60 protein-coding genes, 1 riboswitch and 1 other annotated feature (2 of these 62 cut by a window edge) are annotated in these 57,250 nt (G+C 44.3%); of the genes, 23 read left to right on the top strand and 37 right to left on the bottom strand.

Annotated features, from left to right (window positions below; translation table 11 throughout):
• The 4 genes from MTR11_RS06475 to pspA all read right to left on the bottom strand — a co-directional run.
• Window positions 1–712, bottom strand: partial view of an efflux RND transporter periplasmic adaptor subunit gene (locus tag MTR11_RS06475; RefSeq protein ID WP_047008606.1) — the 5' portion only. The gene continues 320 nt to the left of window position 1, outside the view; the window shows 712 of its 1,032 coding nt (coding positions 1–712); its start codon is at window positions 710–712; the stop codon falls past the left edge of the window.
• Between the two features lie 162 nt (window positions 713–874).
• Window positions 875–1,264, bottom strand: a complete 390-nt coding sequence (gene pspC / locus MTR11_RS06470) for an envelope stress response membrane protein PspC (protein ID WP_012841944.1) — start codon at window positions 1,262–1,264, stop codon at window positions 875–877.
• The gene (gene pspB / locus MTR11_RS06465) at window positions 1,257–1,490 is read right to left on the bottom strand and encodes an envelope stress response membrane protein PspB (protein ID WP_046874790.1); all 234 of its coding nucleotides are present in this window, start codon (window positions 1,488–1,490) and stop codon (window positions 1,257–1,259) included. The genes pspC and pspB overlap by 8 nt, the downstream gene beginning before the upstream one ends.
• 14 nt (window positions 1,491–1,504) lie before the next feature.
• A complete protein-coding gene (pspA, locus tag MTR11_RS06460) occupies window positions 1,505–2,176 on the bottom strand; it encodes a phage shock protein PspA (protein WP_085343087.1) in 672 nt (223 codons plus the stop codon).
• 232 nt (window positions 2,177–2,408) lie between these two features.
• Here pspA and pspF point away from each other — a divergent pair, with 232 nt between their 5' ends.
• The 6 genes from pspF to MTR11_RS06430 all read left to right on the top strand — a co-directional run bounded on the left by pspF (window position 2,409) and on the right by MTR11_RS06430 (window position 8,863).
• Window positions 2,409–3,419 carry a phage shock protein operon transcriptional activator gene (pspF, locus tag MTR11_RS06455; RefSeq protein ID WP_085343085.1) on the top strand — a complete coding sequence of 337 codons (1,011 nt, stop codon included), beginning with the start codon at window positions 2,409–2,411 and terminating at the stop codon, window positions 3,417–3,419.
• Between the two features lie 205 nt (window positions 3,420–3,624).
• Window positions 3,625–5,244, top strand: coding sequence for an ABC transporter substrate-binding protein SapA (sapA, locus tag MTR11_RS06450; protein ID WP_243327158.1), 1,620 nt, complete (start codon window positions 3,625–3,627; stop codon window positions 5,242–5,244).
• Window positions 5,244–6,206: an ABC transporter permease gene (locus tag MTR11_RS06445; protein ID WP_046874787.1), complete on the top strand. Its 963-nt coding sequence runs from the start codon at window positions 5,244–5,246 to the stop codon at window positions 6,204–6,206. The genes sapA and MTR11_RS06445 overlap by 1 nt, the downstream gene beginning before the upstream one ends.
• Window positions 6,193–7,080, top strand: a complete 888-nt coding sequence (locus MTR11_RS06440) for an ABC transporter permease subunit (RefSeq protein WP_243327157.1) — start codon at window positions 6,193–6,195, stop codon at window positions 7,078–7,080. The genes MTR11_RS06445 and MTR11_RS06440 overlap by 14 nt, the downstream gene beginning before the upstream one ends.
• Window positions 7,080–8,075: an oligopeptide/dipeptide ABC transporter ATP-binding protein gene (locus tag MTR11_RS06435; RefSeq protein ID WP_005378126.1), complete on the top strand. Its 996-nt coding sequence runs from the start codon at window positions 7,080–7,082 to the stop codon at window positions 8,073–8,075. Before MTR11_RS06440 ends, MTR11_RS06435 begins: the two co-directional genes overlap by 1 nt.
• Window positions 8,072–8,863 carry an ATP-binding cassette domain-containing protein gene (locus MTR11_RS06430; RefSeq protein ID WP_006742848.1) on the top strand — a complete coding sequence of 264 codons (792 nt, stop codon included), beginning with the start codon at window positions 8,072–8,074 and terminating at the stop codon, window positions 8,861–8,863. The genes MTR11_RS06435 and MTR11_RS06430 overlap by 4 nt, the downstream gene beginning before the upstream one ends.
• 82 nt (window positions 8,864–8,945) lie before the next feature.
• Here MTR11_RS06430 and MTR11_RS06425 read toward each other — a convergent pair whose 3' ends face one another.
• Complete coding sequence (locus tag MTR11_RS06425; protein ID WP_012841946.1) at window positions 8,946–9,335, bottom strand: DUF2750 domain-containing protein; 390 nt, start codon at window positions 9,333–9,335, stop codon at window positions 8,946–8,948.
• A gap of 75 nt (window positions 9,336–9,410) precedes the next feature.
• Window positions 9,411–10,316, bottom strand: coding sequence for a manganese-dependent inorganic pyrophosphatase (locus MTR11_RS06420; RefSeq protein WP_005393312.1), 906 nt, complete (start codon window positions 10,314–10,316; stop codon window positions 9,411–9,413).
• Between the two features lie 186 nt (window positions 10,317–10,502).
• On the opposite strand from MTR11_RS06420, the gene MTR11_RS06415 reads away from it, so the two are divergent.
• Entirely contained in the window at window positions 10,503–11,717 is a 1,215-nt protein-coding gene (locus MTR11_RS06415) for a putative manganese transporter (protein WP_243327156.1), read from the top strand.
• Window positions 11,718–11,794: 77 nt separating this feature from the next.
• On the opposite strand, the gene MTR11_RS06410 is transcribed toward MTR11_RS06415, so the two are convergent.
• From MTR11_RS06410 to torE, 4 genes are all read right to left on the bottom strand, one after another.
• A complete protein-coding gene (locus tag MTR11_RS06410) occupies window positions 11,795–13,534 on the bottom strand; it encodes a glycoside hydrolase family 36 protein (RefSeq protein ID WP_243327155.1) in 1,740 nt (579 codons plus the stop codon).
• A gap of 199 nt (window positions 13,535–13,733) precedes the next feature.
• Window positions 13,734–16,196 carry a trimethylamine-N-oxide reductase TorA gene (gene torA, locus MTR11_RS06405; RefSeq protein WP_006742851.1) on the bottom strand — a complete coding sequence of 821 codons (2,463 nt, stop codon included), beginning with the start codon at window positions 16,194–16,196 and terminating at the stop codon, window positions 13,734–13,736.
• Window positions 16,197–16,221: 25 nt separating this feature from the next.
• Window positions 16,222–17,406 (bottom strand): pentaheme c-type cytochrome TorC, encoded by a 1,185-nt coding sequence (torC, locus tag MTR11_RS06400; protein WP_031780338.1) that lies wholly within the window; start codon window positions 17,404–17,406, stop codon window positions 16,222–16,224.
• 50 nt (window positions 17,407–17,456) lie between these two features.
• Window positions 17,457–17,636, bottom strand: coding sequence for a trimethylamine N-oxide reductase system protein TorE (gene torE / locus MTR11_RS06395; protein WP_005378141.1), 180 nt, complete (start codon window positions 17,634–17,636; stop codon window positions 17,457–17,459).
• A gap of 461 nt (window positions 17,637–18,097) precedes the next feature.
• Between torE and MTR11_RS06390 the strand changes: the two genes are divergently transcribed.
• On the top strand, window positions 18,098–18,910 hold the full coding sequence (locus MTR11_RS06390; protein WP_182018965.1) for an ABC transporter permease: 813 nt from the start codon (window positions 18,098–18,100) through the stop codon (window positions 18,908–18,910).
• Between the two features lie 366 nt (window positions 18,911–19,276).
• Entirely contained in the window at window positions 19,277–19,402 is a 126-nt protein-coding gene (locus MTR11_RS24070; RefSeq protein ID WP_264762593.1) for a hypothetical protein, read from the top strand.
• 83 nt (window positions 19,403–19,485) lie between these two features.
• Here MTR11_RS24070 and focA read toward each other — a convergent pair whose 3' ends face one another.
• Complete coding sequence (focA, locus tag MTR11_RS06385) at window positions 19,486–20,346, bottom strand: formate transporter FocA (protein WP_005393324.1); 861 nt, start codon at window positions 20,344–20,346, stop codon at window positions 19,486–19,488.
• A 299-nt stretch (window positions 20,347–20,645) separates the two neighbouring features.
• Here focA and MTR11_RS06380 point away from each other — a divergent pair, with 299 nt between their 5' ends.
• Window positions 20,646–20,879 (top strand): TIGR02647 family protein, encoded by a 234-nt coding sequence (locus MTR11_RS06380; RefSeq protein ID WP_005378148.1) that lies wholly within the window; start codon window positions 20,646–20,648, stop codon window positions 20,877–20,879.
• Between the two features lie 36 nt (window positions 20,880–20,915).
• On the opposite strand, the gene MTR11_RS06375 is transcribed toward MTR11_RS06380, so the two are convergent.
• Window positions 20,916–21,374, bottom strand: coding sequence for a PACE efflux transporter (locus MTR11_RS06375; protein WP_005390910.1), 459 nt, complete (start codon window positions 21,372–21,374; stop codon window positions 20,916–20,918).
• An 89-nt stretch (window positions 21,375–21,463) separates the two neighbouring features.
• Here MTR11_RS06375 and MTR11_RS06370 point away from each other — a divergent pair, with 89 nt between their 5' ends.
• From MTR11_RS06370 to MTR11_RS06360, 3 genes are read left to right on the top strand one after another with little or no spacing between them, the layout of a single operon-like run.
• Window positions 21,464–22,342 (top strand): LysR family transcriptional regulator, encoded by an 879-nt coding sequence (locus MTR11_RS06370; RefSeq protein WP_243327154.1) that lies wholly within the window; start codon window positions 21,464–21,466, stop codon window positions 22,340–22,342.
• Window positions 22,343–22,364: 22 nt separating this feature from the next.
• Window positions 22,365–23,192 (top strand): NAD-dependent epimerase/dehydratase family protein, encoded by an 828-nt coding sequence (locus MTR11_RS06365; protein WP_005390906.1) that lies wholly within the window; start codon window positions 22,365–22,367, stop codon window positions 23,190–23,192.
• Window positions 23,189–23,827, top strand: coding sequence for a YdcF family protein (locus MTR11_RS06360; RefSeq protein WP_005390904.1), 639 nt, complete (start codon window positions 23,189–23,191; stop codon window positions 23,825–23,827). The genes MTR11_RS06365 and MTR11_RS06360 overlap by 4 nt, the downstream gene beginning before the upstream one ends.
• 61 nt (window positions 23,828–23,888) lie before the next feature.
• On the opposite strand, the gene MTR11_RS06355 is transcribed toward MTR11_RS06360, so the two are convergent.
• Complete coding sequence (locus MTR11_RS06355) at window positions 23,889–24,467, bottom strand: thymidine kinase (RefSeq protein ID WP_005378154.1); 579 nt, start codon at window positions 24,465–24,467, stop codon at window positions 23,889–23,891.
• An 87-nt stretch (window positions 24,468–24,554) separates the two neighbouring features.
• Window positions 24,555–25,937, bottom strand: coding sequence for a cysteine--tRNA ligase (cysS, locus tag MTR11_RS06350; RefSeq protein WP_005390902.1), 1,383 nt, complete (start codon window positions 25,935–25,937; stop codon window positions 24,555–24,557).
• A 203-nt stretch (window positions 25,938–26,140) separates the two neighbouring features.
• Here cysS and MTR11_RS06345 point away from each other — a divergent pair, with 203 nt between their 5' ends.
• The 4 genes from MTR11_RS06345 to MTR11_RS06330 all read left to right on the top strand — a co-directional run bounded on the left by MTR11_RS06345 (window position 26,141) and on the right by MTR11_RS06330 (window position 29,348).
• Complete coding sequence (locus tag MTR11_RS06345; RefSeq protein WP_005390900.1) at window positions 26,141–26,635, top strand: peptidylprolyl isomerase; 495 nt, start codon at window positions 26,141–26,143, stop codon at window positions 26,633–26,635.
• 60 nt (window positions 26,636–26,695) lie between these two features.
• Window positions 26,696–27,433: a UDP-2,3-diacylglucosamine diphosphatase gene (gene lpxH, locus MTR11_RS06340; protein ID WP_006743038.1), complete on the top strand. Its 738-nt coding sequence runs from the start codon at window positions 26,696–26,698 to the stop codon at window positions 27,431–27,433.
• Between the two features lie 98 nt (window positions 27,434–27,531).
• Window positions 27,532–28,746: an EAL and HDOD domain-containing protein gene (locus tag MTR11_RS06335; RefSeq protein WP_005378158.1), complete on the top strand. Its 1,215-nt coding sequence runs from the start codon at window positions 27,532–27,534 to the stop codon at window positions 28,744–28,746.
• Window positions 28,747–28,832: 86 nt separating this feature from the next.
• The gene (locus MTR11_RS06330; RefSeq protein ID WP_237311841.1) at window positions 28,833–29,348 is read left to right on the top strand and encodes a YchJ family protein; all 516 of its coding nucleotides are present in this window, start codon (window positions 28,833–28,835) and stop codon (window positions 29,346–29,348) included.
• A gap of 281 nt (window positions 29,349–29,629) precedes the next feature.
• On the opposite strand, the gene hisIE is transcribed toward MTR11_RS06330, so the two are convergent.
• From hisIE to hisG, 8 genes are all read right to left on the bottom strand, one after another.
• A complete protein-coding gene (gene hisIE / locus MTR11_RS06325) occupies window positions 29,630–30,265 on the bottom strand; it encodes a bifunctional phosphoribosyl-AMP cyclohydrolase/phosphoribosyl-ATP diphosphatase HisIE (protein ID WP_048626222.1) in 636 nt (211 codons plus the stop codon).
• Window positions 30,262–31,035 (bottom strand): imidazole glycerol phosphate synthase subunit HisF, encoded by a 774-nt coding sequence (hisF, locus tag MTR11_RS06320; RefSeq protein WP_054867303.1) that lies wholly within the window; start codon window positions 31,033–31,035, stop codon window positions 30,262–30,264. Before hisF ends, hisIE begins: the two co-directional genes overlap by 4 nt.
• A complete protein-coding gene (gene hisA / locus MTR11_RS06315; RefSeq protein ID WP_005390889.1) occupies window positions 31,017–31,754 on the bottom strand; it encodes a 1-(5-phosphoribosyl)-5-[(5-phosphoribosylamino)methylideneamino]imidazole-4-carboxamide isomerase in 738 nt (245 codons plus the stop codon). Before hisA ends, hisF begins: the two co-directional genes overlap by 19 nt.
• A gap of 12 nt (window positions 31,755–31,766) precedes the next feature.
• A complete protein-coding gene (gene hisH, locus MTR11_RS06310) occupies window positions 31,767–32,381 on the bottom strand; it encodes an imidazole glycerol phosphate synthase subunit HisH (RefSeq protein WP_243327153.1) in 615 nt (204 codons plus the stop codon).
• A gap of 26 nt (window positions 32,382–32,407) precedes the next feature.
• The gene (gene hisB, locus MTR11_RS06305; RefSeq protein WP_203342277.1) at window positions 32,408–33,481 is read right to left on the bottom strand and encodes a bifunctional histidinol-phosphatase/imidazoleglycerol-phosphate dehydratase HisB; all 1,074 of its coding nucleotides are present in this window, start codon (window positions 33,479–33,481) and stop codon (window positions 32,408–32,410) included.
• Window positions 33,482–33,546: 65 nt separating this feature from the next.
• Window positions 33,547–34,587 carry a histidinol-phosphate transaminase gene (hisC, locus tag MTR11_RS06300; RefSeq protein ID WP_243327152.1) on the bottom strand — a complete coding sequence of 347 codons (1,041 nt, stop codon included), beginning with the start codon at window positions 34,585–34,587 and terminating at the stop codon, window positions 33,547–33,549.
• Between the two features lie 18 nt (window positions 34,588–34,605).
• On the bottom strand, window positions 34,606–35,898 hold the full coding sequence (gene hisD / locus MTR11_RS06295; RefSeq protein WP_005390871.1) for a histidinol dehydrogenase: 1,293 nt from the start codon (window positions 35,896–35,898) through the stop codon (window positions 34,606–34,608).
• Between the two features lie 5 nt (window positions 35,899–35,903).
• Window positions 35,904–36,800, bottom strand: coding sequence for an ATP phosphoribosyltransferase (hisG, locus tag MTR11_RS06290; protein ID WP_005390869.1), 897 nt, complete (start codon window positions 36,798–36,800; stop codon window positions 35,904–35,906).
• Window positions 36,801–36,853: 53 nt separating this feature from the next.
• Window positions 36,854–36,991, bottom strand: a sequence feature (His leader region).
• A gap of 365 nt (window positions 36,992–37,356) precedes the next feature.
• On the opposite strand from hisG, the gene MTR11_RS06285 reads away from it, so the two are divergent.
• Window positions 37,357–38,310: a sigma-54 interaction domain-containing protein gene (locus tag MTR11_RS06285; RefSeq protein WP_243327151.1), complete on the top strand. Its 954-nt coding sequence runs from the start codon at window positions 37,357–37,359 to the stop codon at window positions 38,308–38,310.
• A gap of 326 nt (window positions 38,311–38,636) precedes the next feature.
• Here MTR11_RS06285 and tet(35) read toward each other — a convergent pair whose 3' ends face one another.
• On the bottom strand, window positions 38,637–40,238 hold the full coding sequence (tet(35), locus tag MTR11_RS06280) for a tetracycline efflux Na+/H+ antiporter family transporter Tet(35) (RefSeq protein ID WP_005390865.1): 1,602 nt from the start codon (window positions 40,236–40,238) through the stop codon (window positions 38,637–38,639).
• A 109-nt stretch (window positions 40,239–40,347) separates the two neighbouring features.
• Window positions 40,348–40,530, bottom strand: a riboswitch (Lysine riboswitch).
• A gap of 582 nt (window positions 40,531–41,112) precedes the next feature.
• On the opposite strand from tet(35), the gene MTR11_RS06275 reads away from it, so the two are divergent.
• Window positions 41,113–41,520 (top strand): H-NS family nucleoid-associated regulatory protein, encoded by a 408-nt coding sequence (locus MTR11_RS06275; protein ID WP_005390863.1) that lies wholly within the window; start codon window positions 41,113–41,115, stop codon window positions 41,518–41,520.
• Between the two features lie 127 nt (window positions 41,521–41,647).
• Here MTR11_RS06275 and MTR11_RS06270 read toward each other — a convergent pair whose 3' ends face one another.
• Together MTR11_RS06270 and MTR11_RS06265 are read right to left on the bottom strand one after the other, a co-directional pair.
• A complete protein-coding gene (locus MTR11_RS06270) occupies window positions 41,648–42,952 on the bottom strand; it encodes an inosine/guanosine kinase (protein ID WP_005390861.1) in 1,305 nt (434 codons plus the stop codon).
• Window positions 42,953–43,069: 117 nt separating this feature from the next.
• Window positions 43,070–43,339: a hypothetical protein gene (locus tag MTR11_RS06265; RefSeq protein ID WP_005390859.1), complete on the bottom strand. Its 270-nt coding sequence runs from the start codon at window positions 43,337–43,339 to the stop codon at window positions 43,070–43,072.
• 188 nt (window positions 43,340–43,527) lie between these two features.
• On the opposite strand from MTR11_RS06265, the gene mnmA reads away from it, so the two are divergent.
• The 3 genes from mnmA (at window position 43,528) to purB (ending at window position 46,798) form a co-directional block, all read left to right on the top strand.
• Entirely contained in the window at window positions 43,528–44,652 is a 1,125-nt protein-coding gene (gene mnmA / locus MTR11_RS06260; RefSeq protein ID WP_005390857.1) for a tRNA 2-thiouridine(34) synthase MnmA, read from the top strand.
• A 10-nt stretch (window positions 44,653–44,662) separates the two neighbouring features.
• Window positions 44,663–45,280, top strand: a complete 618-nt coding sequence (gene hflD / locus MTR11_RS06255) for a high frequency lysogenization protein HflD (protein ID WP_046874772.1) — start codon at window positions 44,663–44,665, stop codon at window positions 45,278–45,280.
• 147 nt (window positions 45,281–45,427) lie between these two features.
• Window positions 45,428–46,798 (top strand): adenylosuccinate lyase, encoded by a 1,371-nt coding sequence (gene purB, locus MTR11_RS06250; RefSeq protein ID WP_005390853.1) that lies wholly within the window; start codon window positions 45,428–45,430, stop codon window positions 46,796–46,798.
• Window positions 46,799–46,914: 116 nt separating this feature from the next.
• On the opposite strand, the gene MTR11_RS06245 is transcribed toward purB, so the two are convergent.
• From MTR11_RS06245 to htpX, 9 genes are all read right to left on the bottom strand, one after another.
• Entirely contained in the window at window positions 46,915–47,448 is a 534-nt protein-coding gene (locus MTR11_RS06245; protein WP_374072668.1) for a DUF3833 domain-containing protein, read from the bottom strand.
• Window positions 47,448–48,041, bottom strand: coding sequence for a hypothetical protein (locus tag MTR11_RS06240; protein ID WP_182018974.1), 594 nt, complete (start codon window positions 48,039–48,041; stop codon window positions 47,448–47,450). The genes MTR11_RS06245 and MTR11_RS06240 overlap by 1 nt, the downstream gene beginning before the upstream one ends.
• Window positions 48,001–48,513 (bottom strand): DUF2878 domain-containing protein, encoded by a 513-nt coding sequence (locus tag MTR11_RS06235; RefSeq protein ID WP_046874769.1) that lies wholly within the window; start codon window positions 48,511–48,513, stop codon window positions 48,001–48,003. The genes MTR11_RS06240 and MTR11_RS06235 overlap by 41 nt, the downstream gene beginning before the upstream one ends.
• Before the next feature lie 6 nt (window positions 48,514–48,519).
• A complete protein-coding gene (locus MTR11_RS06230; protein WP_243327150.1) occupies window positions 48,520–49,776 on the bottom strand; it encodes an SAM-dependent methyltransferase in 1,257 nt (418 codons plus the stop codon).
• Window positions 49,770–50,588, bottom strand: coding sequence for a DUF1365 domain-containing protein (locus MTR11_RS06225; protein ID WP_243327149.1), 819 nt, complete (start codon window positions 50,586–50,588; stop codon window positions 49,770–49,772). The genes MTR11_RS06230 and MTR11_RS06225 overlap by 7 nt, the downstream gene beginning before the upstream one ends.
• A gap of 1 nt (window position 50,589) precedes the next feature.
• Complete coding sequence (locus MTR11_RS06220) at window positions 50,590–51,900, bottom strand: NAD(P)/FAD-dependent oxidoreductase (RefSeq protein WP_074191108.1); 1,311 nt, start codon at window positions 51,898–51,900, stop codon at window positions 50,590–50,592.
• Window positions 51,901–51,912: 12 nt separating this feature from the next.
• Window positions 51,913–52,638, bottom strand: a complete 726-nt coding sequence (locus MTR11_RS06215; RefSeq protein WP_006743053.1) for an SDR family oxidoreductase — start codon at window positions 52,636–52,638, stop codon at window positions 51,913–51,915.
• On the bottom strand, window positions 52,635–53,054 hold the full coding sequence (locus MTR11_RS06210; RefSeq protein WP_005390833.1) for a nuclear transport factor 2 family protein: 420 nt from the start codon (window positions 53,052–53,054) through the stop codon (window positions 52,635–52,637). The genes MTR11_RS06215 and MTR11_RS06210 overlap by 4 nt, the downstream gene beginning before the upstream one ends.
• A gap of 224 nt (window positions 53,055–53,278) precedes the next feature.
• Window positions 53,279–54,148: a protease HtpX gene (htpX, locus tag MTR11_RS06205; protein WP_237283766.1), complete on the bottom strand. Its 870-nt coding sequence runs from the start codon at window positions 54,146–54,148 to the stop codon at window positions 53,279–53,281.
• A gap of 472 nt (window positions 54,149–54,620) precedes the next feature.
• Between htpX and MTR11_RS06200 the strand changes: the two genes are divergently transcribed.
• A complete protein-coding gene (locus tag MTR11_RS06200; protein WP_162860661.1) occupies window positions 54,621–54,824 on the top strand; it encodes a hypothetical protein in 204 nt (67 codons plus the stop codon).
• Between the two features lie 75 nt (window positions 54,825–54,899).
• Here MTR11_RS06200 and bioD read toward each other — a convergent pair whose 3' ends face one another.
• The 3 genes in view from bioD to bioF are tightly spaced (each overlapping or abutting the next) and all read right to left on the bottom strand, a layout consistent with a single transcriptional unit that may run on beyond the window.
• The gene (gene bioD / locus MTR11_RS06195) at window positions 54,900–55,586 is read right to left on the bottom strand and encodes a dethiobiotin synthase (RefSeq protein ID WP_005390831.1); all 687 of its coding nucleotides are present in this window, start codon (window positions 55,584–55,586) and stop codon (window positions 54,900–54,902) included.
• Window positions 55,583–56,389 carry a malonyl-ACP O-methyltransferase BioC gene (gene bioC / locus MTR11_RS06190; protein WP_237283765.1) on the bottom strand — a complete coding sequence of 269 codons (807 nt, stop codon included), beginning with the start codon at window positions 56,387–56,389 and terminating at the stop codon, window positions 55,583–55,585. Before bioC ends, bioD begins: the two co-directional genes overlap by 4 nt.
• Window positions 56,389–57,250 carry the 3' portion of an 8-amino-7-oxononanoate synthase gene (gene bioF / locus MTR11_RS06185; protein ID WP_243327148.1) on the bottom strand. Its footprint extends 290 nt past the window's final position, so the window shows 862 of its 1,152 coding nt (coding positions 291–1,152); its start codon lies beyond the right edge, outside the window; it ends in the stop codon at window positions 56,389–56,391. The genes bioC and bioF overlap by 1 nt, the downstream gene beginning before the upstream one ends.

Genomic DNA, 57,250 nt, shown 5'->3' with positions numbered 1-57,250 from the left:
CGGTTTTAGGATCGGCTTCTGTATCGATTTCTTGAAAGGTCAAGTCAAATGACTGCTCGGGGAAAGCGTCAAAGACCATTCTGGCAGAGACATCGCTACCCTGGGTGTAACGATTTAGCAGATAGTCAGGGACTTGGAATATCACCTTAAGCAGTTGGTTGGATTGAATATTCATCACGCCTTCTTTTGCGGCGACATACTCATGGTTTTCTGCTGGAATATACGAAATCGTACCATCATATGGCGCGACAAGTTTGGTATACCTTAAATTTGCCTTTGCTTGATTCCACTGAGCTTTGGCTGAATTGTGATTCGCTTTTGCCTCATCAAAATCTTGTTCGGACACCACTTGGTCTTTACGTAACTTTTGGTATCGCTTGTACTGCACGTCTGCGAGCGCGAAATTTGCCCGAGCTTGCTGTTCAAGCAGAGAATATTCATCAGGGTTTAATGAAGCCAATACATCGCCTTTGCTGACGACTTGACCTTCATTCACCTCAATCGTTTGAAGAAGTCCAGGAACTCGAAACGTCAGTACCGCTTTATCACCAGCTTCCGTCGTGGCAGGAAAGTGTCGTTCAAATTGGGCATTGCCAACAGATACTGTAAATAGCTTCGCGGGGCGGGATTCAGGTTCTGGAACAGGGGGAAGTTCTTTACCACACCCCGACAACACAGCCGAGATGGCGACAGGAATGAGCAATCTTCTCATTACATTCATCCATAAAAAATTAAGGGATTATTTTTAAAGTAGATGAATTCTGGGCGAACTTCCAGAGTTGAAAAGATTAATAGTGCTTTAAAATTAGTAATTTGTGACAAAAAAGCAGGCTTTGCGCCTGCTTCGTTTAAATCTTCTTTGGATGCGGAGTGTTTAGAGCTTGCTGAACTCCCGATTCACCCTATATGTATCAGACGTAACATACGCTTCCATGTTACGGATTTTGCCATCAAGACGGTCAAAATCGCGTTCCAACACACTGAGCAATTGGTCCGGACTTTGTCCTTTCTGCCAAGGCTTACTTTTAAGTGTGTGTTCTTGTTGCGCTCGGATATTTTCAGAATACGTCACTGGTTGCTTTTCTAACATAAACGCCATCGCGACGTATGCTAACAACACCAAAAACGTACCGCCCAACAGCGCTGCAGAAATCACTACAATACGAATCAACCAAACCTCTGCACCAAAGTAGTTGGCGATTCCGGCGCAAACACCGGAGATTTTGCCATTTACTGGGTCACGATACAGCTCTCGATTAGTCATACTTGCGTCTCCATGTTGGTGACTCAGCATCCAAGATGCGCTCCAATGTATCAACTCGGGACTGCATCGCTTCCGCTTTTTCAGATAGTACCTGAAGGCGCTCCAGATCCTGGCTTGACAGAGCACTATCCGTTTTGCGTTTACTGCGATAGTGTAAGAAGAGCCATAGAGGAGCGACAAAGATCAGAAAGACAATTGCTGGTCCTGCAAATAAAAATGTCGACATAAATGGCTCCTTTATTATTTATCTTTCGATGACATCTGTTCTTTCAGTTTTGCCAACTCTTTTTCGATTTCGTCTTGAGCTTGAAGCTCTGCAAACTCTTGCTCTAGCGATTTTGCATTACCAGTTTGTGCGTACAAATCTGCTTCCGCTTCCATTTCATCCACTTTACGCGAGTACTGCTCAAACTTTGCCATCGCTTCATTAGTACGGCTAGTGTGCAGGTGTTTTTGCACATCACGACGGTTAGAGGCGGTTTGGTTACGAATTGCTAGTGCTTGCTGTTTTGCACGCGTTTCTGCAATTTTGCTTTCTAACTTACCGATCTCGCCTGTAAGCTTGTCGATCGTTTCTTCTACTAACGTCTGCTCAGTGTGAAGGCCTTTAATCACTTGCTCAAGCTTTTGCTTTTCAATTAATGCTGCACGAGCCAAATCTTCACGCTGTTTTACCAACGCTAGGCTCGCTTTTTGGCCCCATTCGCCAATTTGCTCTTCTAACGTTTCAACTTTACGAGCCAACTCTTTTTTGTCTGCAATCGCTTTAGCCGAGTTAGTACGCACTTCAACAAGTGTGTCTTCCATTTCTTGAATGATAAGACGGATCATTTTTTCAGGATCTTCCGCCTTGTCCAGCAATGCACTGATGTTTGAGTTAACGATATCTGCAAATCGAGAAAAAATACCCATAACGGAACTCCTCTTTTTTCCTATTAAAACTCGACAAGGTGGTGATTGACCTTGCGTCTCCCTGAATACATTACAAGTAGCATGCCAACTTAAAATTACATTTAAAATCAGCAGTTTATGCATTTTGTTGTCGTTATGCACTATTATGCTATGATGTTTTTCACCAACTGTTGGTGAAATTCACCAACTCCATATGTAAATCATGGCTCGGCTGTTAAATAAGAAGGACTTTATGAAGCAAAACCTGATTGGTGAATCACCTGCTTTTCTCGCCGTACTAGATAAAGTATCACAACTTGCGCCTATTGAGCGTCCAGTCCTCATTATCGGTGAACGAGGAACGGGTAAAGAACTCATCGCTCAGCGTTTGCATTATTTATCAAGACGTTGGGATAAGCCACTACTATCACTCAACTGTGCGACCTTAAGCGAAGGACTAATAGATTCAGAGCTATTTGGTCATGAATCCGGTTCTTTTACAGGTTCTAAGGGCAAGCATAAAGGACGTTTCGAACGCGCCGAAGGCGGCACTTTGTTTCTTGACGAACTGGCCACCGCACCACTTTTAGTTCAAGAAAAGCTGTTGCGTGTCATCGAATATGGTGAATATGAACGAGTTGGCGGTCATACCGCTCTCAATGCGGATGTTCGACTTGTTTGTGCAACCAATGCGGACTTACCAAAATTGGCGGAACAAGGCGATTTCCGTGCCGACTTACTCGATCGTTTAGCGTTTGATGTCATCATGCTGCCTCCTCTTCGTGAACGAAAAGAAGACATCCTCTCTTTAGCAGAGCACTACGCGATGAAGATGTGTCGTGAACTTCAACTGGAATATTTTGTCGGTTTTACCTCAAAAGCACAGCATTCGCTTCTTGAATATGAATGGCCAGGTAATGTCCGTGAACTAAAAAACGTGATTGAACGTGCTATTTACCAACATGGTCTCAGTGCCGATCCAATTGATGAACTGATTTTCAATCCTTTTGAAACAGTTTGGAATAACACGCTTGGTCATAATGCCGAGCAAGCCGAACTGCAGCAAGAAGAGGAAGCACCAAGCAGCGCAGTTCAATTCCCTCTAGACTATAAACAGTGGCAAGAAGAGCAAGACATCCACTTACTCAATCGCGCATTAGAAGAGGCCAAGTTTAATCAACGACAAGCAGCCGAGTTACTTGGTTTGAGCTACCACCAATTACGAGGGATGGTTAGAAAATATGGTTTAGTCGGGCAAAGCTAGCTTGGTCGAAGGTGCTTGATCGGTTAGCGAGCGAGTGACAGCGCTCTAATTTGTATGTCTTTCAAGCATAACACCTTACAGCGTATGGATTTTATGTTTGGAGCGAGTTCACAAAGGTGATAAATTAGCGAGATCATTTTCGCTTGTTAGCTCTGAAAGAGTAAGATCAAATGAAACAAGCAAGATCCAATGAACATTTCATATTATGAATGCTTTTATAAGATTATCGCTGAGCCTTATTGGGATTAGCCTACTGACCGCTTGTGGTGATGAAATTGACCACAATGACATTCGCAAAGCTGGCTTTGTGTTTTGCGGACAAGGTAAGCCAACCACGTTTAACCCTCAGCTTATTGATAGCGGTATTACCGCAGAGGCACTGAGCCCGCAGTTGTACGATACGCTGCTCACGCTCGATCCTAAATCACATCAGCCAGTAGCAAATATCGCTGAGAGTTGGTCTGTGAATGAGTCAGGAACGGAATACACATTTAAGCTTAAACGTAATGTTCAATTCCAAACCACGTCCTGGTTCACTCCCACTCGCCCATTGAATGCAAAGGATGTGGTATTTAGCTTCAAGCGAATCATTGATGTAGACCATCCTTTTCACCAAGTAGGTGGTGGTTTTTATCCATGGTTTGCAGGGTTAGATTTTCAAAACCTGCTGCAAGACGTGACTGCGATTGACGAGCATACGGTAAGGTTTACCTTATCTCAGCCAAATTTTTCCTTCTTGGCAAATATTGCCACCAGCCATGCTGTCATATTGTCTGCGGAGTACGGACAGCAACTGGCAGCAAAAGATCATAAAGAAGAAATCGACCAACTTCCTATCGGTACCGGCCCATATCAACTAAAAGAGTACCAAGTGAACGACTTGATTCGATTAGAGCGTCATTCTAATTACTGGAAGTCACCAGCAAAAATGGAACAAGTGGTGTTCGATATCTCTCATCGAGGCACTGGTACCTTGGCGAAACTTTTAAGAAACGAGTGCGATGTGCTCTCTTCGCCTATTTCGAGCCAAATACCCGTTATTCAAGAAAATGACAATCTTGAGCTAACTGCTACGCCAGCCAACAACGTATCCTTTATTGCGATCAACACTGAAACGACGGCACTGAGTGATGCTCGCGTCCGCCAAGCACTTAACTTAGCGATTAACCGTCAGAACATTTTAGATTCGGTTTACTACGGAACTGGCTCGCAAGCTTATACATTGCTACCGCCTAATTCATGGGCTTATCAAAAGGACAGCGTAAAAATTCGTTATGACCGTAACTATGCATTAGCACTACTCCGTGATGCTGGCTATGAAGACGGTCTAGAGCTGACCGTGTGGGTACCACTTGAACCACGCGCCTTTAACCCAAGTCCTCGTAAGACCGCGGAGCTAATCCAAGCGAATTTTGCCGATATTGGGGTTGAGTTAACGTTGCTAACCGATGATAGATTCGAACGTGTGGATTTAGAGAACATCAACGACATCGATTTACTTTTAACTGGTTGGATTGGTGATACCGGGGACCCTGACAACTTTTTCCGCCCGTTATTATCTTGTGAGTCTGATCGCGTTGGCCTCAACGTATCGATGTGGTGTAACGATGATTTCGATTTCTTGCTCGATTTGGCATTGGAAACCCAAGAACCGCGTTACCGTCTGAACCTATATCGCCAAGCGCAGAACATTTTAAATCAAGAATTCCCGGTAATTCCTCTGGCACATGGTGTGCAATTCCGTGTTCACGACAAATCACTGACAGGCTTCAAATCAAGCCCTTTCAATGCCCAACCGTTTGATAGAGTTGAGAGAATTCACTGATGTTTTGGTATACCGTTCGACGCTTTAACCTATTTTTCATCACTTTGATGATCCTCACGTTAGTGGGCTTTTCTCTGCTTCGCCTCGACCCGCTCTCGCACTGGGCAAACGTTGATTTTTGGTCTGGCTGGCAAACTTACTTAATCAACCTTTCTCAGCTTGATTTTGGCATAAGTAAAAACGGCAACGCGATTTATGACGAGCTCGCCGTCGTATTCCCTGCCACTTTGGAACTGTGCTTTTTTGCCTTTTTGGTGTCCCTTCTGATCGGTATTCCGCTTGGAACCGTGGCTGGGATGAAGCAAGGTAAATGGCTCGACACCAGCATTTCATTCATGTCGATGTCTGGTTATTCCGCTCCAATTTTTTGGGTGGCTCTGCTACTTATCATGGTTTTTTCATTGGAATACCAACTCTTTCCCGTGGCAGGACGGTATGACCTGCTTTACGAAATTGATCATGTAACCGGATTTGCCATTATCGACGCTTTCATGGCGAAAGGTGAATACCGCGCTCACGCACTGCAAAGCGTCATTGAGCATATGGTGCTGCCATGTTTGGTGCTTGCTTTGGCTCCAACCACGCAGGTTGTCGGACTAATGCGTTCTTCGGTGGCGGAAGTGATGAGCCAAAACTACATTCGTGCAGCGAGAATCAAAGGTCTCTCTAACCGCGAGATCGTTACTCAACATGTGCTGCGTAATGCGATACCGCCTATCATCCCCAAAGTCGGTGTTCAGCTTTCCAGTATGATTACCTTGGCTATCATCACTGAATCTATTTTTAACTGGCCAGGTATTGGTCGTTGGTTGTTAGATGCATTGGCAAACCAAGATTATGCATCAATCCAAGCTGGCGTGATGGTACTTGCGACTTTGGTTCTCACCGCTAATATTCTCTCTGATTTGATTGGCGCGATGATTAACCCTTTAGTTCGAAAGGAATGGTATGCTAACAAATAACGTTTATCAGGAAGAGCGCATTCCAACACAGTTTGAGCGATTTTGGCGAAGTTACCGCGCCAACGGGCTAGCCATGTTTGGCCTATGGTGCTTGGTATTTATCGTCCTAATTACCATTTTTGCGCCACTGCTTGCGCCGTTTGATGCCCAAGCACAGTCAGGCGAATTGCTTGTGCCGCCATCATGGGCCCCAGCTGGAACGGTTGATTACTTTTTGGGGACCGATGACTTAGGCCGAGACATTCTGTCACGCTTGATCATGGGCTCTCAACTTACATTTGGTGCAGCCGTTGCCATCACTGCGATTGCCGCGGTCGTAGGTTGTTTGATTGGCGTATTAGCAGGTATGACGAAAGGCTTACTGTCGAGTACCCTCAATCACTTGCTCGATACCGTCATGTCGATACCGTCGCTCTTATTAGCAATCATTTTTGTGGCATTTCTAGGCTTTGGTGAGTTCAATATTTTACTCGCGATCTGCTTGGCTTTGATTCCGCGTTTTATTCGCTCCGTTTATATCGCAGTCCACACCGAAGTTGAAAAAGACTACATCATGGCGGCACGCCTTGATGGCGCTAATGATTTCTACTTACTGTGGAGTTCAATTCTTCCCAACATATTGACGGTTATTGCTGCTGAAATCACGCTCGCGCTCTCTGCTGCGATTTTAGATATTACTGCGCTGGGTTTTCTTGGCTTAGGCGCACAAGCCCCAAGTACTGAGTGGGGAGCGATATTAGGTGACTCTGTCGAGTTGATTTATATTGCACCTTGGACCGTAACCCTACCCGGCCTAACCATCATGTTTACCGTTATTACCCTAAACTTAGTAGGTGAAGGTGTACGTCAAGCGCTTAATGCGGGGATCGAATAATGCCGTTGTTAGATATTCGACATTTGACTATTGAGATTGAAACCCCTCAAGGGTTGGTCAAAGCCGTGGACCGAATGAGCCTAACTTTGAATGAAGGTGAGATTCGTGGTCTTGTAGGTGAGTCTGGTTCAGGGAAAAGCTTAGTTGCAAAAGCGATTGTCGGGGTAAGTAAAGATAACTGGCGCATTACCGCGGACCGTATGCGCCTTGGCAATATTGACTTGCTTCAGCTTACGCCAAAAGAGCGTCGGCGCGTCATTGCTCGTGATATTGCGATGATTTTCCAAGAGCCTTCAACTTGTCTTGACCCTTCAGAAGAAGTGGGACGTCAATTGATCGAGTCCATTCCATCTCGTGCGTTTGAAGGGAAATGGTGGGAGCGATTTAAATGGCGTAAAAAACAGGCCATCGCGCTTCTGCATAAAGTAGGCATTAAAGATCACAAGCGTTTAATGGGTAGCTATCCTTATGAACTGACCGATGGTGAGTGTCAAAAAGTCATGATTGCCATGGCGATAGCGACCAAACCAAAGTTGCTAATCGCAGATGAACCAACCAACGACTTGGACCCGATTACCCAGTCGCAAATATTACGTTTATTGAGCCGTATGAACCAGCTCAATAACACGACCATTCTGCTTATCGGTCACGACTTAGCGACCATCACACAATGGGCGGGCCGCATTACGGTAATGTATTGTGGTCAGTCGGTAGAGTCTGCCGATACCAGTAAAATCATTGCAGCACCCAAGCACCCGTATACAGATGCCTTGCTTAAAGCGATGCCAGACTTTAATGATTGGGTACCACACAAGCAAAAACTCCAATCCCTACCGGGCTCGATTCCGCCATTGCAGCATCTGCCAATCGGTTGTCGACTCGGTCCACGTTGTCCGTATGCGCAGAAACAATGTGTTGAAATTCCACACACCAGACGAATTAAGAATCATAAATTTAACTGCCACTTTCCATTGAACACGGAGAAAAAGTCATGAGTGCGTTACTTGAAGTCGATAATTTATCGAAGCAGTTTGTTACGCGCTCCCGACTATTCAAACGTCAGGTTAATGAGGCTGTCAAACCGGTGAGCTTTACGTTAGAGCCGGGGCAAACTATCGGTTTTATTGGCCAAAACGGTTCAGGAAAATCCACTCTTGCCCGTATGCTTGCAGGCGTTGTAGAGCCAAGCTCCGGAGAGATCCGTGTGAATGGCGAACGGTTGGAGCACAAAGATTACGCGACACGCTGTAAGCTCATTCGCATGATTTTCCAAGATCCAAACACATCGCTCAACCCGCGTATCCAGATTGGCCGTATTTTGGAAGGTCCATTAAAGCGAAACACCAACATGCCGCCAGATGCACGCATGCAGCGTGTGAAGAACACCCTACTCCGCGTCGGATTGTTGCCTGAACACGCCTATTTTTACCCACAAATGCTAGCGGCAGGCCAAAAACAGCGTGTGTGTTTAGCTCGTGCGCTTATTCTTCAACCTTCCATCATTGTCGCTGACGAGGCGTTAAACGGTTTGGATATGGCAATGCGCTCACAGATCATTAACTTATTCCTCGAGTTACAAGAAGAGATGGGATTGTCGTTTGTGTATGTATCTCAACACATTGGCATTGTTAAGCACATCACTGACAAAGTGATGGTGATGCATGAAGGTGAAGTGGTCGAGTTTGGCGAAACTAACCAGGTACTCACTAGCCCAGAACATCCGATCACTCAACGCCTAGTCGAAAGCCACTTCTATAAGGCGCCAAGCCACCAAACAAAATAGCCTATCAAAGATGTCATCGTGCAAATGTAAAGAAGCCTGCGTTAAAGCAGGCTTCTTTATTAAATGGACACGAATCGAAAAATTAGCGGCGGCTCGCTTGTTTGCGCAGTTCGAAATCAAACTCATCAGGAAACAAAACCACCCCTTCTTCATTTTGATTTGGGAATACAACAACAGATAATTCGTCATCTTCTAGACCAGATGTCCAACGACTGTGCCACTTGTTTAGAGAGATCGCTTCTGGCTCGCAATCTTCCCAATCACCATTCGCCCATTGCAAAGCAAACTCTTCGTTTGGCCATACTGGTACACAATCATCATCTTCTGTATTTAACATGACACAGCCATGTTCATCTTTCAGAATCCAAACTTTACGATTCGCCACAATCTCTTTTACGCAGTACTTTAAGCGTTGCTCTTCGTTGTAGCGATTGATGGTATCCATCTGCTCTTGGGTGAGTTGCTCAGACATATTCGTCTCCTGTTTCCCATAGAAAAATGCCCGCAGCTAAGCGGGCATTTACAGTATATGCTGGTAATAATGAAATTACGCTAGCTCAGTTTGAAGCCAAGGCCAACCTTGCTTCTTACGGCTTAGCGTGTTTTCCATCATTAACATGCCGTCTTTTTCGTGCTTAACAAGCTTCTCAGCCCACTCACCTTTGTATAGAAGACGAGTTTGAGCAGTCGTGATGTCTGTTAGCATTACAGCAGCAAATGCAAGATTATCTTTTTCGCAACGCGCTTCTAGATCCGCTTCTAGTGCTTCGATCATACCGTCAACTTGCTCTAGTGTTGCAAGCTCAACCTGACCTACTACTACGTCACGACCGTTGAATGGGTAACCTTTAAGGTCTTTCTCAACAAGCTCAGCCGCAGATAGACCTTCGATGTTTGTCTTAGCAATTAGAAGATCTTTAGTGAATGCGTCAACATCTTGTACGTCTGCGATTACCGCTAGCTCAGCAACGGCATCTTTGTCTTTTTGTGTACAAGTTGGAGAAGCGAAGCCTACTGTGTCAGATAGAATTGCTGACATCATTAGCTTAGCGATTTGTGGAGTAATCGCGTGACCTTCAATCTTGAACATGTTGAATAGAACAGTGTTGGTACAACCAACAGGCCAGATCCATGCTTCCATTGGGTTTACTGTCATCACGTCACCTAGGCGGTGGTGGTCAACAATACCCGCAATTTCAGCTTCTGCGATATCGTCTGGTGCTTGTGCTAGATCTGAGTAATCTACTAGCCAAACGGTCTCACCCGCAACTGATGTGCGAAGCTCAGGAACTTCAGCGCCAGCAACTTCTAGGATGTGCTGAGTTTCACGGTTGATTTCGCCTTGGCGAATTGGCATAGCTTCAACGCCACGCGCTTTTAGAAGTTCAGTTGCAACGAGTGCACTACAAATACTGTCACTGTCTGGGTTCTTATGACCTACAACTAGAATCATGTTTCTTCCTATTCAAGTCAATTTTATACGCCGCCTAATACAGTTAATTAGGGCGTGTTTGCTCACAAAGGCCGATACTTTACCTGATTTCAGAGAGTTTGACACGAAGAAAAGTTCACAATGCTATTGCGAATAAATCTCATTTACATATAATGATAATTATTCCTATTTGCATTTGAGTAAACGATGAACGCGACCCAATTATTACACTCTGCACAACAGTTGTTTCAGCCTACTCAGTTTCGTTTAGCTTATAAGCGATTGCTGATCCCTATCGTCATGCTCATTTTGCTAGGCAATGAAAATACACGTGACGTAGCCGTACAGACGCTATCCGACTCATTCTGGGCGGTGTCATGCTATGTTGCTGCCACATTGGCTATTTATCATTATCTTTCAAACTTTATGTCGAAAACCAATCGAATTACCGAGCTCTACCATCGCTCGCGTAATCATCAGGTTTTCTTTGCTTCTTTATTGGGCGCATTGCCTGGCTGTGGTGGCGCTATTGTTGTGACAACGCAATTTATTAGTGGCCGAGTGGGATTTGGTGCGATTGTCGCGGTACTTACTTCAACAATGGGTGACGCTGCCTTTTTACTTCTTGCCGCCAAACCAAGTGTTGGATTAGGCGTGGTTGGATTAGGCATAATCGTGGGTACTCTTTCAGGGCTGGTCGTTAATGCTTTTCATGCTGATAACTTTCTGCGCCCAGAGCCAAAAGAAGCACTTCAGACACATGCTTGTTGCCAACACCAGACAGACCGACACACGCCTCTTGAACAACGTGCAATCAATCTACAAGGCGCATTTTGGAAATGGCTTATTGTGCCTGCTAGTGTCGTTGCTGTGTTAATGTCTTTCCAAATCGATATTAATCAGCTGTTGTCTTTGCAGGCTAATACCATTGAATGGCTGGGCGCTATCTTCGCGGTGCTCACAATGTCGTTGTGGGCGATGACAAAAGAGCTCGGCGATTATCAGTCAACGGTCTCTGAAGATGAAAAAATCGTGGACTCACACCCGATTCAAAAAGCAGCCCAAGATACGAATTTCGTCAGTGCTTGGGTGATCGTGGCGTTTCTGGCGTTTGAACTGACGACCTATTTTTCTGGAATCAATCTCGTAGAAACCTTTTCTCATTGGGGGATATGGATGCCATTAGCTGGCTTAGCCATTGGTATGCTACCTGGTTGTGGTCCGCAAATTTTAGTCACCAGCCTTTACATCTCTGGTGCAGCCCCACTTTCGGCGCAGCTGGCAAATGCGATTTCCAATGATGGTGACGCCCTATTCCCCGCCATTGCTATGGCACCGAAAGCCGCTTTGGTCGCGACTATTTATTCATCCATTCCTGCTTTTATCGTTGGATACGGGTATTACTTTTTATTCGAGTTCTAACGCTCAGGACGTCAAAACGAAAAAGGAGCCACAGTAGGCTCCTTTCTTGTTTTTATAATCGAACGATTTGGTTCACGTTATGCCGTGACGATCGCTTTCGCATTTAACCCTTTATCAACGCTAACCATTAATAATTGACAAGGTTCTTGGTTTAGCTTTTCTCCTGTCCAGTAATCATACCAATCCATCGGTTGATCAGACGTCAGCGTAAATTCCATCGCCCCGTAGCTGGCATAGTTAAACAAGCAGTGAAGGTCATTCTTCGTCGTTAGTTTTAAAAACGCATGATTTAAACTCAAAGCCGTGAACTTTGCTGACTCTTGGTTACGTTGTTGACGTAGCATGAGCTTAGCCAATGTCTTCTTTGCAAATGGCGTAATCTCAGGGAGCGGATCGCCAGACAGCAGCAAACCACCACACGCCAATAACACCGTGCGATGAAATTCATACTCTTCTCTGGATGCGGCTTGATTAGCTAATGACGTGAATGTCGCGCAATCCGGATCAATTTGCCACAGTTTTCGATGCTGCCAACTACGATAAAAGGTTTCTTTGGCTATCTGCTCGAAACGACGACTATGGCGTTCTACGTCATCAGAAACACGCATTGCATCCACAAGCCCTAGAGATGGCCACATTGGCGCGTTGCAACCTAAAAGCCACGCATCACCAGCGCCTTTAGCAATCGCTTCCATTCCTAAGCGATACGCCTCAACGCCGGTAATACCAGACTGTTTACGCACACCTTTCAAGGTGCCCCAATAGTTCGCGTCTAGCTTGAACAATTCAACGCCCCACTCTTGTCTCATGACAGAGACCACATTCGTCAGATGGTCTTGCACTTCTGGATTTGAGGTATCGAGTATGTACCAAGGCGTGCAGCGCCAACCACCGTATGTGACATCTTCTGCTTTAAGTAAGCTTCCATCTTTGTGACGAACAAACCACTCTGGGTGTTGTTTGAAGATCTCCGACTCAGGTTGAGCAATAAAGGGCGCCATCCAAATCGCCGGCTTTTTGCCTTTTGCACGGATACTATGAATGAGCTCTTTCACACCACCAGAAAACTTATCCGATGGGATTAACCAATCGCCCATAAAGGCTTGATAGCCATCATCCAGAAGTACCCACTCTAGGTCTTCAAGCTTATCTTGCATGCAATCAACGTTCTGCATGATGTTTTGCTCTGTCACGTCTGCGTAGTAGGCATACCACGAACACCAACCGACAGGCGCATCTTGTGTCACACCTTGGCGAACAGGATGATGCTCTGCAATCATCTCTCCATAGATTTGATAAAGCTCAGACAGAGATTGGCCGCAGAGTACCGCCACGGATTCAAGTTGATTACTTTCCCAATCCGCCACTTGAGTAAACTCACCATCAATCGCGGCAGATAAAACCCAGTGTCCATCACGCAGTACAACATCAAAATAGCCAGCAAAGCGATGACATGATGTGAAGCCAAATAATGTGTAGCCAGCCGAGCCTTCCACCACTAAATAGTTGTAGTAACGCTTAGGGGCATCTTTGGGATAGATTCGATAAGAAGGGTTGTTGTCTGGACAGCGACCAATCTCAACGGGATGGCTAACCGTTCCCGCTGTTTGCGCCAGCATTTGGAAGCCATCGCCAATCACGTTGGCCTCGTGCTCGTACAAATACGGCATCTCGAACAACACTTCACGGTCGGTAAACGTTTTATTGTGAAGCCCAGCAAAAGAAAAATGTAATTGATTACCCTCAACTTCAACTTGGAAGTCGTTGTTATTCACAGTGATCTCAATGTGATTTGCCAATTGAATGCTCTGAGCCATAAAGAGTCTACTCACTTAATTATTATTGTTTAGCTTGGTTCATTATCCCCTGCTTGTCCCACCCAATTCGTTATCGACGTCACGAATCCTACTGTCGTTTAGCGTCACAAATTTATTATTGAGATAACGCTCACTGAAATTTTGGTTAAAAAAATACCAGCCCGAAGGCTGGTATTTCGATTGATGTGAATTGCATTAATTAAGCAACTTCGATTGGACCACCGAATGAAGTCACTGGCGGTACTTTGCCGGTGAACTTCTCGAAGTCTACGATACATGTGTTCGCAGAAGTCGCCTGCGCAAGTTCAGAAGAGCCAATGTCTTGCGTTAGCGTGTTAGGGTCACCGTAAGTACAGATTGCGCCCTCTTTCTCGTTTAGAGGACCGTACCATGCACCTTCTTCGATACGAATAACGCCACGTGGGTAGCTGTCAGTAAGAACAGCACCAGCTAATAGCTGACCACGACCGTTGAATACGCGCACTAAGTCACCGTCTTTGATGCCTTTCGCTTTCGCATCCGCTGGGTTGATGTAAACAGGCTCACGACCTTGCACCGCGTATGTCGCGCGGAACTCTTCAGACTCACACATTTGAGAGTGCAGACGCTTGTCTGGGTGACAAGACTGCAACCAGAATGGGTATTTGTCTGAACCAGGGCCACCGTGTGAACGCTCTGATTTTTCGAACCACATTGGGTGCTCTTGACAATGTTCGTAACCGTAACGGCCGATCTTACGCGATGTAATCTCGATGAAGCCAGACGGTGTACCTAGAGGGTTAAGCTCAGGGTCTTTACGGAAGTCCGCGTGACGAACCCAAGGTTTACCTTCACCAAAGTCTAGTACGCTCTTCTCCCAGAACTCGTTGAATTCTGGCATTTCGAACTTACCTTCGTTCGCTTTCTTACAATCGTTGTATAGGCTTTCGATCCACTCCATCTCGCTCATACCACGAGTGTATTCTTCGCGGCGACCAAAACGCTGAGTTAGTTCACTCATGATTTGGAAGTCGGGCTTAGATTGGAACAATGGATCAACGAGACGATGCATCGCGATCAGACCTTTGTTCGAGTATGAACCGTACACGTCGATGTCGTTACGTTCCCATTGCGTACACGCAGGTAGAACGATGTCAGAGAAACGACATGTTGCAGTCCAAGCAAACTCGATCGTTACAACCGTTTGAAGTTTGCGGAACGCTTTCTTCATGCGGTTACGATCTTGATGGTGGTGCCATGGGTTACAACCCGAGATAACCATCATCTTGAAGTCTGGCAGTTTCACTTTACCGCCGTTGTAGTTGATCTCTTTGCCTGGCTCAAGCAGACAGTCGATCCAACGTGCAACTGGGATAGTACGGCTGTAACCGTTAAAGTCGTTGTTGTCCCACTTCGGCTTCATACCTTGGTCAAGGTTACGAGGGAAACCACCAGGGCCCGCGAAACCAGTTGAAGGTACACCGATACTTGAGTAGTGGTGACCGTAAGAGATGCCACCGCCAGGTAGACCGATTTGACCAACCATTGCCGCAACCACAGCCGCCGCCCAGTATGGTTGCTCACCGTGCTCTTGACGCTGAATACACCAACCCATCAGGATCTGTGTACGGCCACTTACTAGCATACGCGCGAATTCGCGAATCTTGTCCGCTTTCACGCCACAGATAGTCGCAGCCCACTCTGGTGTTTTCTCTACTTTATCTTTTGTCTTACCTTGAACGTATTGAATGAACTCTTCAAAGCCTAGACAGTAAGTATCAATGAACTTCTTATCGTACAAATCTTCGTTGTACAGCACGTGCGCCACAGCAAGCATGAATGCTACGTCTGTCAGCGGGTTGATGTACAAGTGATCGTTCTCTAAGTAGCGCTGAGTCTTGTTCTTCACGGGGTCTACAGATAGAACGTTGATCTCACCTTTCGCTACTTTTTCTTTTAGTTGTGCTAGGTACTTGAACGACTCATGCGTTTCACAGTTCCAACCTACTTGAAGGTTTTTCACTGGGTCGTTAGCCCAAAGAACGATGTTGTCAGAGTTCTCTAGGATTTCAGACCAAGACGTACCTTGTGCGTAAACTTCGGTTGAACCAAGTACGTAAGGCATGATGGTTTGACCTGCACCCGTCGAGTAGTCACCTACTTTCGTGATGAAGTTGCCGTGCATACCCACTGCACGTTGCATGTGCGCGGTACAGTTGTTGAATGAACCTGTTTGGTTCCAACCCGTTTGACCTGCGTGTAGCGCCCATGGACCGTAGTCTTTTTGAATACGTTCTAGTTCACGGTAGAACAAATCTAGCGCTTCATCCCAAGTCACGCGGATGAAACGGTTGTTACCGCGAGTATCGGCGCTGTATTTGTGTTTCTTCAACCAATCTAGACGAACCATTGGGTAACGCACACGTGAAGGGCTGTAAATAATGCCCTTGATGCCGTTTAGCATTTCAGTTGGGTTTTTGTCTAGCTCTAGCGGTTTGATCTCTTGAACTTTACCCGCGTAGATGTGGGCGCGGAACGCGCCCCAGTGAGAACCTGTTACTTTCCAAGTACCTGTCGTCTCAACAGCATTGGCAGAGGCTGACGCCAATAAGCTAGGACCAATAACTGACGCTGCACTTGTGGTTGCTACACCTTTAAGAAAACTTCTTCGTGTAATAGCCATTTAAATTACTCCAATCCGACGCTTATTAGTGGTGACCTTCAGCATAATCTGAAGAGTGTTTCTGTAGATACTTCAAGATCAGGGCTTCACTGTCTGTATCTAGGTTAACGAACGCCAACATACCGTCGAACATACCTGGCCAGGTGTTCGCGTCGAAGTGCGCTTCCGCAGGTTGCGTGTGACATACTGAACAGTTGGTTTTGTACGCTTCACGAGATTTTTCCCAAACAGGATTGATGTCGTTCAGCATAGACTCTTTCTTAAGCCATACTTTCGCTGCCACTTTTTCCCATGGAAGACCCGTTAGCTCATCCACTTTTTTCTCACCAGTCGTCACAATGTTGCTATCTGTCGCTGCTTCTTTCATCAGAGACGCAGTCGCAATGTTCTTACCGAAGTCTTCTTGAATTACGCGACCAAAACCTTTCGCTTTACGCCAGCCATCGATTTCGATTTCAACAAACTCGCCTTTGTCTTCAAGAACTTTAACGGTCGATGCTGGGTTAAGAAGACCGGCTTCTTTAGTGCCTTGTGCATCAAAGTAAATAGGTAGGTGACGAACACTCACTAGTTGCTGACCTACTGAGTAATCTGTATTTGAAGTCATACCTTCTAGGTCACCCACGATACCGCCGATGCTGTCCATACCTGCTGGCAGGTTATGCGCGATACCTTTATGACAGTCAACACAGCTTTGATCTTTCTCTGCTGCTTGCTTCATTTGGATACGAGCGGTTGGGGACATTTGCTCGAAATCCATCGATTCGTAGTTGTGGCAGTTCTTACACTCTAAAGATTTGTTTGCCGAGAAACGATCCCATTCGTGTTTCGCAAGTTCGATACGACGCTCTTCGAAAACACCAGGTTCATCGTAGTTGCCAAATACCTGTGCAAATACCTCTTTAGATGCCTGCATTTTACGAGCAATTTTGTCTGTCCAGTTATGAGGAACGTGACAGTCAGGGCAAGTAGCACGAACGCCTGAATGGTTTTTCCAGTGAACCGTTTCTTGCAGCTCAACGTACACGTTGTCACGCATTGTGTGACAACTAATACAGAATTCTTCTGTGTTGGTTGCTTCTAGAGCGGTGTTAAAGCCACCCCAAAAGATAACACCAGCAATGAAGCCGCCCATAGTCAGCACACCTAGGCTGATATGTACAGCTGGGCGCGTCATGGTACGCCACAGTTTAATGATTAATGATTTCATTATTTGCTCTCTTAAAATCTTTTCAAAAGTGTGGTTATGAGCTCACAGGCTTACATGCCGTGCGCGCCTGGAGGTCCAAAGAAGAACACTTGCAACATCCAAACGATGAACCCGTAACCGCCGACAAAAGCCACACTCAGAATTGGGAAGAGAACAACTGCAATGAAGAGGAACGACTTCCACTCCAGGGAGCGTTTTTCACCACTCTCAATTTTATTAACATCACTCATACATTTGCCTATTTTGTATCTAGTGTTATTGAAAAGCCCGCGTAACCAAGCTTAAGTTTTTACAATCTCTAATGGAAAATGTTAGACCATACTAATAGTAAGGTTCAATCAAATAAGAGCTCTCAGGCCTTGTAATTCAACACTTTTTTGAGCTCATCCAGAGATGTGATTGATTGATGTTATTTATTAAAAAACATGAACAGATGTGACAAAATAAGTCTTTTAAATAATTGTTAAAACAACAACATTTACCAAACATAAGTTACATTTGGATAGTAATTAACGGGTCATAAATTGGCTTAAAAACCCGTCAAAAGATAATCAATTGTGAATAAAATGATGCGAAATAATGACAAGAATAGCGCTAAAGGTTTACGTTGAGAACATCAAAAAATGCACATTGATGTTCATATAAAGGAGGAGCTTAGTTACAATTATTCGCGGATTTTCGAGGAGCGATTATGGATAGCGTGGTGGATATAAGTTGGACCAAACTGGCATTGTTTGGTCTGATTTTGTTGGTTCCCTTCTTTATTAATGCCCGCTACAAATTAGGGATTGCGAAAGACACAATAATTAGTGTTATTCGTATGACACTTCAGCTCATATTGATTGGCGTGTATTTAGAATATCTTTTTCAATTAAACAGCTTACTTGTCAATATACTTTGGCTTGCCATCATGTTACTGATTGGTGCAAGCTCAATTGCAGGAAAAGCTCGCCTGCCTAAAAAGCCACTCATGCTTCCTCTTCTTACAGGCTTGACCTGTGGCCTAATTCCACTTCTTATAGCGATTACCGCAGGCCTAGTGCAGCCATCCCCTATTTACAACGCCCAGTACATGATCCCACTTGCGGGCATGCTATTGGGTAACAGCTTAAGTAGTAACATCATCGCACTGCAGAATTTATTTACGGCTTTTGAACAGAGACAATCAGAATACGAGGCTGCTATCTCACTTGGTGCCTCTCCTCGTTATGCATCATTCCCCTTCATTCAAGAGGCCCTTAGAAAGTCACTTGCTCCAACTTTAGCCTCTATGGCCACTACAGGGCTGGTTACCTTGCCAGGCATGATGACTGGTCAAATTCTAGGTGGCGCAAGCCCGATGGTTGCGATTAAATATCAGTTGGTGATTATGCTGGCTATTTTCGTCATGTTGAGTACCTCCGTCGCTATTACGCTGGAGATGACACTGAGCTGGGTACAAACGAAAGAAGGCCGGATCAAAATAAAAATCCAACAATCAGAACCTACCAAAACTCATAGATAGTTTAAGCGTGTGAACAAAGCCAGTGAAAGGGCTTGTATTATCAAGTCAAACGCACTTTTACCTGAATAACTCATCCATTCTTTAAACATTCATCAAGACGCTTTCTGGAGAAAAGTCAGACAGAATTCTCTCGAGTATAAGCCTCTAATTTTATGAAATTTTCTTTGCAAGTTTAGATACGCACGGCCTTTGAGACAGGTTATCCACAGAAAATGTGGATAAACACCCTAAACACATACGCAACCAGAAACATAGCAGCATAAGTGATCAATCTAATCGTCATGCTTTGATCACTTGCCTGACATATTCTAATTTTAGAGTAAAGATAGTGACCACAAACTTGGAGAGACGTACATGGATGTCTTAATGAGCAAAGAAAATTACGATGAACTCCTATCCGATGCACCTCTGGACTGGCTCGTTCAAGAACCAAAGGAAGTGACTTCTCATTGGCTCCCAACCGATTTTGGCATCAATGAAGAGCTGATTTAACTCACTCGATTTGTGTGAAACTTATCGACATGAATAAAAGAAAGGCGAACCATTTGGCTCGCCTTTCTTTTATTCTTTTAGATTTATCGTAAATGCTTGTCTTCATCACGTAGATAAATCATCCAATACCACATACCAACGAATACACCGCCACCAATGATGTTCCCTATCGTTACAGGGATAAGGTTATTTACGATGAACCCCATCATGTTTAAGTCCGCATAGTTTGCAATATCCGCCCCTGTCATTTGCCAAAATGCTTCCGGTGCAAAATATTTGATTCCAATCGCCATGGGTACTTGGAACATGTTCGCAATACAGTGCTCGAAACCTGCCGACACGAACATAGCTACTGGCAGAATCATGACCGCTATTTTGTCAGTTAATGTACGTCCACTAAACGTCATCCAAACAGCAATACACACCAGCACGTTACACATGATGCCAAGCGCAACAGCAGCAAAGAAACCATGGTGCAATTTGTGTTGAGAGATCGCCATCGCGTTGAGGCCAACTTGGCCGTGATCAAACATATACTGCTTGGTGACCAACATGCATGCTACCAACAAAAGAGCACCAACCATGTTGCCGAAATAAACCACAAACCAGTTTTTGATTAGCGCTTGCCACGAGATCTTTCCACTGGCTCGCGCTACCAATGTTAATACTGAGCTAGTGAAAAGCTCACCACCTGTAACGACAACAAGAATCAAACCAAGGCTGAAGGCTAGGCCACCGATTAGCCTGGTAATACCCCATGGAAGGTCGCCTGCACCTGTTGTCACCGTGGTGTAAAAGATGAACGCAATACCAATATGAAGTCCGGCAGAAATTGCCAATAAAAAAGATTTGATCGGTGCTTTAGTTGCTTTACCTACCCCCACTTCAGCCGCGCGTTCCGCAGCCTGAGGCGGTAATAGTGAGTCAAACTGATTGAAGTTCATTGTGGTGTAACATTTAGAAACAATTAAAGAGGCGCGGATAATCGCTCCATTTCCCTACTTTTTCAAGCGCTATTTGACATGTTTACTAAAAATGTTGTTATCGAGAGATCAACCGATAAAGGTTAACTATCATTCGCAATCGTAACTATCATTGATACTTAACAAGTATTCTGCCTTTCGAACAAAGATCCTGCGTTATATCAGCCTGATAGCGCCATACTTAACACTTCTTATCGTTTAATGTTGCTCAACTCTTCTTTTCAGACTAGCTTGGTAAAAAAAGCGTAAAGGAATCATTTATGAAATATTCAGCTGAACATATCGCCGAATTGAACCTACTTCTTCAGTTCGACTTAAGTAGTGCTGCAACTGGTATTAAAGTTCATACAGACGCGTCAGAAGAAATGCAGGCAGCCGTTGCTCGTCTATACGAGAAGCAACTTTGTACACAGCCTGATGGTGGTTATTTAACAGATGAAGGTATTGAAGTCGCAGAGCATGCGGATAAGATTTTAAGAGTCCTTTCTGTGTAATTTGAACAAAAACGCCACCGAATTCGGTGGCGTTTTTTATTGGTCCCTGCATTTTGTTCCTGCCGAAACCTGCGGTGCTAATCGTTTTTTCATTTTGCTAAATGGCTGAACCTTGTCGTACAACCAATTAAAGCCTGTGGCATAAAATAGGAAGAACACTAGGAAGCCAGCTTCCAACACCAGAGCTTGGAGAAGCGTAATTTCTAAGAACCAAGCAATGACGGGTATAGAGATAAAGATCAACCCTCCCTCGAATCCAATTGTATGCCCAAAACGCATCGCTAAACTTCGCTCAGTTCGATTGCTGCCAAACCACTTATCAAAGTACAAGTTGTAGATGTAATTCCACACGACGGTATACATGCTCAACCCAATCCCAACTAACGCGAGATCACTCGATCCCTTTCCGGTGATCAATGAAGCCGCTGGCACAATGATCGCGAGTGCGATTAACTCAAAAAGTACTGCATGAAAAATTCGTTCGTTACGAGTCATATTTCTCTGTCCAAATAGTTCTACTCAATGCTTAGAATTTTATCTATTATTCAGATAACAAAAAGTTAGATACCATCGGCAAAAGCGATATGTTTACCATCGAACAACTGCAAGCTTTCATTGCTACATCAGAAACCGGATCATTTTCAGGCGCGGCAAGAAAACTGGGGCGAGCTCAATCCGTAGTCAGCCAACACATCATAAATATGGAGGTCGACTGTGGTGTTGATCTATTTGATCGCTCTGGTCGATATCCGAAATTAACCGAGAGTGGCCTCGCGCTCATACCTTATGCACAAGCGGCAATCAGCCAACTCGACCGATTGAACAACAGAGCATCACAGCTTTTTTCAACACCAACTAATAAATTAGTTTTAGCCATTGATGAAGGGATTCCTCTGACTCGCTTGCCCGACGTGCTAAAAAATTTAGAGCAACGCTTTCCACACTTGCAAGTTGAATGCTTAACAGCTTCAAGTCCGGATATCATTGAATTGGTCAAATCGGAGCGCGCCACTACTGGGATTATTTTGAGTGACTTACAAATGCCAAGACATATCGATTTCACTAATCTTGGTAACATTACGTTCGATGTCTATGTCTCTTCAACACACGCTCTGGCACAACAACGCGTCACTCACATTGATCAACTCAAACAACATCGTCAACTGGTCATACGCTCCAAAAACGCAGAGCCATGTGGTCTCAATCAAGCATTCAGCCCGGATATCTGGTACGCTGATAACTACTATATTTTGTTGGAATTAGCGAATAAAGGGTTTGGTTGGTGCTTTCTTCCGGAGCATTTAGTCGCGTATTCACCGAACACACTGACAAGAGTTGGGGATGATTTCACAAAGCTGGCTTGGCAAGTCAATGTTGACCTTATTCAACATCAGAAATGGCATTCAGATCCCCTCCATCAACAAGCCAAAGCAGAGCTGCTCAATCTATTCGAGCAGACATAAATAAGTAAGTAGGAAGACCCAAATGGCAAATACATTGATCGTAGGTGCAGGCTGGCTCGGAACTCCGCTAGCAGAAACTTTGATGAAAGACGGACACCACGTTGTCGTTACTCGTCGTAACCAAGCTCGGTTAAACGAGTTACCCGCTTCATTAACTCACTCCGCATTATTCGATTTTAATCAACTTAACGCGGCGAAACGGCTAGATGAGTTGCTTAAGCAACATAAAATTACTCACGTTGTCGGTGCTTTTCCCCCTGGTTTTCGTAAAGGACGCGGACAAGAATACGCTCAACAATGGCAAATGCTCGCAAACGCAGCAAAGCAAAACAACGTTGAAAAGCTCGTTATGATTAGCTCTACAACGGTGTATCCCAACCTAGCTTCTGATATGGAAGAAGCAGATGCGTCACTCTCTTTAGCAGCCGACAGCCCTTATTTCTCTGACAATGCACGTATTATGCTGCAAGCCGAGCAGCATGTTATCGATTCTAATATTAGCTTCGTCATTATGCGTTGTAGCGGGCTAATTGGGCCAGATAGGCACCCTTCTCGCTTTGCAATGAGACTAAAACAAGTCAGTCGTAAAGCGCCTGCTAATATGCTTCATCAAGATGATGCGGTATCGGCGGTCAAATTTGCTTTAGATAATTTAAGTAACCAAGTCATTAACGTGACCACACCGCATACCGTCAGCAAGGCGGAGTTCTACCAAGCCGCTATAAATAAGAGCGAAAGTGAGATACCTCTTCCCCCAGTCACAGAACAAACAGATAAGCGCATTCTCGCAGACAAACTACTCTCACTTGGCTATCAATTTCATTTCAACTCAACTTTGGACGCGCTATGAAACTCTATCGACACATAGAAACACTTTGGGATTACATGCAACTCAAACATGAGCTGAAACCCGCAGACTGTTTGTTTGTGATGTGCAGTAACGATGTGCGTGTAGCAGAGCATGCAGCAAATCTGTACCACCAAAAGTTAGCGCCTTTGATTGTATTTTCAGGGGGAGAAGGTCGTTTTACCGATGGACTGTTTGAAAAAAGCGAAGCGGAAACTTTTGCCGAAATTGCCAAGATGTCAGGCGTGCCCAGTGAAGCAATTTTGCTCGAAACTGAATCCACCAACAGTGGAGAAAACGTTCGCTTTACTGAGCAACGATTGAAAGAGGAAGGAAAAAATTGCTCATCGTTTATTCTGGTGCAAAAACCATTTATGGAACGCAGAGCTATAGCGACATTTGAAAAACAGTGGCAGTCACCCTACTCCCAGCTCCAAGTAAGCTCTACGGCTCATCCGTTTTTTGAGTATATTAATGAAGACATGCCATTAATGATGGTGCTAGAAGCACTAATGGAAGATTTCTCTCGTGTAAAAAGCTATCCAGAGAAAGGATTTCAAACCGAGCAGAACATCCCTCAGCAAGTCGAATCGTCTTACCAGGTTTTGCTAGAGAGATTTGGTTTTGACTTAGTCTAAGCCCTTTCTAGCAGACAACAAAAAGCCACCGATTACGGTGGCTTTTCTGTATTAATACGGATTATTTACCGAGTGCTTCTTTGTAATGCTGACGGCACACGGAGACATATTTGTCGTTACCGCCGATCGCAACTTGATCGCCCTCTTTAATCGCCACGCCATGTTCATCGGTACGAATAACCATATTCGCTTTGCGACCGCAGTGGCAGATCGTTTTGAGCTCAACCAACTTGTCTGCCCAAGATAACAGGTACTTACTGCCTTCAAAAAGTTCGCCTAGAAAATCGGTGCGAAGGCCGTAACACAATACTGGAATATGCAGTTTATCAACAACTTCAGTAAGTTGGTAAACCTGCTCTTTCGACAAGAACTGACACTCATCAACAAGAATACAGTGACGTTTCTCAACCTCATTCAGAGCTGCGATCTCTTGATATAAATTGGTATCCTGACGAAACAAATGTGCATCAGATTGAAGACCAATACGAGAGCTCACTTTACCGACACCAAAGCGATCATCTAGTGCCGCCGTAAAAATAACTGGCGTCATGCCGCGTTCTTGATAGTTGAAAGAGGATTGAAGAAGCGTTGTTGATTTACCCGCATTCATTGCTGAGTAATAGAAATACATCTGAGCCACAGAGCATTACCTAAAGTTAAAGTTTTAATTTATGGAAATGGAAAATAAAAGGGCTGAATTATCAGCCCTTTAAAATTGAAAATTCAATTACTTACGACGCCACGTTGTGCCTTCTGGACCATCTTCCAGAACAATACCCATTTCGGTCAGCTTGTCACGAGCCATATCTGCATTCGCCCAATCTTTCGCAGCGCGAGAGTCGTTACGCAGCTTGATAAGAGCTTCGATTTCAGCCACTTCATCATCGTTACCTGCATCACCTTTTAGGAAGGCTTCTGGATCTTGGTGAAGAATACCGATCACATCTGCTAGTTCACGCATTAACGCACCTAGCTCGCTCGCTTTCTCTAGGTTTTCTGTTTTCAGACGGTTAACTTCGCGCGCCATGTCGAACAGAACTGAGTACGCTTCTGGCGTATTGAAGTCATCGTTCATCGCTGCTGTAAAGCGAGATACATACTCTTCACCACCAGCAGGAGCAGCATTTAGATCCAAACCACGTAGAGAAGTGTATAGACGCTCAAGCGAAGCGCGTGCTTGGTTTAGGTTCTCTTCGCTGTAGTTTAACTGGCTACGGTAGTGACCAGACATAAGGAAGTAACGAACCGTTTCTGCATCGTAGTGACCAAGTACGTCACGGATAGTAAAGAAGTTGCCTAGAGACTTAGACATCTTCTCGCGATCTACCATCACCATGCCACTGTGCATCCAAGTATTTACGTACTTAGTGTCGTGTGCACAGCATGATTGCGCGATTTCGTTTTCGTGGTGTGGGAACTGAAGATCAGAGCCGCCACCGTGAATATCAAAGTGATCACCTAGGATTGAAGAGTTCATAGCAGAACATTCAATGTGCCAGCCTGGACGACCAGGGCCCCATGGTGATTCCCACGTAGGTTCACCTGGTTTAGACATCTTCCAAAGAACGAAGTCTAGTGGGCTGCGTTTGGCTGTTTCGACATCAACGCGCGCGCCCGCTTGCAGCTGATCCAAATCTTGTTTAGACAGTTTGCCGTATTCGTCAAACTTGCGAACCTCAAACATTACATCGCCATTATCCGCAACGTAAGCAAAGCCACGTTCAATCAGTTTTTGAACAAGTTCGATGATTTCTGGAATAAACTGGGTTGCACGAGGCTCAATATCTGGGCGCTTCATGTTTAATGCGTCGAAGTCTGCGTGCATTTCACCGATCAAGCGCTCGGTCAATGAGTCACAAGACTCGCCATTTTCAGCCGCACGTTTAATGATCTTATCATCGATGTCTGTGATGTTGCGTACAAACGTTAGATCGTAACCTAGGTAACGAAGGTAACGTGATACCACGTCAAAGGAGACAAAAGTGCGACCGTGACCGATGTGACAGAGATCGTAGATGGTAACTCCACAGACATACATGCCGACTTTGCCAGCTGTAATTGGTTTGAATTCCTCTTTCTGTCTTGTGAGTGTGTTATATATCTTTAACATGATCTCTATCTATGATTGTGAATGAATAAAAGAAGGTCGAGTATATCAACTCCGACCTGGTTAGGTAATAGCAATTAACCGATAAAACGATAATCGGCTAAACTTCAAGCACAAAACGAAGAATTTCCTCTTCCTGAGTTTTTAAAGCACTAGAACTTAGGCTAGAATCTCGGGCTCAACACAACACAGTAAAGGAAAGTAGCATGATCACCCTTCACACTAATTTTGGTGACATCAAGATTCAACTAAACGAAGAGAAAGCGCCAGAGACTAGCGCAAACTTCCTTCAGTACTGCCGCGATGGCTTTTACGACAACACTCTTTTCCACCGTGTTATTGACGGTTTCATGATCCAAGGTGGTGGCATGGAACCTGGTCTACGTGAAAAAGCATCACGTGCACCTATCAAGAACGAAGCAAACAACGGCCTAAGCAACAAAGTGGGTACACTTGCTATGGCACGTACTATGGAACCGCATTCAGCAAGCTCTCAGTTCTTTATCAACGTAAACAACAACACATTCCTAGATTTCCGTAGCGAAAGCCTAGATGGTTGGGGTTACTGTGTATTCGGTGAAGTTGTAGAAGGCATGGACATCGTAAATAAGATCAAAGGCGTTAGCACTGGTTCTTACGGCATGCACCAAGACGTACCTCTAGAGGACGTAGTAATCACTGGTACAACAATTGAAGAATAATTCGTAAGAATTATTTCTAAGAGATAAGTTAATGGGGAGGCATCGCTTCCCCTTATTTCTATGACAACATTATTTATTTCCGATCTTCACCTCACCCCATCGCGTCCGGATATTACGGAATGTTTTGTGACGTTCATGCGAACAGAAGCAACGAAAGCCGATGCACTTTATGTATTAGGCGATCTGTTCGAGTTTTGGGTTGGAGACGATGACAAAACTCCTTTTGCCAATCAAATCCGTACTGAGTTCCAGCAACTAACAAAGACTGGCGTTCCTGTTTATTTCATTCAGGGCAATCGCGACTTCCTATTGGGAAAACGCTTCTGTAAAGAGACAGGCATTACATTACTGGATGAAGTTAGCCTCATAGACCTTTATGGTACTAAAGCGGTTATTCTCCACGGTGACACCCTGTGTACTGACGACATTGATTATCAAAAATTCCGTAAGACTGTTCATCAACCTTGGTTGCAGTGGCTGTTTAATCACATTCCTTGGTTTATTAAGAAGAAAATTGTCTCAAAAGTTCAATCCGATATTCGTGATGATAAAATGAGCAAGCCTTTAGACATCATGGACGTCAATCAAAATGAAGTCGAGAAAGTGATGTCTCAGAATTGCGTCAACTTAATGATTCATGGTCACACTCATCGCCCGAATACACATTTTTTTGACGTCGATGGCGTTAAAAAGACCCGGATAGTTTTAGGGGATTGGTATACGCAAGGCTCAGTTTTACAAGTAAATTCTGATGGCTTTGACCTACAAACGAGACCATTCATACAGAATTTGCGTTAAGCATGTAGAGCGTGTAGAAGATTCACGCTCAAGTCGTAGATATTTTGTAAAAAATCGCTATTATCATAATACTAAGTTAAACAGAACGAAGTACCTAATTGAAGTATTCTTACGTAGCTCGCCAACCGATTCTGGATAGAGAAAAACGAACCATAGGTTACGAACTTCTCTTTCGAGACGGTCCTAAAAATACCTTCCCTGAAGTAGAACCAGAGCTGGCTACTAGTCGACTGCTATCCGATCATTTTTTGTCGACGCATTACAACACATTAGGGAACAAACTTGGCTTTGTTAACTTTCCGCATCAAAGCTTAGTGAATCTGGTCCCAACTCTGTTTCCCAAAGAGTCTCTCGTCATTGAAGTCCTTGAAGATTGTGAACCGACAGAAGAGTTGCTAGAAGCCATCAAGCACCTGCATGAATGCGGATACAAAATTGCTTTAGATGATTTTGTGCCGACGAAGGCTTGGAAACGTTTTCTTCCATACGTTTCCATGATCAAGTTTGACATTCGACTCGTACCGATTAAGAAAGCCGCTATTTTTATTCAGGCATTAAGCCCATTTAAAATCGACTTTCTTGCGGAAAAGGTAGAGACCTACGAAGAGTTTGAGCAAGCTTTAGAAGCCGGTTTTAACTACTTTCAGGGATATTTTTTCAGCAAGCCTGAGATGATCCAGAAAAAACGGTTGAACCCCGCGTTTCTTACCGTCATCCAGCTTTGTAAAGAGATTGCAGATAAGCCCATCGACTTCAATGAAGTGGAACGTCTGTTTTCGATTGATGTGACGCTATCATACAAGCTGCTTACTTACGTTAATTCAGGCTATACATTAACGACCAAGATTAAGTCGTTCAGACAAGCACTTATTTATCTGGGTGAAGAGCGACTACGACGCTTCATATCCTTAGTTGCCATTGCGTCCGTTCAAGAAGATAAACCAGATTCTCTTTACTCCTTAGCGATTCAGCGTGCAAGAATGTGTGAACTGTTACTTAGTCAAATGAACACTAGGTATGACCCTGGGCAGGCTTTTTTAACGGGAATGTTTTCTCTACTCGGTTCGTTGCTCGATCAACCGCTCTCGGATGTCATTGAAGATATCCCCGTTGACGAAGATATAAAACTCGCATTAACCAGTCGAAAAGGCGTACTTGGCCACTTACTTTCAATGACGATCGCCTACGAACAAGCAGACTGGGAATTAGCTGAGCGGTATTGCACCGTTCTTAAATTAACCGAGCCTCAATTAGCAGACGCTTTTAATCAATCTACCGAGTGGGCTCAAGAACTGCTGTCTCAAACGCCCTAAATCGCTATAATGCCCCAAAGAATACTGCAGCCTCACTGATGTGAGGTTGTTTGTTTTTACCGCTTAATTAATCGAGATTTCATTTTATGGCTTCTTCTTGTCCTTGCGGCTCTAACCGCACCTACCAACAGTGTTGTGAAATTGCCCACAATAACCATGCTGACGTTACCACTCCGGAGCAGTTAATGCGCTCTCGTTACAGTGCGCATGTGTTAGGTCTAGTAGATTACGTGGTGAACACGTACCACCCAAGCTGTAATGCAGAAGAACAACGAGAAGGCATTGCCCAATCTATCGACAGCGATTGGTGCAAACTTGAAGTATTAAAAACAGAAGCTGGCAGTAATGACAATGAAGGCTTTGTCGAGTTTAGCGCTTATTTTGATGAAGACGGCAAACGCTACTGTATGACAGAACTTTCTCGCTTCGTAAAAGAAAATGGGCTTTGGTACTACATTGACGGCACATTTCCTGAAGAAGAGCCAGAAGAAGAACCAGAACAGGATCCACGATTGAGCCAGCCAGTTAGTAGCCTAAAGCTAGGTCGTAACGATCCGTGTATCTGCGGAAGCGGTAAGAAGTTTAAGAAGTGTTGTGGGTAAAGGCATCCACGCTTAGCTTATTGAGCTCGCTTTATTGAGATTTATGATCTCACCTAAGCTCGTCGGAATAACGTGAATATGTACTTTCGTTTGAAATAGATAACGCGACTTCAAATACCATTAGAAAATATTCCGTCATTCTGAACAGCGAGGGACGAGCGTGATTCAGAATCTAATCGCCACCAGCACTGTTGCCGGTTTTTACCCCCGAATCAAGAACACTAAATTAAAAAAGCCCCTAGGCTCGAGAGCATAGGGGCTTTCACTTATCTATAGCAAGCTTACTTATGACGCTCTTTCAGTTTGTTCACTACGTCATTCATCGATAAGCCTTGGTCTTGAAGCAATACCATTAAGTGATAAATCAAATCTGCTGATTCACACACTAACTCCGCCTTATCGCCCGACGTCGCCGCAAGCGCGACTTCAACGCCTTCTTCGCCCACTTTTTGCGAAATACGCTTGGTGCCACGGGCATAAAGACTGGCAGTATAAGAGGAATCTGGGTCGGCACTCTTGCGGGCAGCCAATAGCTGCTCAAGTTGATGAAGCCACACCATTTGTGACTCCTCTTGAGGGTCCACATCCCAGCAAGTTGTGTTACCCAAGTGACACGTAGGGCCAATGGGATTCACTTTCACCAGTAGCGTATCGTTGTCGCAATCGAGCTGCATGTTCACCAATTGTAATACATTGCCTGAGGTTTCCCCTTTGGTCCAAAGACGCTCTTTGGTACGAGAGAAAAACGTCACTTGACCTGTTTCGCCCGTTTTTGCCAGCGCATCTTGGTTCATGTAACCCATCATCAGCACTTGGCTTGATTGGAAGTCTTGTACGATGGCAGGTACCAGACCATCCACCTTTTCCCAGTTGATTCGCTCAGCTAGCGAACTTACTTCGGCGGCTTTCACACTCATAGTCGTACCTCAATGCCTTGTTGTTTCAAATACAGCTTTAATTCACCAATATTGATGACTTGTTTGTGGAATACCGACGCGGCAAGCGCGCCATCCACATTTGCTTTTTGGTATGCTTCCGCAAAGTGCTCCATAGCACCCGCGCCACCCGATGCAATCAGCGGTACATTACATACTTCGCGCACCATATTCAGTTGTTCGATGTCGTAGCCGTTACGCACACCGTCTTGGTTCATCATGTTCAGTACGATTTCACCAGCGCCGCGTTTTTGTACTTCTTGCACCCAATCACGCGTTTCCCATTGGGTCGCTTTGGTTCGTTCTTCATCACCAGTAAACTGGTAAACCTGATACTTACCTGTCTCTTTGTCGTAGTATGAATCGATACCAACGACGATACATTGCACACCAAACTTATCAGCAAGGTCAGTAATCAGTTGCGGGTTCGCCAATGCAGGTGAGTTGATAGACACCTTATCTGCACCAAACTCAAGAATGCGCGCTGCGTCTTCTGCTGATTTAATACCACCAGCCACACAGAAAGGAATATCAATCACTTCAGCAACGCGAGCGACCCAACTTTTATCAACGACACGCCCATCACTTGAAGCGGTAATATCGTAGAACACAAGCTCGTCAGCGCCTTCTTCAGCATAACGCTGCGCCAGAGGAACGATGTCACCAATGATTTCGTGGTTGCGGAACTGGACGCCCTTCACCACTTGTCCATCACGAACATCAAGACATGGAATTATTCGCTTTGCCAGCATGCAAACGCCTCCTCTGCTGTGAACTTACCATCTAACAATGCGCGACCAACAATCACACCAGCAACACCGCTGCCTTTTAGTGCTTCGATATCCGCTAATGAGCCAATGCCGCCTGAAGATTGAAACTGCACTTGTGGGTACTGTTTACATAAGTCGACGTAAAGCTCAACGTTTGAGCCTTCTAGCGTACCATCACGAGAAATGTCCGTGCAAAGCACATGCTGTAGACCTACCGTCAGATAATCGTTGATCAAAGCTTCGATAGTCACACCTGAGTCTTCTTGCCAACCAGATATTGCCACTTTACGCGTGCCGTCTTGGTCGATGTTGATATCTAGAGCGAGAACGATTTTCTCCGCGCCATACTTTTCCATCCAACCTTTCACAAGCTCTGGTTGTTTTACTGCTGTAGAACCAACCACAACACGTTGAGCACCGGCTTCTAACAGATCAATCACGTCTTGCTCTGTACGCACTCCACCACCGATTTGGATGTTCGCTGGCGTGCTTGCGAGTAGTTTTGCAATCAAATCAAGTTGGCGCGCTGTTGTGTCTTTCGCACCTGTCAAATCCACTAAGTGTAGCCAGTTAGCACCTGCTTGGTGGTACAAATTAAACTGCTCTGCTGGATCGACTTTGTACTCGGTTACTTGGCCGTAATCACCTTGATAAAGGCGAACCACCTGTCCTTCAATTAAATCAAGAGCTGGAATAATCACACTAAATCCCTTTTATAATTCTAAGAAGTTTTGAATAAGCTTCGCGCCCGCTTTTGAAGAACGCTCTGGGTGGAATTGCACACCATAATAGTTACCGCTTTGAACCGCAGCAGTGAATGGATTTCCGTAATCACATTCGGCAATGGTGTAGTCTCCAACTGGCATCGCAAAGCTGTGCACAAAATAGAAGTACTCACCCTCTTCAATACCTTTGAATAACGGATTGCCTGCTTTTGCAGAAACGGTATTCCACCCCATGTGCGGCAGTGGCAAATCGCCGGTTTGAAGCAGCTTCACTTCGCCATCACAAAGTCCAAGACAGTCAACTAACTCGTCGGCTTTCTGGCCTTTCTCTTGAGACACTTTGCCCAACAGTTGCATGCCTAGACAGATACCTAACAGCGGCTTTTCTACCTGTTTTACTAAGCTGATAAGATCGCGCTCTTCTAGGTTCTTCATCGCTTCGCTGGCGGTTCCCACGCCCGGTAGGAATAGCTTGTCTGCCGACAATACAACTTGCGGATCTTTTGAAATTGTTACGTCATAGCCTAGGCGTTCAACAGCAAACTTCACTGAAGAGACGTTGGCACAGCCGGTATCGATAATGACAACTTTCTGTTCTGTCACTGTTTTTCTCCTTGCTAAGGTTAGCCTTAAAGTACGCCTTTACTACTTGGTAGCTCAGTGCCTTCTACTTTGATTGCTTGGCGCAAAGTACGACCAAACGCTTTAAATAGACTTTCAATGATGTGGTGATCATTGTTGCCCGCAGAAGAAAGGTGCAACGTACACGCTAGGGTGTCAGTCAGAGAACGGAAGAAGTGAACCACCATCTCTGTTGAAAGATCACCCACTTGCTCACGGCTAAATTGCGCGTCGAATTTAAGGTAAGGACGACCTGATAGGTCTAGAGCACATTGTGCCAAACACTCATCCATTGGAAGACTAAAGCCAAAGCGACCAATACCACGCTTGTCACCAAGTGCTTCTTTCAAGGCTTGACCTAATGCAAGAGCGGTATCTTCTACTGTGTGGTGATCATCAATGTGCAGGTCACCTTCCACTTTGCACACCATTTGGAATCCACCGTGCGTCGCAATTTGATCCAGCATGTGGTCGAAGAAACCAAGACCCGTTGAGATATCGTTACCGCCTTGCTCATCAAGATTAACCGCAACTTTGATGTCCGTTTCTTTCGTGGTACGAATCACTTCAGCAATACGAGCTTTCACCGTTAGGTCTTTCAGGATCTGTTTCCAACCCATGGTTTCTGGATTGTATTGAATACCGCGAATCGCCATGTTTTCTGCAAGTTGAAGATCGGTTTGGCGGTCACCAATCACTACAGAGTTTTGGAAATCAACTTTGCCACCTTGAAGGTACTCTTTCACCATGCCTAGCTTAGGCTTACGGCAAGAGCAGTTATCTTCTTCAAAGTGAGGACAAATCAACACGTCATCGAACTTCACACCCTGAGATTCAAAGATCTCCATCATCATGTTGTGTGGAGCATCAAAATCAGCTTGTGGATAGCTGTCGGTACCCAAACCATCTTGGTTAGTTACCATCACTAGGCGGTATCCCGCATCCTGCAACGACAACAGGCTTGGGATAACAAATGGCTCTAGTTTTAGCTTATCTAAACGGTCAACTTGGAAATCAATCGGTGGCTCAACAATCAGCGTGCCATCTCGGTCGATAAATAGGATTTTTTGTTGCTTGCTCACTCGAACTTCCTTATTACTAATCTTGTTTCGTTCTCGGCATAAACCGAGAACGTTGAGAATTCTATTTATGAATAGTAGTTTCTAATGAAACCCAGTGTCTTTTCACACTCGTCGCGGTTACCAACACTGATACGCACGCAGTTCTCAATTGGCGAGTTACGCAGGATAATGCCCGTATCCCAAGCAGCTTTGAAAAGAGCATCGCCATCTGGGAATTTCACCAATAAGTAGTTACTCCACCCTTCAAAAACCTCCAGACCCGGAATCATCGACAAACCAACTTGTAAGTAAGCTCGGTTCGCGTTCAAATCGAGAACTTGGAACTTCGCTCGCGCTAGGCCTGCTTCAGAGAGCGCTTGAGTGGCAATTTCTGCCACTGGAACTGGGACTGGATATGGTGCGATAACTTTAAGAAGGACGTTAATCAGTTCTTCGTTTGCTAGCGTAAATCCGCAACGAAGACCAGCAAGCGCGAAAGCTTTCGACAGAGTACGCAGAATCGCTAGGTTTGGATATTCTGCCAGTAAATCTACTGTTGACGCTTCTGGACAAAAATCGATATACGCTTCGTCCATGACCACGATTGCGCGGTCTTTTGTCATCTCAAGCAGAGAGACAATATCGTCACGCTTAACTAAGTTACCCGTTGGGTTGTTTGGCGAGCATACGAAAACCAGTTTCACGTTATCCAGGCTCGCTTCGATACTTGCGAGGTCTAGTTGCCAATCTGACGTTAGCGGCACCGTTTTGCGCTCTACACCGATGGTTTCTGCACTGATGGCGTACATACCGTAAGTCGGTGGGCAGTATAAAATCGCGTCTTCACCCGGTTCACAGAAAGCACGAATCAATAACTCAATACCTTCATCTGCACCGCGAGAAGTCAGCGTTTGTTCTGGCTTCACTCCAGCATACGCGGCGTAAGCAGAAATCAGTTCTTTCGGCTGGCATTCGCTGTAACGATTAAGACGAGCAAAGTCTGTTTTGTATTCATTGTTGAATGGCGATTCGTTGGCGTTCAGCCATACGTCACCTGTTCCACCAATTCGGCGAGCCGAAAGATAAGGTGTTAGTTGTTGGACTTGTTTACGCGCTAGCTTTTCCATCTCTTTACTCTCTTATTCTTACTTACTTGCTAATTTTTCTACACGGATAGTAACAGCACGTTTGTGGGCGTCCAGACCTTCTGCTTCAGCCATGGTGACAACCGTTGGCGCAAGATTTTTAAGACCGTCAGCTGAAAGCTCTTGAACCGTCATTCGTTTAGAAAAATCAGCCAAACCTAAGCTTGAATATGTCCGTGTGTAACCATAAGTAGGAAGAACGTGGTTAGTGCCCGATGCGTAATCACCTGCAGATTCAGGCGACCAATCACCAAGGAAGATCGAACCTGCGTTGTCTAATAGAGGCAGAAGCTCGCGTGGGTTCTTAGTCTGAACAATTAAGTGCTCAGGGCCATAATAATTAGAAATAGAGATCGCTTGGGTGATCGATTCAGCAATAATGATTAAACTCGATGCGAGCGCTTTTTCTGCAATCTCTGAACGAGACAACTCTTTCAATTGACGACGAACGGCATCTGTCACCTGATCTGCAATAATGGCTGATGGCGTCACAAGTACAACTTGAGAGTCAGGTCCATGCTCTGCCTGACTTAGAAGGTCCGCCGCAATAAAATCTGGGTCCGCTGTTTCATCCGCAATCACAAGAACTTCCGAAGGACCCGCTGGCATATCAATCGCTGCGCCACGGAAATCATTGCTCACCTGACGCTTTGCTTCCGTCACGTAAGCGTTACCCGGGCCAAAAATCTTATCAACTTTTGATACGGTCTCTGTACCATATGCCATTGCAGCAACAGCTTGACCACCACCGACGTTGTACACTTCATCAATGCCACACAATTTTGCTACATAAAGGATCTCGTCAGCGATTGGAGGCGGAGAGCAAAGCACAACTTTACGACAGCCAGCAATTTTCGCAGGCACGCCCAGCATCAAAACCGTCGATGGCAATGGCGCGCTACCACCAGGAATGTACAAACCCACTTTTTGAATTGGACGTGTTACCTGTTCACAAAGCACACCCGGTTGAGTTTCGACTTTAATTGGCTGTGGCTTTTGCGCTTTGTGGAATTTAGAAATATTGGCATAAGCTTGCTCTAATGCGTTTTTCATTGATTCAGACAAGCGCTCTGAAGCGGCTTTAATTTCCTGAGAAGAAACACGAATGGACTCAGGTTTAACGCGATCAAACTTTTCTGTCAGCTCGTTGAGAGCAGAGTCGCCTTCATTTCTAACTTTAGCGATAACCTCAGACACTGCTGCAGTGATATTTGCACCTTCTGCAATAGCAGGACGTTCTAAGATCGAATCTTGCTGCTCTTCACTTAAAGATTGCCAAACGACTGTTCTCATGATGTTTACTCCATCATTTTTTCAATTGGTAGCACTAGGATTGAGCTAGCCCCTAACTCTTTTAGCTGTTCCATGGTTTCCCAGAACAGGTTTTCAGAACTCACTAAGTGAACAGCCATTTTCTGCTTATCTGCAGAAAGAGGAAGAACCGTAGGATCCTCAGCACCAGGAAGTAGTGCTTTGATTTGATCGAGCTTTTCAGCTGGCGCGTGAAGCATGATGTACTTAGACTCTTTCGCTTGTTGTACGCCTTGCATGCGAGTCAGTAGTTTTTCAATCAGTGCTGTTTTGTCTGCATCAAACTCACCGATACGTTGAATCAGCGTCGCTTTAGATTTAAAGATCACTTCCGCTTCTTTTAAGCCATTCGCTTCTAACGTTGCGCCAGTCGATACCAAATCAGCAATAGCGTCAGCTAGACCTGCGCGAGGTGCAACTTCTACAGAGCCAGTTAGCATACATGTGGAGAATGGAACGCCTGCTTCATCCATGTAAGCTTTTAGGAGTTGAGGGTAAGTTGTGGCAATACGCTTACCAGCTAAGTCTTGTGGACCGTTGTACTCTTCATCCTTGTCGATAGCGATAGACAAGCGACAACCGCCAAAATCCAGTCGACGAAGTTGAACAAACTCACATGGCTCACCCAAAGCTTTGCGATCAAGACGAACTTCTTCTAGTTCGTTTTCTCCGATGAAACCAAGGTCAACCACGCCATCCATGATCAAGCCAGGGATGTCATCGTCACGAACCAAAAGCAAATCAATTGGCATGTTCTCCGAGTGAACCACTAAACGCTCACCCATTACATTAAATTTTACGCCGCACTGTTTTAGCAGAGCTTGGCTCTCTTTGCTAAGGCGACCTTTTTTCTGAATTGCGATTCTTAAGCGTTGTGTTTGCATTGCTTTTTCCCTGTGCAAGATTTTGATATCTAAGTAATTTTTGAATTAATAAAACTAAAAAACCCTCGAGAGATTGGAGTCTCCCGAGGGTTTAAAATCTGCTTTTACTTTGATTTCACCTCCGGGAGTTTCCTGCCTCCCGGGTATGCGTGCATCGCCCGAAAGACTAGATTGGGTGATGATGGTGATGAATGTTCATTACAAAATTACGCATACTTATTTAAGGCTCTATTGAGTTGCTTCGTTAGTAACCACACTAACCAAGGATTCTATATTTTTCAATACTGAATTTAGCATTTTCTAACTATTTTTTATAATTACTTGATTTTAAAGGATTTAAATTTAATTTCAGTTGAGTATATGGGTAGAAATTAGGTTTCTATTCAACCCTATTCTTAAAGAAAAAGAAGAATAGTATGAATTTTCATCAAAACAACTATTTAGATCTCACCGCCCTTAGTAATTGACATCATTCTCAATAAAGAGACATCCACTCACGTTTGAGACGACTCATTCAAAACTATTATTTGAGTGGGGCAAAAAATAGTGATTAACCATGAAACTGCGTAACGGTAGTAACAAACAAGCTGTGGATTTCAGCGATACAACACTATACCCATTAATCGGCAATAGTGCATGTATCCAAGAACTTCGCACGGCAATCCAAAAGTACGCTCAATGTGATGCTGAAGTACTCATTCAGGGTGAAACAGGGGTGGGCAAAGGTCTCTGTGCTCGTCTTATTCATCAGTTGTCGAACAGACACTCGGCACCTTTTGTTGAAGTTAACTGCGGCGCAATTCCAAGTGGTCTTATTGCGTCCGAACTTTTCGGTCACGAAAAAGGAGCATTTACAGGAGCGATTTCAGATCGTATCGGTTTTATTCAAAAAGCGCATAGAGGTACCCTATTCCTAGATGAGATTGGTGATATGCCGCCGGATCTACAAATCCACCTTCTGCACTTTTTAGAAAGTAAGCAAATCCATAAAGTCGGCGCTGATAAATTCATTGACGTGGACTGTAGAGTCATTGCTGCGAGCCACGTGGATTTGAAAAATGAGGTTGTACAAGGCGGATTCCGTGAAGATTTATTCTATCGGCTTAATATCTTGCCATTAACTATTCCTCCACTGAGAAAGCGTGGGAAAGATATCCTTATGTTATCAGAACACTTCTTGACCGATTTGTCTCATGGTCAGGTACAAAAAATGTCGGATAAAGTGAAAGCCAAGCTCCTCAAGCATCGTTGGCCAGGTAACGTAAGAGAACTGCGAAATGTAATCCAACGAGCGATTGTCATGTGTGAAGATCACACGCTTCTCGTCGCTGACTTGGGCCTTGATAATAATGAAAGGCAATTACTTCCTTCAGTGGACCAAATTGATCTTGACTACCTACTGCAAGCTATCGAAGAAAATAAGCACAATATGAGTGCGGCTGCACGTCATCTTGGTATTTCAAGAACAACGCTTTATCGTCTAATAAAGAAATACAACTTAAATGTTTAGTTGCTGTACAGGTGTAACGTGACACTGTGTAACAGACAACTCATCATATATCATTTACTTAGCCCCTCATCATAAACCTCTTGATATTGCCGCCTTTAAAATCAACAACTTAAACTAGGCATAGTCTTTGCTTAGAGCTAAGAAGAAGTCGGTTGATAGATTTTCTATCACAGCACAGAAAGGAGTGCTCAGAACACAAATAGCTCGCTTTTAACACGAAACGATTATCCCCAAAAACGCGATTGCCCCCCTCACCTAAATCGCGTTAAAAAAAAGCTCCGCTAAATTTAGCGGAGCTTCCTCTTTATTAAAAATACTGAGCTGTACTAGACATTTTGGCACGATGCCATTTTAGACTTCGACAACCAAGAAAGTGCTCCACATACAATAATAAATGTGATTGATGCAGCGATGAATGAGAATGCAATTGACGCAGTCATCCCCAAAGTAATGAAGCCAACACAGGAAACTAGCGCCACGGACAATGCATAAGGCAACTGGGTCGATACATGATCAATATGATTACAACGTGCACCAGTCGACGACAGAATAGTGGTATCGGAGATAGGTGAACAATGGTCACCAAAAACGGCACCGGCTAAAACTGCACTTAGCATTGGGAGCATTAGCGCAAGATCGGTTGCACCAGCCATATCACCCGCGATTGGAAGCATAATGCCGAACGTACCCCAAGAAGTACCTGTTGAAAATGCCATTAGACCAGACAACAAGAATAGGATAACCGGTAGCCAATGTGGATTGATATTGCCCTGAGCCATTGTAGAAAGGTAAGAACCCGTCTTCATATCACCGATAACCGAACCGATAGTCCAGGCAAATACTAGGATTAGAATCGCGCCAAACATAGACTTAGCACCAATCCATAGTGTGCGTGCAATTTCACCCATTGGAAGACCTTGCTTCACAACAGTAAATAATGCGACAGCTAAGCCAAGCAAGCTACCGTAGATTAGTGATGTGCCTACATCTGTATTTTCAAACGCACCTAGAAGCGCAAACTCTTTGCCGTCAGCAGCCAATGCTTGGCCACCCGTGTAAAGCATAGAAGCGATAGTCGCAATAATCAGCGTCACGATAGGAAGTACCAAGTCTGACACTTTACCCTTTTCGCTTTCACGGATATCTAGCTCTTCGTTTAGATCATGCGCTTCTTGCGAGTCGTTTTCTTTGTCTTTATCAAAGCCGCGGCCTTGAGATGCAGAGATTTCATGCTCACGCATCTTACCGATATCGAGGCCAAACCACGCCACAGCAAACACCATAAGCAGTGCAAAAACTGCGTAGAAGTTCATTGGAATAAGACGAACGTACGCGCCAAGAGCCGAATACTCAGTGATCCCATGTGAGACTAAGATACCGCCGATAATCGTAATAATGTAAGCACCCCAGCTAGAAGCAGGCATGATCACACACATTGGTGCAGCAGTTGAGTCTAGAATGTATGCAAGCTTCGCGCGAGACACATAAAAACGATCGGTTACTGGACGAGAAATGGCACCAACAGCAAGGCTGTTAAAGTAATCGTCGACAAAAATGAATACGCCTAAAAAGGCAGCAAGAAGTTTGGAGCCGCGTTTACTTTTTACTCGAGATTGTGCCCATTCGGCAAATGCACGAGTACCACCAGATAGCGTTAATAACGCAGTTGTCATACCTAATAAGATTAGGAAACCAACAATGCTCATGTTCCAAGTGTTAATTCCGCCATCTTCAATAAAGACAGAAGAAACTTGAGAACTCACGTAACTAACGGTATCACCGATAGACCAGCTATTAAGTAGAACCGCACCCAGCACGATACCTACACCTAAGGAAACTAATACACGTCGAGTCAGAATCGCCAAAGTCAAAGCGACAATAGGTGGCAATAATGAAACAGGAGAACTAGAAAAATCTATTAAATTCATGATCTTCAAAAACCAAAGTTTGGCTAGAGATCTACTGCAGACAAGTCACGTAGCATACGATACGTGCTCATGTTGAACTTAGCGACAGGGAAGCGAACACTCCACCCAACCCTACAGTAGCGCTCCATAGTTTAATGTGAATATATACTATGGCAGTGTTGTTCCTTTCAGATACAACCCCAGCAAGTAACTTTGATGAGTTACTTACTTCGGCAATCTTCGCCTTCCACTATTATTCATTGGCATCACCCCAATAATAGCTACTCTTCGAGACCGCGCCTCTACGGCAACAACAAACAATTAACCACTAACTGTACAAATTAACAACAAATTGTCTGCAATATTGCATCAGGTAGCAGCCATTGTACTTATGATGAGAGTCAATGCAACACATCAAACTAAATTAAACAAATAAATAATGACTGAGATAATTTATAAACCTTGTCTACTTCAAGTTAGTTTTGTGCAACTGAAATCACATCAATTTTGTTATTTATGAAACATTATTACTACCTTAAAAATATCATGGTTTATCTTGTATCAATAAATTAAGGATATATGACACTCCATCAAAGATGGACGCTTCATATTTTTAAGTAATAACTCAACTTTTTTTATAAAAACCAAGCTAGCTCTATCTCTATACAATAACGAGTGTTGATTTCAATTCTCATCTAATAAGATTTATTTCGAGTGTAATAATATTTATTGCTTTAAAAAAATAGCTAAATTTAAACAAAATCTTGATTTAGTATTTGCACATAAGGAAAAGATAAAGTTAAATATAAGGACTCTTTGTTTATTTATAGATTGGCATTATTTAATCGTAACGATAAAAAGTGCCCAACACATTAACCTTTTAATAGGAATCGTTATGTCAGAGCTGACTAAAACCCTTCTAAATATCCGTAGCCTTCGTGCATTTTCTCGTGAGCTGACTCTAGAACAATTGGAAGAAGCTCTAGATAAACTAACTACTGTCGTAGAAGAGCGTCGTGAAGCAGAAGAAGCAGAACGTGCAGCACAAGCTGAGCAAGAAGCTAAGCTAGCAGAGATCGCAGAGAAAATTGCTCAAGACGGTATTGACGTAGAAGCGCTTATTACTGCGCTATCTGGCGAAACTAAGACGAAAGGCAAAGCGAAGCGTGCACCTCGTCCAGCTAAATACAAATACACAGACTCAAACGGTAATGAGAAGACTTGGACTGGCCAAGGTCGTACACCTTCTGCAATTCAAGAGCAACTTGATGCAGGTAAATCTCTGGATGATTTCCTGATCTAAATCCGCGCTATTTTTAAAAGGCTCCCAATGGGAGCCTTTTTTATTTGGTTCATTACAAATAAAAAAGGCGCATTTTTTAATGCGCCTTTTACTTTAGTTATAGAATGGTTAATTAAACTACTGTGTATTAACGTTCCCAGTATGCTTCTTCTAGGCTATCTTCTCGCTCAGGAAGCCCACGTGACAAACGTGGAGAATGTTGCACGAGAACTTCGTAGCTCGCACGGTTTGCGTATTTACATACTTGAGAAAAAGAAGAGTAAGTTAAATATTCGTTACTGTGCTTGCTTGAATTAGGCACATTTTCTTTATGGTATTTGTTTGCCGCCATATCATGAAGAACAGCAGATAACGCAGCATCACCTGCACCATTGGTATTCTTGATTTTTTCTGGACCACCCATATATGGCGAGATATGTGAGTACACTTTTATTGGTGTTTCACATGTATCTTTTTTCGCCGGACGACTAAATTCATAGCGATTAAATTCAGCGATTGACCCCGGAAGTAATGGCAAAGAAGTTTCGCGCTTCGCGCTATCTTCCGTATAACCCGCCATAAATAGGCCTACAGGCCCCGCGGTGCACAATACTAGATCTGCCCACTCCAGTGTTTTATCAGATGCAGCAAGTGGGTCTGACTCACCCGTCAGAGCTTCTGCTTCATCTTCATTCATCGCAACGACTGAAACGTTATCTCGAATGAATTCTTGCCAATATTTCGGGTCATCTTGAATAACGAACTTCGTCCCAAGAGTCAGAACAACGGGTACATCATTCTTTTTCGCGTACTCAATCGCTTTCATTGTTGCTTCAGGCATTGGGTCGCCTTCTTTACAACGTACTAAATATGACGTTAGTACAAGCGCCGATGCATTTTTAAAGATTTTTTCTGGAATGCTATCAGGATGCAGTTGGTTCATTTGCCCTTCACTGATCGCAAAAGTACGCTCACCATCTTCTGTAATAAGAGCGAAACAACGACCGATAGCGCCATCAACACCTTGTAGGTAGTTCAAGTCCATGCGGCTTGATGTATTACAAAGGTAACGGTAGCCATAGCTGCCAATTTTGATATCCTGGCTCATCACTCCAAGCAGCGTAGAGCGATCATCTGCTAACACAGAGTAGTTGTGTAGCGTGTTACCAATTGTGCCACCCGCATACTCATTGGTAATTAAGTTCTCTTCTTTAAGTTGCTGGTACAACTCTTCTGCTCTTTCGTCATCAATAACCAAAGAGTGACCTTTACTCAGACCGTACTTTTCAATCACATCCGTTGTAACTTTAGCTTCAATATCAACCAAAGTTTGGTCAATACCAATGATGTGAGTGCGCGTCATCTTCTTGCTTTCTTGTGCTTGGCTCACCAGCGGGTCACGAGCATGAACAGGAAAATAGTGCTTCGATTTGCGTTGTCCAGGAAATTTCATATTGTCAGTCTGAGTAAGGGGATGAAAAGGAGAACGGATTCTATACCGCTAATAATAAAGCGGCAATAAAAGCAATTATAGCAAACGTTTGCTAGCCACTTTTTTCTTCTAGACTCCTTATTCACCTTCCATAAAACTTAGATCTGGCAGTTGCTCAAGGTGCTCGCAGTAACGCTTTAGGTTGAACTCACCTTCATTTTTCATCACATCGAAAATTTCAATCGACATGGCACATGCCATCATTGCAACCGCTTCTTCTCTAGGTGTCCCTGTCATCATTAAGCGCATTAGCGTCTCTTTAACTTTTAATGGATTGCCGTCCTCAAGTTGGTTTTCAACAATTTCAATCAACTCGGCTTCTTGCATAAACTGGTTTTCTTCTGTCATTTGGACTTTCCTCTTGGATTTTTGCCAACTATGCCATATATACCTCTTCTATACTTGCGAAATTGCCCGTTCGAATTTCTGTTGAAGAAAAATGCAGCGAAACGAATTGTGATTTCGATCTCGGATCTGTCACCGGTCTGTGGATTCTGATAGAATCTGCATCCCGTTTATTTAAGTGGTGTTTAGTAATGTCTGATAACAGCCAAAAGAAAGTCATCGTCGGTATGTCCGGCGGCGTTGATTCATCTGTTTCTGCGTATCTTCTCAAGCAACAAGGCTACCAAGTAGAAGGCCTGTTCATGAAGAACTGGGAAGAAGATGACAACGAAGAATATTGTACAGCAGCAGAAGATCTTGCTGATGCTCAGGCAGTATGTGACAAGCTAGGCATTCATCTACACACCATCAACTTTGCTGCCGAATACTGGGATAACGTATTTGAGTACTTCCTTGCTGAATACAAAGCGGGTCGTACACCGAACCCTGACATTCTTTGTAACAAAGAAATCAAGTTCAAAGCATTCCTAGAATTCGCTGATGAAGTGCTTGATGCTGACTACATTGCAATGGGTCACTACGTACGTCGCTCTTTCCCGGATAACGGTGAGAAACCAGCGATGTTGCGTGGCCTAGATGGCAACAAAGACCAGAGCTACTTTCTATATACACTAAGCCACGAACAAATTGGCCGTAGCCTCTTCCCTGTTGGTGATTTAGAGAAACCTGAAGTACGCCGTATTGCGGAAGAGCAAGGTTTAGTAACAGCGAAGAAGAAAGACTCGACAGGTATTTGTTTCATCGGTGAGCGTAAATTTACCGACTTTCTCGGTCGTTACCTTCCTGCTCAGCCTGGTAATATCGAAACGCCAGAAGGCGAAGTGATCGGTCAACACCAAGGTTTGATGTACCACACACTAGGTCAGCGTAAAGGTCTACACATCGGTGGCCGTAAAGGCGGCGGTGGTAACGAAGAGCCGTGGTTTGTTGGTGAAAAAGACCTAGAGCGTAACGTGCTAATCGCAGTCCAAGGTAAAGACCACCCGATGCTAAAATCAGAAGGTCTACTTGCGTCACAACTTCACTGGGTAGATCGTGAGCCAATTCGCGATGTTATGAAGTGCACAGTGAAAACTCGTTACCGTCAGGAAGATATTCCTTGTACAATCATCCCGATCGATGATGAAAACATTAAAGTGATCTTTGATGAACCACAAATTGCAGTGACGCCTGGTCAATCAGCAGTGTTTTATAAAGATGACGTATGTCTAGGTGGCGGCATCATCGAGCAACGCATTAAATATTCTCAAGCTTAGGAGTCGTTACGTGGCGAATACACTTTATGACCGTACTATCGCTTTCGCTGGTATTTGCCAAGCTGTCGCTTTGGTTCAACAAGTTGCGAGAAACGGGCATTGTGATCAAGATGCTTTTGAAACATCAATCAACGCTATTTTGAACACAAACCCTGCTAACACCGTTGGCGTATTCGGTCGCGAAGCCGATCTAAAGCTCGGTCTGGAGTGTCTGGTTAAAGGGATTGATAGCACCCCATCAGGCAGTGAGATCACTCGTTACATCATTAGCTTAATGGCGCTAGAACGTAAGTTAAGCGCTCGCAACGATGCCATGTCCCAGCTTGGTGACCGTATCCAGATGGCCAAGCGCCAGTCAGAGCATTTTGAACTGCTAGATGATCAGATGATCAGCAATTTAGCAAGCATCTACTTGGATGTTGTTAGCCCTATAGGACCACGCATTCAAGTAACAGGCACGCCTTCTGTACTGCAACAAACGGCCAGCCAACACAAAGTCCGTGCTCTACTGCTATCTGGCATTCGTAGTGCTGTTCTGTGGCGCCAAGTAGGCGGTAAACGTCGTCATCTAATTTTTGGCCGAAAGAAAATGGTCGAACAGGCTCAAATCCTGTTAGCCAGAATGTAGAATACTCTGCTAGCTCGCGTTTATCGCGAGCTACTTTTTTTCGAATAAAACAAATCCCGCGCAAACGTTTGCGCAATATTCGTGACAATTGCCACAGTTATTGGTATAACGCTCACGAAATTTAGAAACCCAATTCAGGAGAACATCATGGAACTGTCAGCATTGACTGCTGTTTCACCAGTAGACGGCCGTTACGGAAGTAAGACGATTGCGTTACGCGAAATTTTCAGCGAGTACGGTCTACTAAAATACCGTACTATCGTAGAAATTCGTTGGCTACAGAAGCTAGCGGCTACTGCTGAAATTGCAGAAGTGCCAGCATTCAGCGCAGAAGCTAACCAATTCCTAGACGACCTTGCTGCTAACTTCTCTGAAGAAGATGCACGCCGTATTAAAGAAATCGAGCGTACAACTAACCACGACGTTAAAGCGGTTGAGTACTTCTTAAAAGAGAAAGTAGCAGACGTTCCTGAACTGCACGCTGTTAATGAGTTCTTCCACTTTGCATGTACTTCTGAAGACATCAATAACACCTCTCATGCGTTAATGCTAAAAGAAGCACGTGAGCAAGTGATTCTTCCAGAAATCCGTAACCTAATTGACGCTATCAAAGCACTCGCAGTTGAATACCGCGACATTCCTCTTCTATCTCGTACACACGGCCAGCCTGCTTCTCCATCTACAATGGGTAAAGAAATGGCAAACGTGGCGTACCGTATGGAACGTCAATTCAAGCAAATCGAAAACGTTGAGATCCTAGCGAAAATCAACGGTGCAGTAGGTAACTACAACGCACACCTTTCTGCTTACCCAGAGCTAGATTGGCACAAGTTCTCTGAAGAATTCATTACAGAGTCTCTAGGCGTAACTTGGAACCCTTACACAACACAAATCGAGCCGCATGATTACATCGCTGAGCTGTTCGACGCTATCGCTCGTTTCAACACTATCCTGATTGACTTCGACCGTGACGTTTGGGGTTACATTGCACTAGGCCACTTTAAGCAAAAAACTATTGCTGGTGAGATCGGTTCTTCAACAATGCCTCACAAAGTTAACCCAATCGACTTTGAAAACTCAGAAGGTAACCTAGGTCTTGCGAACGCTGTATTCGGCCACCTAGCACAAAAGCTGCCTATCTCTCGTTGGCAACGTGACCTAACTGACTCAACGGTTCTACGTAACCTTGGTGTTGGTGTTGGCTACGCAATCATCGCTTACACTTCTACGCTTAAAGGCATCAGCAAGCTAGAAGTAAACCGTGAAGCGCTTCTTGCTGAACTAGATAAAAACTGGGAAGTACTAGCAGAGCCAGTACAAACAGTTATGCGTCGTTACGGCATCGAGAAGCCATATGAGAAGCTAAAAGAGCTAACTCGTGGTAAGCGTGTAGACGGCGAAGCAATGCGCAACTTCATCGACGGTCTTGAGCTCCCTGAGCACGAGAAAGCACGTCTGAAAGAGATGACGCCAGCGAACTACATTGGTCAAGCGGTTGAGCTGACAGATAAGCTGTAATCACACCTTGATGATCTGCAATTGAAAAGGTTGACGTGAAAGCGTCAACCTTTTTAGTTAGGAAGAAATAATTTCGGTTATTTGGTGGTAATGCAAGAGGATAAATCACTCAACTATTATGGCTGTTTTTGGAAGAATAAGGTTATTGTCCCGACCTCTATACCAAACTTTTTAATTTTGGTGAGGTTGAAAACATGCTTCTCGTCCTGACGATAAAGCCAATCATCAAAAGCGACCGTTACTGTTGAGTCATCCATTTGCAACTCAAAGTCATACCGCCACTGCAACGCATTGCCTTGCTCAGCCCCTGTTGCTACACCAATAATATCCTCTGCTTTACCTTCATAGCGTCCATCTTCTAATTTGGTAATAACCCAAATTCGCTGGTCAACCTCTCCATCATCAAACACAAAGTCTTCCACCAGCGTCAACGTGTTACCTTCCACAGTACCCACTATGTCGACTTCAAAACGACGAGTTTGTTGTTCAGTGTAATCTTGGACCATCCCCCACGCCTTTGTATCGCCCTCAAAATAGCCGAATAAATCAAAAGTCGGTGTAGAAGATTGATAATTATCGATATCTGCTGAGCATGCTGAAAGTAAGGCCGCAGCGGCCAAGGCGACTGATTTTAAAATTCGTTTAAGCACTATCTAACCTGCCCTATTAATTGTTTTCGAAGTTTCGGGAACTCTGTATTAGGTGACAACCATATAGACAAAAACGCATCGTTCATTCGCTCATCTTGAACGAAGCCGACTGTCTTGATTTGTGCAATGCCAGCTTGTCGGTAAAGAAGCTGACCAGTTTTACCATCGGTTAAGTAAGTAAGCTCATCGCCTTTTTTTATATCAGGGAACATACGGTTTAGTTCACTGATCCAACTTTTTCGATATGGTTCAGTAAAACCAAGTTTTGCCCATTGCTCATCAGTTACATCAAGCAACTGCTGCTTGCTGATGTCTCTTTGATAGTTAATCTCCAATGCCAGAGGGTGTGGTGATACATCGCCATTTACAATGAACTTTCCATCAGGTGCGCTTAGTCGAGACTGATATATATCGAAGATGAACCATGTGAGTTGTGCCTCACCGACGGTTTTCCACCCCTTCCAACTCGACATCTTATCTGCGTTTTCACTGTTTCCAACTGGCTGAGCTTGTAGAGCAAAGGAGCCCATAACTACTAGAGAAGCAACTACCTTAATCAGCCTCTGGGTTAAATCTCTCTTCAAGCTTTTCATATCCGTATACCTTGAGTATTAAAAGCGTCATGGCAAACCATTCAGCAAATAGAATGACCAACGTAACGCTGGTATTAAATCCATATTCAACGACTTGGAGCTTGTAACCGGCGTAGTAACTGACGGTTCCTCCAACGCCACCTACAATTGATACGTAGATTTTTGGGAAACGGTACAAAACAGGCTTGAGCTGATAGGCATACCAAGAGAACAGAACCCAAAGGCACAACAACCAAATGGGTAACCATTGTGTTGGAAAGACAAAAACAGAAAACTGTTGATTGAGCGTATCGAGCACTACACCCGCCAAAACGATACTCGCGATGTGCTTCAAGGCAGAAGCGTCCGTCCTCCAACAATAGACAAGAGTAATAAATGTTAAGATCAGTGTTAGCCACTGCCATTGATAGGTCCCAAGCACTGCAGAGAACCAACAGAGCTGGAACCATGTAGAGGCAATCAGCAACTTCATAACGGTTTAAGGTCGCTGGAATGTCATGTGAACGGCACTGATACTTCGAGCTAAAAACCCACCTTCACAATAACTAAGGTAGTAGCGCCACATGCGGACAAAGCGGTCGTCATAACCGAGAGAGCGTACGTGATCTTCAGCTTGATTAAATCTAGAGTGCCACTCGCTCAAGGTTTTCGCATAGTCCAGACCAATATCAAATAAGTCTCTCACCACCAAGTCACTGTATTTGGTCGCAGCTTGAGTTAAAGATGTAACCGAAGGTAAGAACCCACCTGGAAAGATGTATTTCTGGATAAAGTCAACGTTGTTACTGTAGTAATCATAACGCTGGTCAGCGATAGTGATGGCTTGAATTGCCATTAAACCACCCGGCTTGAGTAATGATTGGCATTGCTTGATGTAGGAAGGCAAAAATTGTTTTCCAACCGCTTCGATCATTTCTATCGAGACTAACTTATCGTAGTGCCCCGAAAGGTCTCGATAGTCTTGTTTTAATAGAGTGATCTTATCACCCAAATTTCGCTCTCTAATTTTTTGTTCAGCGTAGGCATGCTGCTCTTCAGAAATCGTCGTTGTCGTTACATGACAACCATATTGCTCTGCCATGTAAATGGCCATAGCCCCCCAACCTGTACCTATCTCAATCACTCGATCGGATGGTTGAAGCTCAAGTTGCTGGCACAAACGATCCATTTTGTTGATTTGCGCTTGTTCCAAAGTATCGTTGTCTTGCACATATAAGGCCGATGAGTACAGCATGTTGTCGTCTAAAAATGACTCGTACAAATTGTTGCCCAAGTCGTAATGCGCATGAATGTTTTTACGAGAGTTCTCTTGAGAATTGCGGTTGGTCCAATGACTGAACTTGTACAGTATTTTAGTCATCCAACTTCCTTTCTCTTCAAGTTTATCTAGCGCTCGCATATTGAGAGCCATAAGTTTCATTAACGAGGTTAGATCCGGGCTGTCCCACCAACCATCCATATAAGCCTCACCCGCTGCAATGCTGCCACCTTGCAAGATTCGCGAGTAAAAGCCAGGATGCTTTACCTCAATCGTCGCCACAACAGGCTGACCGCTGTATTCACCGTTGGGCGCATTAAAGCGCTCGCTTCTTTCTGTCGTTTCCGTCTTAAAGCTTTCAATAACAGTTAAGCAGCCGATTTCCATTTTTTGCAGACATTGAAAAATAACTCCGCGAGCCGCCTTTTGTGTTGTCGTCAATTTGCGCGGCAATGTCATAGAACTGGTATTTAACATGCAGAATTCTCCTTGTGCTTTTTATTTTTTTTGTCTGTTTTTTTAGTGTCGGCTTCTATTTCGTCGTGTGTTGAATATTTAGGATGAGAATAAAAAGGCGCGCCTTTCACCCAAAGTTTTAATGCGTGCCAATAAATACCAACCATTACTTTTACCGTCTGTATTGGCGTAACGATCAAACACTTCAATAAGCTTTTGCTCGAAAACACTTGAGCTTTCATTGTCATCGTCGCATCAAAGTGCTTTTCGCTTTTGTGGCATTCAAGATGAATCCTTAACTTGTCCGTCAGTGGTTTAATCTTCCAGTGATACTGTTGGTCAATTGGATTAAACGGAGAAACATGAAAGGCTTTCTCTTGTTCCCATCCAAAGTTTTCATCGTTTTGCTCAGCAGCGACTGCGTAGTAATGACGCTCGTTCCAAGGTGTATTGCTGACTTCAGCTAAGAGGTATTTCCATTCCCCTTCTTTGTTATAAACGTAGTAGAAATTCACCGGACTAAAATAAAGTCCTAAATAGCGCAAATGACAAACAGCGATGACTTTGCCGGCACAACGAACGCCTGTTAACTCTTCAATTTTGTCGTGCACGGCCACCTTTAAGCAGCCCTCACCAACATAGTCACTGCGTTTAAAGCGTGCCCAATGCCACCAACGAGAGCCAAAACCCCAAACTTTTTCCTCTAGTTTTTTTAGCTCATCGACGTCAATAGCTGGCATAAACAATGAGTAGTTCAATTCATGTTTTATCGGCGTGAACCTGCGATGTCGAACGTTGCCAACAAACAACTGGCTGTTCATTTGGCTATCCATATCACGCTGCACCTTTTTCTAAGTTGACAGCAGTTTGAACGCGATATTTCTCTTCAAGCCCTTTCACTACGTCCAATGCGCTGCGAACGCCATCCTCGTGGAAACCGTTGTACCAATAAGCGCCGCAGAACCAAGTATTGTTCAGCCCTTGCACCTCTTCTTTACGTTGCTGTGCAGCGATAGAGTCGGTGGAGAACACTGGATGGTGATAGGTAAACGTCCGTAATACTTTGCTCGGTTCGATCTGCTCAGTGCTATTTAGCGTGACACAGAATGTGTGTTCAGATTGAACATGTTGGAGAATATTCATGTTGTAAGTAAGCGAAGGGAGGCGTTGCTGTTCGTCTTCACTGCCCTCCAGTAGGTAGTTCCACGAAGCCCACGCCGCTTTACGCTTTGGAAGTAAACTCGTATCAGTGTGAAGCACCACTTCATTCGCTTGATAAGCCATATTACCCAGCACCTCTTGCTCGACTGGGCTAATGTCACCTAACATGTTCATCGCTTGATCACTGTGACAAGCAAAGATGACATCATCAAACCAGTGCATTTCACCGTTAACTTTTAAACCCACACCATTCTCACTACGGAGCACTTTTTCTACCGGACTATTGAGTCGAATTTTATCGATAAAACCTTGAGTCAAAGGTGGAATGTACTCACGAGAGCCACCTTTAATTACATACCATTGCGGCCTGTTAGTGACATCAAGCAATCCGTGATTTAAGAAAAAGCGAAGGAAAAACATCAGCGGAAATGCGCGCATGTCCGCTAAAGTCGAAGACCAAATTGCAGCGCCCATCGGCAAAATGTAGTTATCTGAAAAGAAAGTACTGAAGTTGTGCTCATCAAGAAACTCACCTAGCGTCTGAGAATGACTCGATTGTTTGCTAGCGACGCTTTTGGCAAGTTTGTTGAAACGAAGGATCTCGAAGATAAAACGATAGAACTTAGGATTTACCCAATTGCGCTTTTGAGCAAATAATGTCGACACGGTATGACCGTTATATTCCAAGCCATTGCCGTCGTTTCTTACGCTGAAACTCATCTGGGTTGGCAATCCTTCGACACCAATCTCGTTCATCATTTTGATGAAATTAGGATAAGTGCGATCGTTGTAAACGATAAAGCCCGTATCAATCGCATATTCTTTACCATCGAGTTTTACATCCACCGTCGCGGTGTGCCCGCCAATGTAATCGTTAGCTTCAAATACGGTGACATCGTGCTCTTTATGTAGATAGTAACCACACGTAAGGCCAGAAATTCCGGTCCCCACAATCGCTATCTTCTTTCTTCCTGCTGTTTTCATTTTTATTCCTTCTTATGACACGAGTTTAGCAGTTAGGCGAGCTTGCCAACTGTATGGAAGTAACGAGATAAAACGTAAAATACTGGTAAACCTCGCGGGGAAATAGATGTGAGTCTTGTTGGCAGCCAACTGTTTTCTGATAGAGTTGGAGGCTTGCCGCGTAGAAATAATCATCGGCATTTCGAAGTCATTTTTGTCAGTTAACGGGGTTTCCACAAAGCCCGGGAACACGGTCACCACTTGAATGCCCTTCTTCTTCAAATCAACAGCTAATGTGCGAGCAAAGTAGCTCACAGCGGCCTTAGAAGCGCCGTAGGCTTCAGCCCTTGGTAACGCGACTTCTGAAGCAATAGAACCCACGATAACGATGCGATGCCCTTTATCTAAGTGTGGTTGGCAACCTTCTACGCAGTTGGCAACACCAACGACGTTTACATTCATCACACGCGCCATGAGTTTCGCGTCAACCACACCGTTGTCCATATACTCACAATCCCCTGCATTAAAAACCCAGGTACTCGGCGTGAAAGGCAAACTGGACAGCGCCTGCTGAGTTTGTTCATGGTTTGTCACGTCAAACTGCAATGTATGGATATTAGAAGAAGCAGCCCCCAATTCAGCAAGAACGTCTTTGTTTCGCCCACAAGCAATAACGCTCCAATCAGAGTTCGCGTAATCTAAAGCCAGTTGCTTCCCTATTCCGGAGGTAGCGCCAGTGATTAAGATAGTATTGTTCATTGTCCTAACCTCTGCTTGATGGTTTTTACGACGGAGCCAAGTAAAGGTAAGTTTTCGTAAAGCATTTCTCCGAGATCAAAGTAATCTCGGTGATAAATAACTTGGCCTTCGCTGAATTTAAGATGCGACACACCATTAACGAGAATAGGTGCACCTTTTTGAAGTTTGGGATGCTGAAGATCCATGGTCCACGTTAGGAAGCCAGTATCTCCGACTTGTTGATGTTCGTGGATAACAAAGTCACAGCTTATGACGTTGGCATATAATGATGTGAAGTAATCTGAAAGTGCAGGCCACCCCTCTAAACGATGAGCAGCATCTTCAAATACGACATCTTGGTGATATACGTCTTTAAGCAGATGTAAGTTCGCTTTATTCAGCTTTTGATAGATATTGCCAACAGACTGTATGTCCATGTGTTTACTCCTACATGCCCATCAAGTTGTACAAAATTATTATATGTACAAGATAGTTCATTCCTTAAAAGTTGTACAAAAATTATTTTGTATAACTTTGTTTCTGTAGGTAGATACGTGATGGATCTCGCAAGCGATCAATCGATCAAAAAAAAGGCTTGGTCAAAACCAAGCCTTTTCAGGAAATTAACGATTACTTTCGTGTGCGCTGTCAGTTTTTACGACTAGTATTGCTGACTACGTAACGCTGCAATACGTTTATCTAGCGGAGGGTGACTCATCAGTAGTTCAGTCAATGACTGCTTGCCATTGATACCGAACGCCATCATTGTGCCATCAAGTTGAGATTCGTGACTCATCTTCAAACGTTCCAATGCCGCGATCATTTTCTCTTTACCAACTAAGTGAGCAGCACCTGCGTCGGCATGGAATTCGCGATGACGGCTGTACCACATGGTAATAAAGCTTGCTAAGAAGCCAAACACTAGCTCAAGCACCATAGATACACCGAAGTAAACCATCATGTTTGTACCTTGACCTTCTTCATCATCGTTCGATGCCACAATATTGGCGATAAAACGGGATAGGAAGATAACAAACGTGTTCACAACACCTTGCATCAATGTCATCGTGACCATGTCACCATTTGCAATATGGCTCACTTCGTGGGCCAGTACCGCTTCTGCTTCATCACGAGTCATATTGTGTAAAAGGCCAGTGGAAACCGCGACAAGAGAGTCATCTCGCTTTGCACCCGTCGCGAATGCATTGATATCTGGTGAGTCATAAATAGCCACCGTTGGCATACCAATACCCACTTGCTGAGCTTGACGACCCACAGTTTCGACTAACCAATGCTCAGTTTCGTTACGCGGACTTTCAATGACCATACCGCCAACCGAGCGCAGTGCCATGCCCTTTGACATCATCAACGAAATAAGTGCACCACCAAAACCAAATATGGCGGCCATAACTAGCAAACCAGAAAGACTGCCAGGTTGCATTCCAGTGGTAGCGTAAACAATATTCAGAACAACACTAAGCACTAGCACGACAGCTAGGTTAGTTGCTAGGAATAACATAATTCGCTTCATTACTTTTCTCCGAGGAAGCTTATCGTTTTTTTTAAAACGGATTGTTATAAGGAACAGGTGGTAATCGCTGTAAAAGCCAATTCCGCTAAGTTTCATGTTCCGTGCGTTATAGATATAGTCTATCCGCGATAAAAACAAGGTTAAGCAATAAATTGCAACATTTGTTTTCGAGACTGAAAGATTATGTTCAAGCGATTTCTAGGCACGTGCTGATAAAAGCCATTACCTCCATTCATATTCATTCCTTTCCGTAATAAAAAGTACTTTGAATCGCACCTCACCTATCAATGGATGACCTTGATGTTAAATCTATCACCTCTAGGCAACTTAGCTAGAAATATTTTACTAGACCAAAAACAGTATGTTAGCCCCGCTATAGACTTTGGTCTTATTGTGCGGCGACATGGACATGCTAGATTCAAGTGAGATGAACAAAACAGAGCTACTCTAAGTACATGAAAAGGTGCATTAGGTGAGCTCAAAACTTCCATGTATTGAGGGAAAAACCATGGTAGAAACTAACGACTATCAAATGGCTATTGATTTACTACGTTGTCATCTAGGCATCTCAGAGGATGAGGCGAAGCAACAACTTGGTATTTCAACCGATCATCATATGTCTCAGCGTGTTGCAGAAACACAGCAAGCATTGATGGGGCTTAGCCAAGATAAGTAATCTGATGTTATAGATTACACCAATAAAAAAGGGCTGCATTACGCAGCCCTTTGGTTTTTAGTATTTTAAACACAATCAGTCAGTATTTAGCAAAGGCTCGACATTAATGTACTTGCCTAGCTCTTTGCGCTTAGCACTTGGAATGTATGGGATTTCGCCAAGCTTAGGCGCACCGATACGCGCTTCAAGCATCTCGATAATATCAGCATAGTGCTCAGTGCCAGGGTTAACTCGGTTTGCCACCCAACCAACAAGATTCAAGCCATCCGCTTTAATACTCTCAGCCGTGAGTAAAGCATGGCTCAAACAACCTAATTTAATACCAACCACCAAGACCACGGGTAACTGCTCTGCTTGTACCCAAGTAGATAAACAGTCGGTATCTGACACAGGCACACGCCAACCACCAGCACCCTCAACGAGAACGACATCAGCTTGCTGCTTGTGTTGAGCCAGCTTTTCACTGAGGAGTTCGTATTTTATTTCGACATGTTCATGTTTTGCCGCGATGTGAGGAGAAGCAGGCAATTCTAAAGCGTATGGATTCACATCATCATAAGCGACATCGAGTGTCGCGGCCGCTTGTAAATGTAAGGCGTCAGAGTTACGCCATCCAGCTTCAGTCTTATCACTCCCTGCTGCCACTGGTTTATAACCAATGGTGTTTAGTCCTTTTGCTGCCAACGCTTGCAAAATGGCTTTAGACGCTACCGTTTTTCCTACATCAGTATCCGTACCAGCAATAAAAAAAGCATCAATCATAGATGTATTACTCCAAAACAAACCTGATAACTTGCAGGTAGAAGACCTTGATCATTTTTAAACGCTTGGTACTCATGCTCAACTTGCAACAAAGTCTCTCGACTGGTTAAACCATGTGAGCGCCCGCTTACGTGATTTGCACCTATACCTTTGAGATCACGCATAACTGAAAATGCTGAGTCGTACCAAACTGTGATGGTGGTCAAGTCTAGTTGATGGTTGTCACATCGAGATTGCGCTAACGCAATTTTTACCTGATTGAGCGATAGAAAGTTATTGACGTGTTGATATGCATCAATTTTTTTCCATGATGCACGCAACTCGCACAGTGACCCTTCAGCTAGGGTAGAAAAAGCCGCCTTCCCATTAGCTTTTAGTACACGACGAACTTCTCTCAGGGGATAACTTAAATCGGCACACCATTGCAAAGCCAAGCTAGAGAATACGTAGTCGAAGCTTGTATCGTCGAAAGGCAAGTTTTCTGCGTCGGCTAGCACATAATTCATTCGTTCATGGCCACAGCGCACCATAGCTTTGCTTAACATCTCTTGAGAGATGTCCACACAAAACACTTCAGCGCCAAGCTCTTGAAGACGTTGAGAAAAATAGCCAGTACCACATCCTAAATCCAAAACACGTTTATGAGTTAAGTCATTCGGAAGTTTGTCTAGTAAGCGATGGCCGACATCACGCTGGAAAGCGGCATGTTTGTCGTACGTGTTAGCTGCCTTACTAAAGGAAGCGGCGATCGCTTGTTTATTAGGCAGTAAGCAATCCAACTTCATTTGCTCTGCATTATCCATTACTGCGTTCCTAATGCTTGCTTCAATGCCATTGAAAGCGTTTTAACTTGTTCGTTAGTGTGATTAGCAGTGAGTGTGATTCGAAGACGAGACGTCCCTTTCGGTACTGTTGGCGGGCGAATAGCAGTAACCCAAATACCGTTTTGGCGACAAGCACCTGCCACTCGCAAAGCCAAATCAGATTCACCAATCACAAACGGCTTAATCGAAGTTTGAGTCTCAACAAAGCCCTTAACGTCGCTGAGGCTATCTCGATACACTTCACTTAACTCTGTGAGCTTTTCACGTCGCCAAGACTGCTCTTGAACCATCGAGACAGCATGCGTGAGCGCATAGGCTTGTGCAGGAGGCATCGCCGTGGAATACACATGGTGACGAGCAAACTGAGTTAAAAAGTCCCCCGTTGCGTGGTCACATAAAATAGCCGCGCCAGACATACCAAACGCTTTGCCGAAAGTAACGATCAGTATCTCAGGCTTAACCGCCGCTAATTCACATGAGCCACCGCCAGATTGGCCAAGAACGCCGATACCGTGTGCATCATCGACGGCGAACCAAGCATCATGACTGCGAACGACTTCAGCTATATCAGCAAGTGGGGCACAATCACCGTCCATGCTGAATACCCCTTCAGTCACAACTAGATGGTTGTCTTCGCTATTAATCAGCGACTTCAGGTGTTCGATGTCATTGTGCTTGAAGCGCTTCATCTTAGCTGGTGACAACGCCCCCGCTTCCATCAAAGAGGCATGGTTCAAACGGTCTTGGATGAGTGCGTCTGATTTTTCTAGCAAGGTGAATAACAAAGCTTGGTTAGCACTGAATCCAGAGCCAAACAGGACTGCCCTTTCGTAACTCAGC

Origin of the sequence: Vibrio sp. CCB-PB317, from assembly GCF_022808245.1 — a bacterium.
Classification (GTDB): domain Bacteria; phylum Pseudomonadota; class Gammaproteobacteria; order Enterobacterales; family Vibrionaceae; genus Vibrio; species Vibrio diabolicus.
This window is presented reverse-complemented; position numbering and strand designations above follow the sequence as displayed.

Bases quoted from the DNA above. Each gene is read 5' to 3' on its own strand.
- pspC (WP_012841944.1), bottom strand. From the start codon at position 1,264: ATGACTAATCGAGAGCTGTATCGTGACCCAGTAAATGGCAAAATCTCC.
- pspB (WP_046874790.1), bottom strand. From the start codon at position 1,490: ATGTCGACATTTTTATTTGCAGGACCAGCAATTGTCTTTCTGATCTTT.
- pspA (WP_085343087.1), bottom strand. From the start codon at position 2,176: ATGGGTATTTTTTCTCGATTTGCAGATATCGTTAACTCAAACATCAGT.
- pspF (WP_085343085.1), top strand. From the start codon at position 2,409: ATGAAGCAAAACCTGATTGGTGAATCACCTGCTTTTCTCGCCGTACTA.
- sapA (WP_243327158.1), top strand. From the start codon at position 3,625: ATGAATGCTTTTATAAGATTATCGCTGAGCCTTATTGGGATTAGCCTA.
- MTR11_RS06445 (WP_046874787.1), top strand. From the start codon at position 5,244: ATGTTTTGGTATACCGTTCGACGCTTTAACCTATTTTTCATCACTTTG.
- MTR11_RS06440 (WP_243327157.1), top strand. From the start codon at position 6,193: ATGCTAACAAATAACGTTTATCAGGAAGAGCGCATTCCAACACAGTTT.
- MTR11_RS06435 (WP_005378126.1), top strand. From the start codon at position 7,080: ATGCCGTTGTTAGATATTCGACATTTGACTATTGAGATTGAAACCCCT.
- MTR11_RS06430 (WP_006742848.1), top strand. From the start codon at position 8,072: ATGAGTGCGTTACTTGAAGTCGATAATTTATCGAAGCAGTTTGTTACG.
- MTR11_RS06425 (WP_012841946.1), bottom strand. From the start codon at position 9,335: ATGTCTGAGCAACTCACCCAAGAGCAGATGGATACCATCAATCGCTAC.
- MTR11_RS06420 (WP_005393312.1), bottom strand. From the start codon at position 10,316: ATGATTCTAGTTGTAGGTCATAAGAACCCAGACAGTGACAGTATTTGT.
- MTR11_RS06415 (WP_243327156.1), top strand. From the start codon at position 10,503: ATGAACGCGACCCAATTATTACACTCTGCACAACAGTTGTTTCAGCCT.
- MTR11_RS06410 (WP_243327155.1), bottom strand. From the start codon at position 13,534: ATGGCTCAGAGCATTCAATTGGCAAATCACATTGAGATCACTGTGAAT.
- torA (WP_006742851.1), bottom strand. From the start codon at position 16,196: ATGGCTATTACACGAAGAAGTTTTCTTAAAGGTGTAGCAACCACAAGT.
- torC (WP_031780338.1), bottom strand. From the start codon at position 17,406: ATGAAATCATTAATCATTAAACTGTGGCGTACCATGACGCGCCCAGCT.
- torE (WP_005378141.1), bottom strand. From the start codon at position 17,636: ATGAGTGATGTTAATAAAATTGAGAGTGGTGAAAAACGCTCCCTGGAG.
- MTR11_RS06390 (WP_182018965.1), top strand. From the start codon at position 18,098: ATGGATAGCGTGGTGGATATAAGTTGGACCAAACTGGCATTGTTTGGT.
- MTR11_RS24070 (WP_264762593.1), top strand. From the start codon at position 19,277: ATGAGCAAAGAAAATTACGATGAACTCCTATCCGATGCACCTCTGGAC.
- focA (WP_005393324.1), bottom strand. From the start codon at position 20,346: ATGAACTTCAATCAGTTTGACTCACTATTACCGCCTCAGGCTGCGGAA.
- MTR11_RS06380 (WP_005378148.1), top strand. From the start codon at position 20,646: ATGAAATATTCAGCTGAACATATCGCCGAATTGAACCTACTTCTTCAG.
- MTR11_RS06375 (WP_005390910.1), bottom strand. From the start codon at position 21,374: ATGACTCGTAACGAACGAATTTTTCATGCAGTACTTTTTGAGTTAATC.
- MTR11_RS06370 (WP_243327154.1), top strand. From the start codon at position 21,464: ATGTTTACCATCGAACAACTGCAAGCTTTCATTGCTACATCAGAAACC.
- MTR11_RS06365 (WP_005390906.1), top strand. From the start codon at position 22,365: ATGGCAAATACATTGATCGTAGGTGCAGGCTGGCTCGGAACTCCGCTA.
- MTR11_RS06360 (WP_005390904.1), top strand. From the start codon at position 23,189: ATGAAACTCTATCGACACATAGAAACACTTTGGGATTACATGCAACTC.
- cysS (WP_005390902.1), bottom strand. From the start codon at position 25,937: ATGTTAAAGATATATAACACACTCACAAGACAGAAAGAGGAATTCAAA.
- MTR11_RS06345 (WP_005390900.1), top strand. From the start codon at position 26,141: ATGATCACCCTTCACACTAATTTTGGTGACATCAAGATTCAACTAAAC.
- lpxH (WP_006743038.1), top strand. From the start codon at position 26,696: ATGACAACATTATTTATTTCCGATCTTCACCTCACCCCATCGCGTCCG.
- MTR11_RS06330 (WP_237311841.1), top strand. From the start codon at position 28,833: ATGGCTTCTTCTTGTCCTTGCGGCTCTAACCGCACCTACCAACAGTGT.
- hisIE (WP_048626222.1), bottom strand. From the start codon at position 30,265: ATGAGTGTGAAAGCCGCCGAAGTAAGTTCGCTAGCTGAGCGAATCAAC.
- hisF (WP_054867303.1), bottom strand. From the start codon at position 31,035: ATGCTGGCAAAGCGAATAATTCCATGTCTTGATGTTCGTGATGGACAA.
- hisC (WP_243327152.1), bottom strand. From the start codon at position 34,587: ATGGAAAAGCTAGCGCGTAAACAAGTCCAACAACTAACACCTTATCTT.
- hisD (WP_005390871.1), bottom strand. From the start codon at position 35,898: ATGAGAACAGTCGTTTGGCAATCTTTAAGTGAAGAGCAGCAAGATTCG.
- hisG (WP_005390869.1), bottom strand. From the start codon at position 36,800: ATGCAAACACAACGCTTAAGAATCGCAATTCAGAAAAAAGGTCGCCTT.
- MTR11_RS06285 (WP_243327151.1), top strand. From the start codon at position 37,357: ATGAAACTGCGTAACGGTAGTAACAAACAAGCTGTGGATTTCAGCGAT.
- MTR11_RS06275 (WP_005390863.1), top strand. From the start codon at position 41,113: ATGTCAGAGCTGACTAAAACCCTTCTAAATATCCGTAGCCTTCGTGCA.
- MTR11_RS06270 (WP_005390861.1), bottom strand. From the start codon at position 42,952: ATGAAATTTCCTGGACAACGCAAATCGAAGCACTATTTTCCTGTTCAT.
- MTR11_RS06265 (WP_005390859.1), bottom strand. From the start codon at position 43,339: ATGACAGAAGAAAACCAGTTTATGCAAGAAGCCGAGTTGATTGAAATT.
- mnmA (WP_005390857.1), top strand. From the start codon at position 43,528: ATGTCTGATAACAGCCAAAAGAAAGTCATCGTCGGTATGTCCGGCGGC.
- purB (WP_005390853.1), top strand. From the start codon at position 45,428: ATGGAACTGTCAGCATTGACTGCTGTTTCACCAGTAGACGGCCGTTAC.
- MTR11_RS06240 (WP_182018974.1), bottom strand. From the start codon at position 48,041: ATGAAAAGCTTGAAGAGAGATTTAACCCAGAGGCTGATTAAGGTAGTT.
- MTR11_RS06235 (WP_046874769.1), bottom strand. From the start codon at position 48,513: ATGAAGTTGCTGATTGCCTCTACATGGTTCCAGCTCTGTTGGTTCTCT.
- MTR11_RS06230 (WP_243327150.1), bottom strand. From the start codon at position 49,776: ATGTTAAATACCAGTTCTATGACATTGCCGCGCAAATTGACGACAACA.
- MTR11_RS06225 (WP_243327149.1), bottom strand. From the start codon at position 50,588: ATGGATAGCCAAATGAACAGCCAGTTGTTTGTTGGCAACGTTCGACAT.
- MTR11_RS06220 (WP_074191108.1), bottom strand. From the start codon at position 51,900: ATGAAAACAGCAGGAAGAAAGAAGATAGCGATTGTGGGGACCGGAATT.
- MTR11_RS06215 (WP_006743053.1), bottom strand. From the start codon at position 52,638: ATGAACAATACTATCTTAATCACTGGCGCTACCTCCGGAATAGGGAAG.
- MTR11_RS06210 (WP_005390833.1), bottom strand. From the start codon at position 53,054: ATGGACATACAGTCTGTTGGCAATATCTATCAAAAGCTGAATAAAGCG.
- htpX (WP_237283766.1), bottom strand. From the start codon at position 54,148: ATGAAGCGAATTATGTTATTCCTAGCAACTAACCTAGCTGTCGTGCTA.
- bioD (WP_005390831.1), bottom strand. From the start codon at position 55,586: ATGATTGATGCTTTTTTTATTGCTGGTACGGATACTGATGTAGGAAAA.
- bioC (WP_237283765.1), bottom strand. From the start codon at position 56,389: ATGGATAATGCAGAGCAAATGAAGTTGGATTGCTTACTGCCTAATAAA.